Origin of the sequence: Mesorhizobium sp. WSM2561 (genome assembly GCF_000513915.1) — a bacterium.
GTDB lineage: Bacteria > Pseudomonadota > Alphaproteobacteria > Rhizobiales > Rhizobiaceae > Mesorhizobium > Mesorhizobium muleiense.
Window position 1 is genome coordinate 156,776 of sequence record NZ_KI911324.1, and the last position, 57,671, is coordinate 214,446.

Sequence of the window (57,671 nt, forward strand, 5' to 3'; positions counted from 1 at the left end):
CCGGATCTCCTGCGTGGGCGGCTCGCCTACTCGCGCGCTCGGCTGGTCCTGATTGCCAGGTGCGTCCTTCGGTGCGTTCGGCGTCTTGCGTTCCAGCATTTCCGGCTCGGGCTTGCGCGCCGGCTCTTCCTTTGGTGATACGGCACGCTGAGCCGGCTCGGAGATCCGAGGGCTCGGTGGCCGGATGGGGTCGGGGCCTCTTATGCTGTCTGCGGCTGGAGCAATGGGCGTGGCCGGCGGCGGAGCCGAAGGCGCTTTTGCTTGCGGGGAGGGTGGTTGCACCTCGCGTTGCTGAGCGCTTCTATCACCAGGTAAAGGCGCGGTGGAAGGGCGCGCTTGTTCGGTGCCCTTGGCTGGCGTCGCGTCGCGAAGCGATGTTGGCGTTTCGGTTGGCCGGGCGTCCACTATGCGCCACAATTCGGCAACGACATCGTCCAGTTTTTCCACCGAACGATCGACCGCCCTGCTGTGACGAAACCAAGTCTGTGCGATCGGCTCGGCGGCGCTTCGCCCGACTGCTTCGCCGCCGTCATCCGGCCGATCCCATTCTGGTTCTTGGGCGAAAGCGCGCCCGGTTTGATCGCGATCTTCGGTCATTGCTGCCACCCCGGTTCGAAAATCACGCGAGAACGCTTTGCATCGGATCGGAATAGGTCTCAGGCACGAGCGAAGGATACGCCACGTTTTGAGAGGCTTCCGGCGCCAGCATGTCGTCATCGAGGAAAGCGACCGCTTCATTCACCAGCACGTCGGGATTCTGGCCGCCAAGATCGGGGCCGGTGGAAATCAGCTCCGCCTGGATGAGGATTTCGTCCGAATAGATGCCGCCGCCGACATAGGTCTTGCCGGTGGAATCCACGTCGGCAATGTAGGCATAATTGACCAGCGAGTTGGTTCCCGTCGAAATTGTCCAGTCCGCCTCCGGATGCGCCAGCGCATTCATGGCCAAGGCTACCTGATCGCTGTCGCCAAGAATGGTGGTCTGTTTGATGTATTGCAGATTGAGGATGTCGCCGGAGATGTAGAGCACGCGAATCGCCCCGATGCCCGCGAATGCGCCATCGTTCAGTATGTCGGAAAGGTCAGCTTTGCCGTTTTGCAGGCTTTCACACGCCTTGCGATAAGCTTCAGACATCGCCTCGAAGCGATCGCCGGCGCCGTAATTGACGATGTTGGCCTGGTTCCAAAGCAGATTGTCGCTGGTGGAGGCCGCGCCTTCGCCGGTTGTCTGGAAACCATCGACCGCGCCGATCAGGTCGTTGTCCAGGAGCACGTTCAACTGATGGATGATGTTGGCGTCATAAATGTTTCCGCCGACGACGATCAGGTCGTAATTGAAGCCCAGTTCGTCCAGCGAAATGTCGTTGGCCGCCGTGTTGGCGCCGGCTGTCACTAGCGTCTTGACTCCCGATGACGACAGGACGGAAACGTCATTGTCCATCATGAAGGTGTATTGCTGGATCCAGTTCATGATGAGCAGGTCGCCTTCGACCTCGGTGACAACCCAGTGCTTGGGGAAGTCACCCTGCTTGGCCTGCGACGCCGCAGCTTCCGCCGACGGATCGATGCGCTTGAACATCGCGATATTGAAGCCTTGGGTCGGATCGGTGGCGTTCAGGCCCCAACCGTTGATGGAGGAACTGACGAGGTCGCTGTCGCACGAGACGTTGATCTGAATGATCGCGTTGAGCTCGACATGGTCGCCCATCACCGCGCAAACCGGCGACTGCAGCCAGTTGTTGGCCATCGCCACGCTGTTGACGAGGAGATTGCCGCCGGCTTCCAGCTCGACCGAAACATCGATGTCGATGCTTCCGGACCCAGGCGTGTAGGAGGGTTGCTCGGCCTCTTCTTCCTCGTCCTCGTCCTCCTCCTCGGCTCGACGGTGCTTCTCCGGGAGGTGATCGTCGAGCTTGGGCGCTTCGTCCACGGATTGCCCATTGACGTAAGTGCCTTCGATGACGTCGGCCTTGACGACGAAAACATCGGCTTCGCCATCCGTTTCCTCCGGATAACCGTTGAGCCGTTCGCCGGCTGTCTTGATGACAGCCACTATCTCCTCGGACGAACCCGGCATTTCCAGATCGTCGATCGGCGACAGATCCGCCGCCGCGCCCAGCAAGGTTGCCATTTCGGCAGCATGGTCCGCTGCTGCAGGAGAGAATTTCAGGCCATGTCCGCCAGCGCCTGTATAGTCGTTGTCGGAGAGCCGGACCTCCTGATTGATAAGGACCGCCACCGAGCCAGGGGGCTCGATATGGGGCAGGATCAGGCGCGAAGGCGCACTCCCCATCGGGTACGCTTCCGGGGGAAGCAGGAAACCTGGATAGGCGACGTCCGGCTGCGGGATCGCAGGGATGTCTGGAGGAACGAATTGGAAATCCGACCAAGGTGTCGACAGGACAAGTTTTGGTGGGACTGGCGAATACTCGATGGAGGGAACGAAATCCTCCAGATTGTATCCTGCGTCGACGTTGACCGTTTGACTGGCAAGCTCCGGCGTTTCTTCCTCGACCGCCTGGGCCGCCTTGAATTCGTCATAGGCTTTCCTGAGACGGGCTTGCTCCAGCGTGATTTCAAAGAGTCCCACAAAGTGGCTGATCGCCTCGGTGATCTTGTCCATATACACGGAAGTTTCCTCCGGTTTTCGAGATCATCCGCGCCCTTGCCGGGTCGCGCTTCTCTTCTCTGGTTCGAAAGACTGCGCGAGGTTTTCCCCCGCGCAGTCCCTTTTTTGCAGGTCTCGCTGCGGCGAGACCGGCCATGCCAGTTATGTGGCGTCGTCTTCGCCAACCAGCGAGCTGGTGAGGTTGCCGCCCACTACAGTCATGTCGACCGAGTGGCCCTGCAGGTTTGCGCCCATGACGATCTGCTGGTTGAAGCCGTTCATGTCGATGGTGCCATTGGCGTTGGCCTGGCTTATGGCTTCGATGTGCTGGTCGTGGCCGATATTCGACCCCCAGCTGCCGCCGCCGCCGCCATCGCCAGCCGCGCCGCCGGTCGCAGTCGCTGCGCCGCCGTTGCCGCCAGCGCCGCCCGTGGCGTCGCCGCTCCAGGCATAGCCACCGTCCGCTCCGTCAGCCCAAGCGCCGCTGAGAGCAACCGCGCCCGTTCCACCGGTCGCCGTCGAAGCGCCGCCGGTCGCATCGCCGCCAGTCGCGTCGCCGTTCGTGGCCGCACCGCTGGCAGCTGCGCCACCGGTGTTGACGTTGCTTGCCAGGCCGCTGCCGGCTCCGCCGCTGCCGGCTCCGCCGGTTGCGTCGCCGCTCGTGCCAGCCCCACCCGCGCCGCTGTTGGCGCCGCCGCCGGCGCCGCCAACGCCAGAGCCAGAGCCAGAGCCAGTGCCGGAGCCGGAGCCAGCGCCCCCGGTCGAGTCTGCAGCGCCGCCAGTCGACGTTGCAGCGCCGCCATCGACGTCGGCGAAGTTGCCGGCATTCGCGCCACCGCCGCCGCCACCGCCGCCACCGCCGCCGCCACCACCGGTGTTACCGGCATCGGTGTCGCCATTCGCGGCGATCGGGATAGCTACGGCGACGTTGTCATCTTTAGACGACCAGGAGTCGGAGTCGCTCCCAGCCTCGGCATCGTCCATAAGCGCCAGGGCGACAGGTACCGCGGTCGAGTCGCCGCCGCGTCCGCCATTGCCGCCGTTGCCGCCGTCGCCGCCCTTGGCGTCGGCAAAGCCAAGCGCGCCAGCGTCGCCCCCCTTGGCGTCGGAATTGCCGCCGTCGGCCTTGGAGTCGCCGCCGACGCCGACGCCGAGGCCGAGGCCCAGGCCGAGCCCGACGCCGTCGCCGCCGTCGCCGCCCTTGGCGTCGCCGCTGTCGCCGCCATCGGCTTCGCCGCTGTCGCCGTAGCCGCCTTTGCCGTCACCGCCGAGGCCTGCGCCGACAGCCACGCCGGACGCGTCGCCGCCCTTGGCGTCGCCGCTAACCGCGATCGGCACGGCGTCACCGCCATGAGCGTTGCCGCCGTCGGACTTGGCGTCAGCGGAGCCGACGACAATCGGCACGCTCACGGCCACACCGCCGCCCTTGGCGTCGCCAGCCTTGGCGTTGCCGCTATCGGCATCGCCGCCCTTGGCGCCGAAGCCGCCCAAAGCGACCGAATCGCCGGCATGGCCGCCGTCGCCGCCGGCATCGATGCCTTCCTCGGACTTGGCGTAACCACCCTTGGCGTCGCCCTTGTTGCCGAAGTAGCCGTCATTCTTGACCGTCGCGCTGCCGAGATAGTCGTTGTCCTTCATGTCGCCGGTCTGGTTGATAATGGTGGCGCTGTGGCCATTGCCGGCTCCGGCAAACGCACCGTTCAGGACGTCCGAGAAGCTGACGTCGTCGCCCGGATCGAAGCTGATGTCGCCGTCGCGGCTGAACATCATGACGCCGCCGAGGCCGACAGCCACGTGGTCGAGGTCAGCGAAATCGTCGTCCGACTTTCCGTCGGAGGACGCGTGGGCGCTAACACTGGCTTTAACATCGGTGTTAACGTTGTTGGTGTTGGTGTTGGAGTTGTTGTTGTTGCTATTGTTGCTATTGTTGTTGCTGCTCGAATTGCTATTGTTGTTGTTGTTGTTGCTGGTCGAATTGGCCGTAGCGTCAGCGTCGCCAATGCCGATGCCAGCTCCGATACCCACGCCTACGCCGACGCCGACACCGGTGGAGTCAGCGTCGCTCTTGGAATCAGCGTCGGATTTTGCGTCGGCATCGGATTTGGCGTCGGCGCTGGCGTCGCTCTTGGCGTCGGCGCTGGCGTCGCTCTTGGAGTCAGCGTCGGATTTTGCATCGGCTTCGGCATCGGCGACGTCGCCGATGAACTGCCAACCGGTGTTATTGTTGGTGCGAGTAGTCATTGTCGTTCCCTCGGTTAGGGGCCGCGACAACCGAACCACATTCATTCTGACGTGGTCTTGGGCTGCTCGCGGCCGTTAAGTTTTCATGTGGTTGGTTTTGGATCGCCTGCGCCTAGGGGACTAAGGCCGGAGATCCGGTCATCGTCTGTTTGTACGGCGTCACCTCCCTTTGACGGGGGAGCGAGGCAGCCAGATTGCGCACGAGTTACCGCCTGCGCCGCCCAACGGTGCGGTCGCTCGCTGCTCTCGTGAATCTCTGGATGTTCCCCAAACTCCCAATTCGGAACATTGGAAGTCTGTGGCCGTCAGCCGTAAATTGTAAGCTGATAGTTGGAGCTAGCCCGTTTGGGACGAGCTGCTCGCCATGAAGGGTTAAATCCTGGACGGAAGACCAGGTCGGCAGCAATCGTGAATCGCGGACAGTTGCGCGCCGCGCCGCGGTGTCCCAGCAATTGCCTAGCTCGTCAGGACTATATTTTTTCGCCTATTTTTGAGTTAGGAAGTCGTTAACGTGTGTCGTCCGGGTTAGGGGTTCCCGGCCTTTTGTGAGTGTTCGTAGACAGGTGGGCCATGAGTGGGGTGGATGGGGTGGAGGCGAGCGGACGAGGTCGAGCTGAGACAGCCGATAGAGAATCCTGGGCCCGACGAACCTTGCTGTTCATCGCCCCCGACGACACGATCTCCGATAGCCTGGTGCATGCCGTCGAAAGGGAATTCCCGTGGATCGGGGCTGAGCGCGTTCGCGACCTGTCCGCCACCTGGACTGCGTTCGATCCTTCGGTTTCCCTCATTCTGATCGATGCGGTGTTTCTGAGCGAAATCGATTCCTGTTCCGCCCAGCTGGCCCGCTTCCACCCGGCAGCCATGACCGCTGTGATGCAGGACGACGGCAGGAGACCGCTTTCCCCCGATGAGATCTTTGCGTCGCGAGTGGTGCGCGGCGTGCTTCCCATGAACCTGAAGCTGGATGTGTGGCTTTCCGTGATCAGGCTCATGCTGCGCGGAGGCGAATATTTCCCCTTGGCCATGTTTCAGTCGTACCTGAACAACGGCGTGCCGCATGGCGACGCGAAGGAAGCGAAGCCCGCCATCAAACGACAAGCCGCACTCGAGGAGTCAGGCCAGCTGACATGTCGGGAGAGTCAGATCCTGGAGATGGCGTCGCAGGGACTGCAGAACAAAACCATAGCGGCCGCACTTCGCCTTTCCGAACACACCGTCAAAATTCACATGCACAACATCATCAACAAGCTGGGCGCCCACAACAGGACTGAAGCCGCAGCCCTTTTTCATGCCAGACGGGTAGCGGCCGCTGGAATGGTTCCCGGTGCGGATCGCCCGGTGATCTCAACTCTCACGTGAGCAGGTCGATGCCACGCTTCCAGGAGATTTTACTGCTTGTTGGTCAATTGAACTACACATGGACCAACACAGAAAGCTTGCTGATTTACCTGATTGCCGGTCTGGCGAAAGTAGACAAGGAGACTGCGATCGTCATTTTCCTGACGCTGAACACCACGCGCGCACGGATCGAGCTGGTCGAGCGGTTGGCGAAGATGGCGGGAACACCGGTTGAATGCCGACGCCAGGTCCTGGAGATCGCCAGTCAGCTTACCCGGCAGGGAAAGCTGCGCAACAAATACAGCCACTGCATCTATTCGTTCGACGAAACGGGAACGCACGCGAGCACGCAACTAATGCGCATCTTCGACAGCAAGGATGCAATCAAATATGGGAAGATCGAGGAGCTCGACGATTCCGAGATGAAGCGGATCAGCGCCTCCATCCAGGCGATCAGCGCAATCAACAAGGATATTTGGCGGGTCGTCGAAAGCAATTCCTTTCCGCATTGAATTGCTTGCCCTGTGATGCCGCGCATCGAGGTTGACGTGGGCCACGATCAGGCCGCCGTGACGTCCGCCTGGACGCATTATCGCGCAGAATCGGTGACGGTCGCGGCCAACCGCCGGGCTGAGGACGCCAGATCGAAGATAGATCTGGTTTGCGCGCGGCGAAATCGACGCGGGGCGATCAAGGCACGGGTGTCAGGTTCTTATCCGCGTCCACTTGCCGTTTTCGGACTGGGACTGCCGAGCAAAATAACGGTACGACGTCCGTGACCAATTCCTGATCGCGCCCGTCCTGTTGTCCAGCACCAGATCGCCCTGGTTCGTCCGCACCGTCAGGACCGTATGACCTGCGCCGCCAAGCGTCGCAACGGTCAGCAACATGGCGGATGCGGGCCACCCGCGTTTCAACAACTCGGCTTTCTTGAGGATGGCGAAATCCTCGCAATCGCCTTCGCCGGTCGGCAAGCCCCAGACGTCGGCTCGGCCTGCGGAGTCTCTGTCGCCTCTCTCCTTGATGCGGCGATTGACCGACTTGTTCACGCTCGCAAGTTCCGCTTCCAGTCTCGGCGTGAGTTCGACCGCTTTGACCTTGCCGCGGGTGCTGCAGAGCGCCGGATCGCTGGCGCAGAATTTGTAGAAGGCGGCCGGTGCAAAGGCGTAGCCTTGCGTGGCCATCTTCGTTGCTGTTCCGGTTGTTTGATTGCTGCAGCCGGCCAACAAAATGGCCGCCGCTAGAAGCGCCGCTGAACGAATCACTGAGTGTCCCCTTTTGGTGGGTCGGCATAATCCTTATGGGGATTGGTAAATCAACCCTGAGAATCGCGATTGCGCAGGAACAAATTGTTTGCCATACTTAACAAAGTGTTACCGATGGTCGGTAATATTGACCCTTCGCGCAACCAAAGGGGACGGGAGCGCCTTTTTTCCCTCAAGGAGGAAGAAAATGCACCTGTACCCTGACGTCTCGAGCACGATTCTAAGAATACTGCTCCTTTCATCCGCTGCCTTCACGGTGGCAATGATCACACCGGCAACCGCACAGCAGAGTCAACGTCCTCGGCTTGCGGCTGCACAGTGCCAACCTCTCACTGAAGCCAATTTCGCGCTTTGCTGTATTGCAGCCAACCGCACCAGCATTCTTTCCGCCGCGCAAATCGACATGTGCCCGCCGGTCACCACGGCCCTTATCACCGCCGCCTTGAACGATGGCGGCGATGGTGACGGCGGCAATGGCGGCGGCGGCGGCGGCAATGGCGGCGATGGTGACGGCGACGGCGATGGCGACGGCGATGGTGACGGCGACGGCGATGGTGACGGCGACGGCGGCAATGGCGGCGGCGGCGGTGGTGGCGGCGGCGGCGGCGGCAGCGGCGGCAGCGGCGGCAGCGGCGGCAGTGGCGGCAGTGGCGGCAGTGGCGGCAGCGGCGGCAGTGGCGGCAGTGGCGGCAGTGGCGGCGGCAGCGGCGGCGGCGGCGGTGGTAGCGGCGGCAGCGGCGGTGGCGGCGGCAGCGGCGGCTAGCGACCCCACCAGATATTGGCTCGATAATCGCGAAGGTGAGCGTCTAAAGGCGCTCACCTTCCGTTTGGGATACTGAACTGGAGGGCCGGCGCGAGGCTGACTATCGGCCGCGAAGCTATCTTCACTCCTCCGCGCCGGGCTTGGTCGCAGACCGGCCCTTCAATTGCAGCGACAAACCAGGATCTTCACGGCTCTCTACGCTCATTTGGAGCCCGGCCCTACAGCCGAGGCCGTTGCCACCGCATAGACCCTGCCATTACAGTCGACGGTTGAAGAGCAGCCCAAAACTCGATCAATCTCGGCGAAACCATGTCCGCCCACCGGGTTCAAACCTCCAAACGCCTCATGCCGAAGACGAGCTTTCATCGCGCCGAACGGTCTCCCGAACGACGGACGGACGTGTCGCTGCCGGAGGAGATGGCAAGGATCCGAGACTTGGCGGAAGCCTGGATAATCCGCAATATTGGAAAAAGGGGCCTGTTTACCTACAGTATTAATCCGTATACGGGCGAGAAATCTGAAAAAAACAATGAACTAAGACAGCTTATGTCATCGCGCACGTTGGCGGAAATGAGCGTAGGAAATATCTCGCTTCGCCCTGTTCATCGCCGGAATTTGTCGTTCATTATGAATACGTGGTATAGGGAGGAGGGTGGTATTGGTTATATTGAATATGATGGCAAGTCAAAGCTCGGGGCAAATGCGATTCTGCTTCGCACATTCGCGGCAAGCCCTCATTTTGGACAGTTCCAGTCAAAGGCTAGTGCAGCCGCGGAGGGCATCCTTGCGCTCCAGAATGCAGACGGGTCCTTTCGCCCTTGGCTAAAGGAGCCGAATTATTCCTTCGACGCAAAATACCTCTTAACATTTTACTCAGGGGAAGCATTAGTAGCTTTGCTGGAATATTATTTCCGGACTGGATTAACCCGTTATTTCGACGAAGCGGCGCGCAGTGCAGAATTCTATTTAGATGAATATGTCCGCAATATCGCAGATAATTATTACCCGGCATACGTGCCTTGGCACACCATCGCTTATCGGCATCTATATGAGTTGACGAAAGCCGATAAATTCGCCGAGGCGGTGTTTACTCTGAACGACAAATTGCTTGAACTTCAGGACCGGTCGTACAGGATTGGTCGATTCTTCAATCCAGCAACCCCTCAGTACGGCCTTCCGCACGCGTCCTCGGACGGAGTTTATACCGAGGGGCTGGCTTATGCATTCGAGATGGCGCAGCGGACAGGGGATGAGGTGAGGGCAGGGCGATACCTTGACGCTATTATGCTCTCGTTGAAAAACATCGCATCCTTGCAGTATAGAGAAAAACTGGATGAATCTTCTCTTCCTTTTTATGCGTACCGAGGAGCCATCAGGACCAATGCAGAGAAAAATAGGTGGGCTCGCATAGACAATGCCCAGCATACGATAGACGCTATCCAAGCCTTGGAGAATTTTCTCGGAAGCAAGCAGGCTTCTACATTCGAGCTGGGGCTTTGACTCCCGTCAAAGGACGGCCGGGAGCCCCGAACTGCTCCTGCGTTTCTTCACCGGGCAGTGCGGCCAGCATCCCAGTCTGGATCTGTATTCAACGCCACCCAAAATATTGCCCGTGGTTCTGCTTGACCGGCTCAAGCCATGATGCAAGCATGGAAAAGCGTTTTGAACACATCAGGCTCATAAATGCCGACGTTGGAATACCTGTTGACCCCATCGCCGGAAGAGCTGGCGCAAACCCATGTGCTGTTTTTGGCGCGTCATGCCCTCGACTCCAGCCCGGAGCGCAGGGCCAAGTACGGCTACCACGTCGTCTACCATGCCATCATGCTCGAAACGCTGCGCGGGCTGGGTTTCAGGGTCACGCCGGCGAGCGAGCACGAGGTGCTGTTCGGGCCTCTCGACTTCGATTTCCTCTATGCCATTCACTCGCATGCGATATTCGATGGTCACGAGCTCCTGGCGCCGGCAATCGCGGCCTATCGTGGCGTCCCGTGTCTCGGCGCATCGGCGTCAAGCCGGGCGGTCTCGGAAGACAAGGTATTGGCCAAGCAACTGGCTGCTTCGCTGGGGCTCGATGTCGCCAAGCACAGGATCATGCAGCCCGGTGAGGTCAGCAATGACAAGTTCAGCCTCCCCGGTTCGTGGATTGTCAAGCCGCGAGGGGGTATCGCTTCCGACGCAATTGTAAAGGTCGAGAATGAAGCGGATTGGCGGGATGCGCTGACAACCATCTCGGATCCGCGTCACGGCGGCCGTGAATTCATTGCAGAAGAGTTTGTGCCGGGCCTCAATCTGACGGTTCCAATTGTCGAGGGCTTCCCCCCGGGTTCATTGGCGGTCTTCGAGGAGCGCGGCCGCCCTGGCGACAATGTTCTGACCAATGAAGCAAAGCGAGGGCTCAACAGTTCCTACAAGTCCGCTCCTTACGACGGACCGGGAGCTGAAGAGGTTTCGGAGGCAACCGCACGAATGGTGGCCGAGATGTCGCCATTCGATTATGCCCGCTTCGACTTCCGTTATGATCCCGACACGCGCCGGACCGTTTTCATCGAAGTGAACATCGCCTGCAACATGGCGCCGGCCTCGGCGGTCTATCGTTCGGCCGCCCTGCATGGGATCAAGTATGAAGAACTGGTGGGACATGTTTTGACGCACAGTCTCAGGCGTCAGAGAAAGCGGCAAAGATAACCGCAACGCTCGATAAGGCACTTCAGTGATGGTCAGCGCATGCAAATCGATATGGTCGACAAATTCGAAGCGTTGGAGCCGCTGAGAGAGAATTGGGACCGGATATATGACTCCGATCCGGAGGCGAACTTCTTCCTGTCGTGGCCATGGATGTCGAATTGGCTGCGACGCCCAGGTTGGGTGATTTTGGCCGCGCGGTCTCCCGGGTCGAACGAATATGTCGCCTTCTTCCCTTTGCAACTCGTCACCGGGCTTGATGAGCAGGCGGGGTTTTATAGCAGCATAAGGATGGCCGGCTCGTATTTCGCCACCTATACGGGCTTCATCTGCGTTCCCGAATTCGAAGAGCAAGTCATTTCGTCGTTCGCCGGTCGCCTGCAGGCGCTGAATTGGACGACGTTACACTGCGACGACATTTCGATATCGGCCAGGCGCCGTCAAATGCTGCTTGGAAGCTTTTCTGACAGCGATTTTGTGAAGGAAAAGATTGAACGACGTCGCCATACAACCCGAACAGGCGAAAACATAAATCATGACATCTATATGTATGTCGATTTGCCAGCCGATTGGGACGAATTCCTGGATGGCAACCTTGGCTCGAAAACCCGTCGTGATGTCCGCCATTTTCTTCGTCAGGTCGAAAATAGCGGAGAATACCGGATAAGTGTGGCGGACTTCGAGACAATCCAAAGCGACCTGGAGGTTTTCTATCAACTTTGGCTTGCGCAGTGGGAGGCCAAAAGCCGCGTCTATGCTCAGAGTGTTATTGCCAACTGCCGCCATATGTTACTTGAGTGCCACAAGGCGGGTGTGCTGTTCTCGCCCGTATTATGGAAAGGCGATACTCCATTAGGAGTACACATTGCGTTTATCGACAGGTCGAAGCGTTCACTCGTCTGTTTCCTCGTCAGCCGCAATCTCGCAATTCGGAAGCCTCCACCGGGCTTGGTGCTTCACGCCTACAGCATCCGTTGGGCAATTCAAAACGGCCTCAGGACTTACGACCTTGGCACTGGAGATTTTTCGTACAAGTACAGTTTCGGATCGAAGGAGCGGCTTGTAGAGGGTGTCCGGATCGACTCCACCAACAGCCGCGGAAACAGGCTGGATCGAAGAAGCCTTCCCTCGGTGATTTCGTCGGTGGGAAAGCTGCGTCAGGAGGGGAAGTTCCATCTGGCCGAGCGCGGTTGCAGGCAGGTGCTCGAAACTGAACCGAGCAATCTGGAGGCGCGCCGGCATCTGGACGAGCTTGTGGCGGCTAGGCGTATTGAGGAGCAATTTGCGCGTGCGCTGCAATGCCATCGGAGCAAGCAATTTTTGGATGCCCAGAGGATTTATCTGCAGGTACTGGCAGCAAATCCCCGGCATTACGACGCTAATTATCTGTTGGGCGTTCTATGTCTTCAGGCCGGTCGGCATCAGGCAGCGGACACCTACCTGGCTCGCGCCACTGAGATCAATCCGAAAGCCGCAGCTGCGTACAACAACAGGGGGCATGCCTTGCGCGGCCTGAAACGGTATGACGAGGCTCTCGCGTGCTACGAGAAAGCCATCGGGGTGAAACCCGATTTCGTGCAGGCAATGAACAATCGGGGGGTGACGCTGCGGGCGTTGGGGCGCATTGATGAAGCACTCGCCAGCTTTGACGAGGCGCTGACGCTCAAACCGGACTTTGCCAAGGCCTTGTCCAACCGCAACGAGTTGCGTGTGCCCCTGCCGCGCGACCGTTTGTCCATCGCCGATGATGTGGACACGTTAGAGTAAAGCGCACCGCGTTTTGCATCTGGTCAAGGACAGGAATGGCCGGGTAAACCGTCGAGCTGCTAACCTTTCCACTCCATCGATAGCCCATGCGGATCGCAGACCGCGAGCGTTTTTACCCTGCGCTCGCCATTGAAGTATCTGCTGACCTTGAGAGGATTGAACGTCTCAGTGGGGTTGGGGTGTGCGACCTCGCCTTCCACGGTGACGCGCCAGACCGGCGCCGTCTTGCTCGCCTCCAACAGGATATCGTTTATGCGTCGGTGTTGATCGCCAGAAAGCTGATAGCCCATGATCGTGTGATACACGCACCGGGCTTGATAAGGCGGAATCTCCGCCAGCGCAGAGCTCAGGTTCAACACGGCGTCGCCGCCTTTGATCCGGGGCGGATGCGCGGCGGCGACCTTCAGGGCGCCATCCAGTTTTGTAAGCCGGTCAATGCGCTCGGGCCAGACAAGCGCCTTGAGCCACCGGCGTTCATTTTCGTCCCGAACATCGGTCGGATAAAGTTCGAGGCCGATCCTCGATGAAACGGGGGGCGGGAACATCCCCAAAACAGGCACGCCAGGCCCTTCAAGGATGCAGGAAAGGACGAAATCCGCATCGGTCCACCGCTCCAGCTTCGGAGCGCCGTTCCCGTCCGTATACCGATATCCATAGCTGTCGAAGTTCAGGTTCAGGCCGGCGCTGGATCCGATCTCGACGAGGCCAAGGGGAGAGGCGGCTTCGCGCGCAACCAGATCGAATGCGGGCAGCAGCAGCGCGCTGCGGCCAGCCTCGTTGGTGTTGGTGGCGCGCTTCGCGATGATGTCGACGAGTTCGGCTTCGTGGGCACCGCAAAAAGCGGCGAAAAGTTCGAATGCGCGATCGTCGGCCGGCCGCGTTCCGCCCAGACTCGGATAATAATCCTTGAGAGGATGGTCGACGCCGCCGAGCAGGAGATACTGTACCGCGCCGAAGACAAGGTTCGCCGCCGGCTGACCCTTCCTGCGCCCCGCCGCCAGGCGCTGCAGCGCGACATTGTCCGCAATCCCAAGCGACAGCTTTTCATAGAGGGGAGAGCCTCCACGACGAGACTCGTTGGCAAAGAAGCGGTAATAGTGAGCGCTTGTTTCAAACACCACCATAGCACGTACCTAGCGGGCAATAGATGTCTTGGATGTGGATTCCACCTGTATTTGCCTTAATGCTTTCGGCCCAGCGGGTCAAGGAACCGGGCGAACAATAGAGGCTTTCGAGCATACATTCCTGAGAGGCTGGCGGATGAACGAAACCGTGGATGATACACCTTCGGGATATACTGTCATTGACGGCGCCTTTCGCGACGAATCGCGCAGCCGTTCGGTGCCGTACCGGCTTTATGCCCCCGCTTCCCTCTCCGGCGCTTACCCGGTGATCCTTGTGTCGCATGGCATTGGCGGATCGCGCGAGGCGATGCCTTACCTCGGGCGGCGCCTGGCGGAAAGCGGTTACGTGGCGGTGCACCTGCAGCATACCGGGACGGACAGTTCGATCTGGCAACAGGCAAACTCTCTTGCGGAAGTCTACCGCATTCTTCGTGAAGCCATGTGGGACGCCAATGCGGCGCGCGCGCGATTTCAGGACGTGCCCTTTGCCCTGCGCGAGCTTGCGCGCATGAACGGCGAGGGGCGGCTCGCCGGCCGCCTGGATTTGACACGCATCGGCATGGCCGGACACTCTTATGGAGGCGTCTCGACGATGGTTGCAGCAGGGCAGAGAATGGGTCCGGGCGGGCAGTGGTCGTTCAAGGAGCCAGGAATTCGCGCTGGCCTGGTCATGAGCCCGAACATACCCATCCAGGGCGGCGACTTGGTCGCCCTTTACCGCGATATCGATATCCCGCTGTTTCACATCACGGGGACGAAAGATGGCAATGCAGTGCCCGGCAACAAGGAATTCGATCCGATACAGCGGACCCTTCCCTACGAAGCGCTGACCATCCCTCATCAATATCTGCTCGTTCTCGGCGGTGCTGAGCACAATGCGTTTTCCGGCCTGAAGCACGGACCACACGCCCACGGCCCCGAGGAGGAGACCCGCTACACGCGGATTGTACAAGACGGAGCAGTGTCGTTCTTCGATGCCTACCTGAATGGGAAAACGGCGGCTCTGGCGGCTCTTCGCCAAACGTTTCGATCCAGCCTTGAGCCGACCGACAGGTTTGAATGGAAATAGCGGGAAGTCCGCCAGTGTTCACTGACAGTTATTTGAACTAGGTTCGACGTGGCAGGACGGGGAAGTAGCTGACTGCCTGAAAATCTCTGGTACGCCCAAGGGGAATCGAACCCCTGTTACCGCCGTGAAAGGGCGGTGTCCTGACCGCTAGACGATGGGCGCGCTCAGATGTGAGCGCTTATAGTTGCGTTGCACCAAACCGGCAACCCGTCTGCCGCTACCTGCGACAACTTTTTTCGGTGACCGCAAAACCGCGCATTTTCGGCGATTTCCCCCTGGTTCGACGCGGCACCGTATGCCGTCCTGAGACGGCACACGGCGGGCGTTGCATGGACGAGAGGGAGAACCAGCCTTTACCGCCGCCGACGGCAGCGCCAGTTCCAGTCGCGCTCGGGACCGACGTCGATGTGGACGGATTCGGTATGGCAGTAGGTGCCGACGCCGCCGCGCCCTGGCATGCTGCGGATGTAGCTTGCCAGTTGCGCTTTCGAGACGCCTGGAACCTGGATGTCGGCGGCGGCGCAATACATGTGCAGCGAATTCTTGGCGCCGTTGGCGCGGCGGTTGCGGGCCGGATCACGATAGCCGGAGGTGACGATCATCTTCTTGCCGTAGTGGCCCTCGATCGTCTTCAGCACGCGGACCAGCGAAGGTTTCAGGCAGGCAACGTCGACATTCTCGGTCTGCTTCAAAAGACCGTTGGGCGCCAGCCGGGCAAGACCGGGAGCGTATGCCACCTGATAGGCGCCGCCTTCATCCTCGTTCAGATCGACGTCGCTGTCGTCGTCGAGGCCGGATTTGCGCTTGATCTCGAAAAGTGCGGTCTTGCGCACGCCAGGCAGCGCGTCGTCGGTGAAACGGCTGGTATCGCCGAGCGAAGCCAGTTGCACCGGCTTTTCAGCTGATTTGGCCGAGGCCAGGGTGATGGCGGGTTTCGCCGCCGCCTTGGGCTGAGCCGACTGGGGCTGTGAGGCCTTGGGCTGCGCCGCCGGCGGTTGCTCGCCCGACCTGTTGCTGGCCTGCGGGGCAGGTGCTGCCGAGGCGGGCGTGGCGCTGAACAAAGTGGCGAAGAACCCCTTCTTCTTCGGCGCATAGGCCTGCGGCTCTGCGGCGGTCACATAGACCGGGTTGTTCATCGCCGGCGCGGCGGACTTCGGCGCGGCCGTGCCGGCCTCGGCGGTTTCAGTCTTCTGCGCAGCAGCGTCGGCCTGTTCAACCGTCTGCGCCGCCTGTGGCTGCGGCGTCTGGCCTGCAGCCGTCTCTGCGCCCGCTTTAGCCGGGACGGGGAAGCCGGCATCCGATTTGGTGCCTCCCTGGAGCGCCTGCGCCCCTGGCTTGGCCGCTGGCACATGAGCGACCTGCTCGGGAAGGCTTGCGTCGCCCTTGGCGGTCATCGTCATTTGTGAAGTCGTCATCTGCGACGATGAATCAGTGGTGACCTGTTGGCTGCCGGAGGCTGTGTCCGGTGCCGAGGCATTGTAGCCGGGCATGCCGACGGACAGGGATGGGTCGCCGGCCGAGGTGCAGGACGCCAGGAGCACGGAGAAAAGCGCGGCCGCAATGGCGCGGCTTTCTCCCTTCGCGAGGCGCGATCCTGCTGATTTCAAAACCAAATTCCCCCTCGATGTCCGGTCGGTACTTCATTGGCGGCACCGAAACGTCTCGCCGCAATAAACCCTTGTCCCCGAACGGAAACGAGACCTGTGTCAAATCCGCAAGCCCCAGAGTAATTCGACGGCTAGAGAAGAATCGGGAGCGCTTAAGGGTTGACGACACCATTTCGCCCTCTTTTACCGGCGCGTCAACTCACCACACATTACAGAAGGTTACACACGCACCTTGACATAGGTGCCTGGCGCATCGCCCAGGGTTTTCATGTGCTTGCCGGGTTTGCGGGCCGGCACGCGGGTGTCGTCCTTGGCCTCGATCCAGCGTTGCCAGTGCGACCACCAGGAGCCGGGATGGTTGGTGGCCTTGGCGAGCCACTCGTTGAAGTCGCCGGTTGGCTTGCCGCCGGTCCAGAAGTGATATTTCTGCGCCGCCGGCGGATTGACGACGCCGGCGATGTGGCCGGAGCCGGCCAGGACGTAGTCGACCTCGCCGCCGAAATATTTCGAACCGAGGAACACCGAAAGCGCCGGCGCGATATGGTCTTCCTTGGAGGCGAGGTTGTAGACCGGGATGGTGACATCCTTCAGCGATACGACGTGGCCCGCCAGTTCCATCTCGCCTTGCGAAAGTCTGTTCTCGAGATAGCAATTGCGCAGGTAGAAGGAATGGTTGGCTGCGGCCATGCGGGTCGAATCGGCGTTCCAGTAGAGCAGGTCGAAGGGCAGGGGATCCTTGCCGCGCATGTAGTTGTTGACGACATAGGGCCAGATCAGGTCGCCCGAGCGCAGCATGTTGAAGGCGGTCGCCATCTTGGTGCCGTCGAGATAGCCTTTCTCGTTCATCGCCTTTTCGACGGCCGCGACCTGCTCCTCGTCGACGAACACTTTCAGGTCGCCTGCATGGGTGAAATCGACCTGCGTGGTGAAGAAGGTGGCCGATTTGATGCGGTGGTCGCCCTCCTGCGCCAAAAGCGCCAGGGCGGCTGCCAGCAACGTGCCGCCGACGCAATAGCCGACGGCGTTGACGTCCTGTTCGCCGGTGGCCTTTTCGATCGTGTCCAGGCCGTATTGCAGGCCCTCTCTGATATAGGCCTCCCAGCTCTTGGTGCCGTGCCGCTCGTCCGGGTTGATCCAGGAGATGACGAAGACGGTGTGGCCCTGCTCGACGGCCCAGCGGATGAAGGATTTTTGCGGGTTGAGATCGAGAATGTAGAATTTGTTGATCCATGGCGGGCAGATCAGCAGCGGCCGCTTGAGCACGGTTTCGGTCGCCGGATCATATTGCAGGATCTCGGCGACGTCGCTGCGGCCCACCACCTTGCCGGGTGTCGTGGCCAGGTTCTTGCCGATCTCGAAGGACGAATAGTCGGCCTGCCTCAGTTTCAGGTCGCCCTTGCCGGCGGCGATGTCCTCGGCCAGCATCTTCATGCCGCGCACCAGGTTTTCGCCATTCGAGGCGATGGTCTCGCGAAACAGTTCCGGGTTGGTCAGGATGAAATTCGACGGCGAAATGGCGTTGGACACCTGCTTGACGTAGAAACCGGCCTTGTGGCGGGTGTGCTCGTCCAGGCCATCGGCGTGTTCGACCAGGTCGTTCGCCCAGCGCGAGGTGACGAGATAGGCCTGCTTGAGGAAATCGAAGAAAGCGTTGCGGCCCCATTCCGGGTCCTGGAAACGCTTGTCGCCGGGCTCGGGCTTGAACGCGCCTTCGGTGTCTTCGCCGCCGTCGCTGAGGCGCTGGATGGAGTTGGCCCAGACGGTCATGTAGCCGGAGAACAGCCGCGTTTGCGCCTCCAGCGCGCGCTGCGGATCGGAAAGCCAGTATTCGCTGAGTTTGGAGAAGGTTTTCACCATATCGACGACCGGCTCGGCGACATGGTCGCGCACGTCGCCTTTCTCGCGCGGCTCGGCCCATGCGGAAGCCGCCTTGCCGGCCTGCTCGATCATGCGGGCCATGTTCAAGGCGAAGCGCTCCGGATCCTTGACCAGATATTGCTCGACGGTCGAAGGCCGGTCATCTTCCGCTTTGCCCGAATCGGGTGTTTTGGACATGGTTCGCGGGGTTCCTCCCGAAGCGTTTTCTTGACATAGTATCATGGCACATCCAACAGGGTCCAACGCGCTCTATCTTGGCTGCCAGGGAAACAATATGACGACTGATACTGGCAAGACTGTTTTTTCTGGCACTGGTCGTTTTTGTCGCACAGGCGCGGCGGTCGTCTTTTTGGCGATCGCCGGCTGTTCGAGTACCAACATCGAGGGCGCCACGCCTGTCGCGGCTACCGACGGGCCGAAGAACACCGGCACCTATCCGAACCTGAATATCCCGCCGCAGGCGGCGGCGGAGCAATTCACCGAGGCGGAAAAGAACGCCAAGCTCGCCCAGTTGAAGGCCGAGGCACAGGCGCAGGGCTCAAAGGGCGGCGCGGTCAAGGTCGCGAACCCGGCGGCGCTGAACACATTGGCGAAGCAGCACGGCGCCGATGCGCTGAAGCAGATCGAAGCCAAATGCGATCCCGCCCTCGACCCTACCTGCAAATAGGATTATATCGCGCGACCGACAATCACCTTTGCCAAAACCACTTTGACCGTCTGGAATTGAACCCACCACTGGAAACGACATGGAAGAATTTCACAAGGTCCGCCGGCTTCCGCCCTACGTCTTCGAGCAGGTCAACCGGCTGAAGGCCAGTGCCCGATCGCGCGGCGCCGACATCATCGACCTTGGCATGGGCAATCCGGACCTGCCGACGCCCAAGGCCATCGTCGACAAATTGTGCGAGGTCGTGCGCGACCCGCGCACGCACCGCTATTCATCGTCGCGCGGCATTCCGGGCCTGCGCCGCGCCCAGGCCAATTACTATGCGCGCCGTTTCGGCGTGAAACTCGACCCGGACACGCAAGTGGTGGCGACGCTGGGCTCGAAGGAGGGCTTCGCCAATATGGCGCAGGCGATCACCGCGCCCGGCGACGTGATCCTGTGCCCAAACCCGACCTATCCGATCCACGCTTTCGGCTTCATCATGTCTGGCGGCGTCATCCGCTCGTTGCAGGTGGAACCGGACGACGGCTTCATTCCGGCGCTGGAGCGCGGCATCCGCCATTCGATCCCGAAGCCGCTGGCGTTGATCCTCAATTATCCGTCGAACCCGACGGCGCAGGTCGCCTCGCTCGATTTCTACAAGGAGGTGGTGGCCTTCGCCAAGAAGAACGACATCATCATCCTGTCTGACCTTGCCTATTCGGAAATCTATTTCGACGGCAATCCGCCGCCCTCGGTGCTGCAGGTGCAGGGCGCGATCGACGTGGCGGTCGAGTTCACCTCGATGTCGAAGACCTTTTCGATGCCCGGCTGGCGCATGGGTTTTGCCGTCGGCAACGAGCGGCTGATCTCGGCGCTGACCCGGGTGAAATCCTATCTCGACTACGGCGCCTTCACGCCGATCCAGGTGGCGGCGGCGCATGCGCTCAACGGCGACGGCGCCGATATCGCCGAAGTGCGCGACATCTACCACAAGCGCCGCGACGTCATGGTCGACGCCTTCAGCCGCGCCGGCTGGGCCGTTCCGGCGCCGGCGGCGTCGATGTTCGCCTGGGCGCCGATCCCGGAGCCGTTCAAGCATCTCGGCTCGCTTGAATTCTCCAAGCTTCTGATCGAGCACGCCGACGTGGCGGTGGCGCCGGGCGTCGGCTTCGGCGAGCATGGCGACGACCATGTGCGCATCGCGCTGGTCGAGAACGAGCACCGGATCCGGCAGGCGGCGCGCAACATCAAGCGCTTCCTGGCGTCCAGCGCCAAACAGCCCAACAATGTGGTGCCGCTCGCCGCGCATCGTTGAGTTGCCCGATACCACATCGACCAAATCCTTGAGGGGCGTCGCCGGACATGGCTGAAGCGTTGCGTGTTGGAATCGCCGGTCTCGGCACCGTCGGCGCGTCGGTGGCGCGCGTGCTGCGCGACAAGGCGGCGGAACTGACGCGGCAATGCGGCCGCGAGATCGTCGTGTCAGCCGTTTCGGCCCGCGATCGCAAACGCGACCGCGGCGTCGATCTCGACGCGGTCAAGTGGTTCGACGATCCGGTAGGAATGGCGCAGACCGGCGATATCGATGTCTTCGTCGAACTGATCGGCGGCGACGAGGGGCCGTCGCGATCATCCGTGAAAGCGGCGCTTGAAGCCGGCCGCCACGTCGTCACCGCCAACAAGGCGCTGCTCGCCAAGCATGGCGTTGCGCTGGCCGAGATCGCCGAGAGGAAGGGCGTTCTGCTTAATTACGAGGCGGCGGTGGCGGGCGGCATTCCGGTCATAAAGACGATGCGCGAGGCGATGGCCGGCAATTCGGTGACCCGTGTCTTCGGCATCCTCAACGGCACCTGCAACTACATCCTGACCCGCATGGAAGCCGAGGGCCTGTCGTTCGACGACTGTCTGAAAGATGCGCAGCGGCTGGGCTATGCCGAGGCCGACCCGACCTTCGACATCGAGGGCCACGACACCGCGCACAAGCTGTCGATCCTGACCAGCCTTGCCTTCGGCACGAGGATTGCCGCCAACGACATCTATATGGAAGGCATTTCCAACATCAGCCAGGCCGACATCCGCGCGGCCGGCGACCTCGGCTACCGGATAAAGCTGCTCGGCGTCGCCCAGCGCACGGAAAGCGGTATCGAACAGCGCGTGCACCCGACCATGGTGCCGACGGCCTCGGTCATCGCGCAGGTGCACGGCGTCACAAATGCGGTGGCCATCGAAACCGATATCCTTGGCGAGCTTTTGCTCTCCGGTCCCGGTGCCGGCGGCAACGCCACCGCATCGGCGGTGGTCGGCGACATTGCCGACATCGCCAAGAGCCGGCCCGGCTTCCAGCACGGTCCGGTCTTCGGCCTGCCGGCGAAGGAATTGCGGCCCTACAAGAAGGCGCAGATGCGCAGCCATGCGGGCGGCTATTTCATCCGGCTGACCGTGCATGACCGCATCGGCGTCTTTGCCGCCATCGCCAAGCGCATGGCCGACAACGACATTTCGCTGGAATCGATCGTGCAGCACGCCGCCGGGCCGGATACCGCCTTGCAGAAGACGGTGATCCTCGTCACCCACGAGACGACGGAAGCGGCGGTCCGCAAGGCTGTCGACGGCATCACCAGGGACGATCATCTGACCGACAAGCCGCAGGTCATCCGCATCGAGCGGGCGGAATAGGTGTATCTCTTTTCTCCTTCATCGATTGATATCGTTGTGTTTTCAAAAAAGACCCGCTGAGGTCTTGCTGTTGTCATGGAGCTTTGACACAACCGGCGCGCCTCTGGCGGGAGGCATGTGCCAACGAGGATTGTCCACCGATGAACGTTGCCCAGAACATCGTCGCCGGCCTTGACCGGATACTCACCATGGAACTGGTGCGTGTGACCGAACGCGCCGCCGTTGCGGCAGCCAGATTGCGCGGACGCGGCGACGAAAAGGCCGCCGACCAGGTCGCGGTCGACGCGATGCGCGAAGAGCTCAACCGCCTCGCCATCAACGGCACGGTGGTGATCGGCGAAGGCGAGCGCGACGAGGCGCCGATGCTCTATATCGGCGAAGAGGTCGGTTCCGGCAAAGGCCCGGCGGTCGATATTGCGCTCGATCCGCTCGAAGGTACGACGATCTGCGCCAAGAACCTGCCCAATGCGCTGGCGGTCATCGCCATTGCGGAAAAGGGCAGCCTGCTGTTCGCGCCCGACGTCTATATGGACAAGATCGCCATTGGCCCGGGTTATGCGGATGGCGTTATCGACATCGATGCCGCGCCGGCCGAAAACATCGCCAGCCTGGCCAGGGCCAAGGGCGTGGCGGTGTCGGAGATCACCGCCTGCATCCTCGACCGGCCGCGCCATGGCGCGCTGATCGAGGCGGTGCGCGCCACGGGCGCTGCGATCCGGCTGATCGGCGATGGTGACGTCGCCGGCGTCATCCACACCACCGATCCGGACGAAACCGGCATCGACATCTATCTCGGCACCGGCGGCGCGCCGGAGGGTGTGCTGGCGGCGGCAGCGTTGCGCTGCATCGGCGGCCAGATGCAGGGGAGGCTGATCCTCGACACGCCGCAAAAGCTGGCACGCGCGGCGAAGATGGGCATCCTCGATCCGAACCGGGTCTACCGCGCGCAAGACATGGCGCGCGGCGACGTGCTGTTTGCAGCAACCGGCGTGACCGACGGCAACATGCTGGCCGGTGTCAAGTTCGGCCGCAATTTTATCACCACGCATACGATCGTGCTGCGCTCTTCGTCGCGCACCGTGCGCGAGATCAAGGCGAGGCACCAGGATCTGGAAAAGTTTTGATACCCGACTCGGCTGGCCGTCGCATATTGTGAGCAATGACAATCCGCAGACGGCGCGTCGCATGACGGGCGAAAACCGTATCTTCCTCGATGTCAGGCAGTCGGCATCAGGTGTTTCCTGGGAACACCGGTTGACCGAGCGGCAGGACATGACCGCGCTTGCCATAGCGCAAGGCTATGGCGTGCCGGACATCGTTGCGCGCGTGCTTGCCGGGCGCGGCGTGACCGCCGAGCATACCGAGCGGTTCCTTGATCCGACCATCCGCGATCTTTTGCCCGACCCGGCGTCGCTGACCGACATGGACAAGGCCGCCGCCCGCATCGCCGGGGCAATCATTGCCAGGGAAAAGGTGGCGATCTTCGGCGACTACGATGTCGACGGCGCGGCCTCGTCGGCGCTGCTCAAGCGGTTCCTCACGCATTTCTCGGTGCCTGCGGAGATCTACATACCGGACCGTATCTTCGAAGGGTACGGCCCCAATCCGGAAGCGATGCGCGAACTCGTCTCGCGCGGCGCGACGCTGATCGTCACCGTCGATTGCGGCACCAACAGCGCCGTATCCGTCGACGCGGCGAACGCTGCCGGCGCCGATGTGGTGGTGCTCGACCACCACCAGCTCGGCGGTCCGCTGCCGGCAGCGGTTGCGGTCGTCAATCCCAATCGCGAGGACGACCTTTCGGGGCAGGGCCATCTTTGTGCCGCCGGCGTCGTCTTCCTGGCGCTGGTGCAAACGGCGAAGATCCTGCGCGGCCGGTTGCCGGATGCCGCACCGCCGGACCTGCTCGGCTTGCTCGACCTCGTTGCCCTGGCCACCGTTTGCGACGTGGTGCCGCTGACCGGCGTCAACCGCGCCTTCGTGGTCAAGGGACTGCAGATCGCACGCCAGCAGAGGAACGAAGGATTGGCGGCATTGGCGCGGGTCTCGCGCATCGGCGAGCCGGTCAGCACCTTTCATCTGGCCTATCTGATCGGCCCGCGCATCAATGCCGGTGGGCGCATCGGCGACGCAGCACTCGGCAGCCGCCTGCTCGCCACCGACGATCCCGTCGAGGCCCGCACCATCGCCGAGACGCTGGACCGACTCAATCAGGAGCGGCAGCAGATGGAACTGGAAATGCTGGCCGCGGCACGGGTCGAGGCCGATGCCGAGCTTGCCGGCGGCAACGGGCCAGCCATCGTCGTCACCGCCAGCCCCAACTGGCATCCCGGCATCGTCGGCCTGCTGGCCTCGCGGCTCAAGGACCATGCGCGCCGACCGGCTTTCGCCATCGCCTTCAACGCCAATGGCGTCGGCACCGGGTCGGGCCGTTCGGTGTCGGGCTTCGATCTTGGCCGGCTGGTGCGCGAAGCGGCCATTGCCGGGCTGATCGTCAAGGGCGGCGGCCATGGCATGGCGGCCGGCATCACGGTGGAGCGGGCGAAACTTGGCGCGCTCAGGGCCTTCTTCGAGGAACGAGCGGCGGCCGAGGTGTTCCGGCTGCAAGGCGAGGAAAGCCTGGCGATCGACGGTGCGCTGGCCGCCGAAGGCGCAACGCTTGGCCTGCTCGATGCACTGGAGAAAGCCGGCCCGTTCGGCGCCGGGCATGTCGCACCGGTCTTCGCGCTGCCGCGCCATCGCCTTGCCGAGGCGAGGCCGGTCGGCACCAATCACATCCGCGCCGAGTTGCAGTCGGAAAGCGGCGGCCGCATCCAGGCGATCGCGTTTCGCGCCGTCGATACGGCGCTCGGCGAATTCCTGTTCAAGAACAGGGGCAAGCCGGTGCATGTCGCCGGTTCGCTGTCGGGCAATCACTGGAACGGCAACCGCACGGTGCAGTTCCGCATCGTCGATGCCGCGCGCGCCTGAGAATCGCTTCCCGATTCTGCCGAGCGGATCGCGTTTAAGCCAGAACCGCCTGCAGCCGGGCCAACTCGTCGATCTGCGCCATCGTCACCTGATAGCCGATGCGGATCGCCTCGTCGGCGCGATGGAATTCGGTCAGGCCGATATGGCTGAGTTTTGGCTGCAGCGACAGGTCAGGCGGGTCGCCGGCAAGACGCGCCCGCGAAATGCGATCCTGGATGATGTTGAAGGCTTCGACCATAACGCCGGTGATGCCGAGCCGTGTCTGGTACTGGTGCCCTGTGTCGATCAGGCCGGGCCTTGGCGCGTCCTTCTCGACGACCAGTTCGCCGGCGCTGTGCTTGATGACGGCGGCGCGGCCGAACAGATCGTAGTGAAGGTTCACCGCGACCACGAGCGGCTGCTCGTAGGCGCGGCAGACCGAGACCGGGACCGGATTGACCAGCGCCCCGTCGACCAGCACGCGACCGTTGCAGCTGACCGGTTCGAATACGCCGGGCAGGGCGTAGGAGGCGCGCATGGCGGTGATCAGCGAGCCGCCCGACAGCCAGATTTCATGGCCGGTGCGGATCTCCGTGGTGACGCAGACGAAAGGTTTTGGCAGCTCCTCGAAACGGATGCCGGCCATGTGCTCGCGCAGCCGTGCATCGAGCTTCATGCCGCCGAACAGTCCGCTGCCGCGCAGGTTGAGATCGAGAAGACCAAAAATGCGCCGCTTGGTCAGGCTTCTGGCGAATTCTTCCAGCTCATCCAGCTTGCCGGCAAGGTAACAGCCGCCGACCAGCGCGCCGATGGAAGTGCCGGCGATCATCGACACTTCGATGCCGGCTTCGTCGAGCGCGCGCAGCACGCCGATATGGGCCCAGCCACGCGCGCAGCCGCCGCCCAGCGCCAGCGAAATGCCTGTTTTCCTGGCGGGGCTCTTTTCGGATGCACCGGCGGACGATGACAGGCCATTGGCCTCCCGAACGTCTGGTCTGTTATGCAATGACGCCCATTCGAGCATCACAATCTCCCTTGTCCCGCGGCTAGCGTATCGGCGGGCCGTATCGAAATCATGAATATACGTCATTGCAGTTCGGCGAATGGTTCAAATAGATGGTTCATGAGGCTTTCGATACGTTTCTTGCGTATCGAACAGCGGCTTGCTGCCATCGTTGGCAAGCGTCCCCTTGCCGTCGATCAGTCCCACCGTCCGATAAAAGCAGGAACGCCGGCCGGTGTGGCAGGTTGCGTCGTGGCCCATCACTTTGACGCGCAGCCATATTGCGTCCTGGTCACAATCCGTGAGCATCTCGACGATTTTCTGGACATTCCCGGAGGTTTCGCCCTTCTTCCACAGAGCGCTGCGCGAGCGCGACCAGTAGTGGGCGATGCCGGTTTCCAGCGTCAGCGCCAGCGCTTCGGCGTTCATATGCGCGACCATCAGCAGCATGCCGTCTTCGGCATCGGTGACGACGACGGTGACCAGGCCGCCGGCATCGAAGCGCGGCGAAAAGACCGTGCTTTCTTCCAGTGTTTTCTTGTCTGATGGAGCTTTCGGAAATTCCACTGCCGACATCGCCGGTCCTTGTTCAGAGCCTCGCCCAGTCCGAAAGGATCGGAATGGGCGAGGCTCTGTCTTGTTGTTTGGCCATGATCTGATCCGAGAACCGGTTCTCATTTCTCGCGACCACGGCTGGCGGCCGGCGAGGCTCGTTCAGCCCCTGCCGCCGCGCACCATGGTGACGAAACGGACCTGTTCCTCGGGCGTGTCCTTGAAGACGCCGGTGAAGGTCGAGGTCAGCGTCGTCGAGCCTTCCTTGCGGATGCCGCGCATCGCCATGCACATATGCTCGGCTTCGAGCATGACGGCGACGCCGCGCGGATTGAGCACATCCTGGATGACGCCGGCAATCTGTGCGGTCATCGCTTCCTGGGTCTGCAGGCGCTGGGCAAAGATATCGACGACGCGGGCGATCTTCGACAGGCCGACGACCTTGCCGTCCGGCAGATAGCCGACATGCGCCTTGCCGATGATCGGCACCATGTGGTGCTCGCAATGCGAATGGAACGTTATATCCTTGACGAGGACAAGGTCGTCATAGCCGGCGACTTCCTCGAAGGTGCGGCCGAGCTCTTCGGCCGGACACTTGTCGTAGCCGCCGAACATTTCGCGATAGGCCTTCACCACACGCTTTGGCGTATCGACCAGGCCCTCCCGGTCCGGATTGTCGCCGGTCCAGCGCAACAGCGTGCGAACAGCGGCCTCGGCTTCGGCTTCGGTCGGCCGATCGGTGACCGGCTTTTCCATATAGGCGGACGAGGGCATGAATTTCTTGATGACGGCATCCATAAAGGCGTCTCCCGTAGTTCCCCTCTCAGGAGGAACGAGTTGAACGGACCACGACCTTTCGGGTGTTAGAAACGTGCCCTGTTTCCAGCCCGTAAGCGGCGTGAAGTGATTTGAGCAGGGACGCGGTCGTTGGTTGCCTTGTCCATACCCGAGTACCAGCATTATATATGATCGTTGCGAGCGAAAGGAAGACCGTCAGCGGCAATCGCTGTTCGCTTGGCGGCGACGGATTGGAAAAATATGATCGACGACGTCTACAATGCGAAAATTCTGGGATTTGCCGGGAATATCGCGCGGATCGGCCGGCTCGACCATCCCGATGCAACCGCGCGCGCGCATTCCAAGCTGTGCGGCTCGACCGTGACCGTCGATCTGAAGATGGATGACGGCGTCGTCACCGATTTCGCCCATGACGTCAAAGCCTGCGCGCTTGGCCAGGCGTCGTCCTCGATCATGGCGCAGCATGTCGTCGGCGCCAGCGCGGATGAATTGCGCAGCCTTCGCGAGACCATGCTGAAGATGCTGAAGGAAAACGGCGCGCCGCCGCAAGGCCGCTTCGCCGACCTCAGATATCTCGAGCCGGTGCGCGACTACAAGGCGCGCCATGCCTCGACCATGCTGACCTTCGATGCGGTGGTCGACGCGATCGGCCAGATCGAGAAGAAGCGCGCCGAACAGGCGGCGTAGCCGTCAAATGGCCACGGATCACACGCATCAGAGGCCGCGATACACGCGCAACTGGCCAGGTCCCTGGCGCAAGACGCCCGGCCGAATTTTGGGCACCTCGCTCGTGCGTTTTTATCAGCTGACGCTGTCCGGCTTTGTCGGCAATTCCTGCCGGCATTTGCCGACCTGCTCCGAATACGCGCACGAAGCGATTGCCCGCCATGGGCTATGGGCCGGCGGCTGGATGGGTTTGTTCCGCGTGCTGCGCTGTGGGCCGGGCGGAACGCATGGCATCGACCGGGTGCCGGAGGTGCTGACCGAGCGCTATGTCTGGTTCATGCCCTGGCGGTACTGGCGGATCGGAAAAAAGCGCAGTGATCCGGAAACCGATGCCGGTGGGGCGTAAGCTCTGCAAACAGAGCAGGATCTTTACGATTTGCTAGGGTTAACCGCACGTTGCCGATTTAAGACAAAATCGAGACAAGACGCCTCGCTAAGCCGCTCCTGCCAGCCCTCAGGAGAGATTCCAAATGCGCCAGATCGACCGCCGTCCATTCGTTTTCGCCTTGGTTCTCTACCTGCTGGGATGGCTTTTTGGTTTTCCGATCGGCGCTCAATCGGCGCCGCTGGAGGAGGTCGAATGCACGCTGATCCTGGATGCTGCAAGCGGTGAAACGCTGTATCGGGAGGGGGTCTGCGACCAGCGCTTCAGTCCCGCCTCGACTTTCAAGGTCCCACTGGCCCTGATCGGCTATGATTCGGGAATCCTGAGCGACGAGCACACGCCAGCCTGGGACTACAAGCCCGAGTTCAAGGCGGTCAAGAGGGACCAGAAAACCGTCGACCCGACGATCTGGGAAAAAGACTCGGTGCTGTGGTTTTCGCAGGAAATCACCCGCCGGCTCGGCAGCGAGCGGTTTGCCGGCTACGTCTCGAAATTCGACTACGGCAATACCGATGTTGCCGGCATTGCCGGCAGGAATGATGGCCTCACCCGGTCCTGGGTGAATTCTTCCTTTGAGATATCGCCGGTCGAACAGGTGAATTTCATGCGCCGGCTGCTGGCCGGCGAACTGCCGGTTTCGGCCAAAGCCCACGCGATGACCAGGGCGATCTTGCCGACCTTCCGATCAGGTGGCTGGACGGTGCAGGGCAAGACCGGGACCACCAGGCTTGGCGAAAGCGCCGACAAGCGCTCGCTCGGCTGGTTTGTCGGCTGGGCGAACAAGGATGCGCGCAGCATCGTCTTTGCCCGCCTGGTAATCGATACGAAACGTTCCGATACGCCGAAGGGTCCTCAGACGCGGACGATATTCCTGAAAGAGCTGCCGAATCTCATCAACAAAAGCAAGTGATCGGCCATTCGCCTTTACGGCACGAAAATCTGCCCATAAAAGACTGCCGCCGGACGCATCCGGCTTTTTACTTTATGCATGTCGTCGGCCAAAAACCGCTGCACACTTTTGGGCGACATGCATTTCACCACCCGCGCTCGTTTGCGGGACTGGATAGGAGAATTGTATGCTGAATTCCGTTTCCCTGACATTTCCCGATGGCTCCGTCCGCGACTACGAAGCGGCGATGACCGGCGCCGGCCTGGCGGAATCGATCTCGAAGTCGCTGGCCAGGAAGGCGGTCGCCTACTCGATCGATGGCGTGGTGCGCGATCTTTCCGACCCGCTCGGCAAGTCCGGCAAGGTCGAGATCATCAGCCGCGAAGACCCGCGCGCGCTGGAGCTCATCCGCCACGACGCAGCGCACGTGCTGGCCGAAGCCGTGCAGGAATTGTGGCCGGGTACGCAGGTGACCATCGGCCCGGTGATCGAGAACGGGTTCTACTATGATTTTGCCCGCAGCGAGCCGTTCACTCCCGACGATTTCCCGGTGATCGAGAAGAAGATGCGCGAGATCATCGCGCGCAACAAGCCGTTCACCAAAGAGGTGTGGTCGCGTGAGAAGGCGAAAAAGATCTTTGCCGACAAGGGCGAGCGCTACAAGCTGGAACTGATCGACGCCATTCCCGAAGATCAGGACCTCAAGATCTATGCGCAAGGCGATTGGTTCGACCTCTGCCGCGGCCCGCATATGGTCTCGACCGGACAGATCGGCAGCGCCTTCAAGCTGATGAAGGTGGCCGGCGCCTATTGGCGCGGCGATTCGAACAACCCGATGCTGACCCGCATCTATGGCACGGCCTGGGCCGATCAGGCGCAGCTCGATGCCTATCAGACCATGCTGGAGGAAGCCGAAAAGCGCGACCACAGGAAGCTTGGCCGCGAGATGGACCTGTTCCATTTCCAGGAGGAGGGGCCGGGCGTCGTCTTTTGGCATGCCAAGGGCTGGAGGCTGTTCCAGAACCTGGTCAACTACATGCGCCGCCGCCTCGACGAGCAGGGTTATCAGGAAGTCAACGCGCCGCAAGTGCTCGACAAGAGCCTGTGGGAGACGTCAGGTCACTGGGGCTGGTACCGGGACAATATGTTCAAGGTGACGGTTGCCGGCGACGACACCGACGACGATCGGATGTTTGCACTGAAGCCGATGAACTGCCCCGGCCACGTCCAGATCTTCAAGCACGGGCTGAAGTCCTACCGCGATCTGCCGGTAAAACTTGCGGAATTCGGCAATGTGCATCGCTATGAGCCGTCCGGCGCGCTGCATGGGCTGATGCGCGTGCGCGGCTTTACCCAGGACGATGCCCACATCTTCTGCACCGAGGAACAACTCGCCGACGAGTGCATCAAGATCAACGACCTGATCCTGTCGACCTATGCCGATTTCGGCTTCGACGAAATCACTGTCAAGCTGGCGACCCGCCCCGAAAAACGGGTCGGCACAGACGCGATGTGGGATCATGCCGAGGGCGTGCTGCAGGACGTGCTCGACAAGATCGCGGCGCGGTCGGGCAACCGGATCAAGACCGGCGTCAATCCGGGCGAGGGCACGTTCTACGGGCCGAAGTTCGAATATGTGCTGAAGGACGCCATCGGCCGCGATTGGCAATGCGGGACCACGCAGGTCGATTTCAACCTGCCGGAACGGTTCGGCGCCTTCTACATCGGCTCGGATTCGGAAAAAAAGCAGCCGGTGATGGTGCATCGCGCCATCTGCGGTTCGATGGAGCGCTTCCTCGGCATCCTGATCGAGAACTATTCCGGCCATTTCCCGCTGTGGTTCGCGCCGCTGCAAGTGATGGTTGCAACGATCACCTCCGATGCCGACGATTACGCGCAAAAGGTCGTCGCGCAGCTGAAGGCGGCCGGACTGTTGGTGGAAGCCGATCTTCGCAACGAGAAGATCAACTACAAGGTCCGCGAGCACAGCCTGGCCAAGGTTCCGGTCATCCTCGTCTGCGGCAAGCGCGAGGCGGAGGAAGAGACGGTCAACATCCGCCGGCTCGGCTCGCGCGACCAGGAGTCGCTTGGCCTTGGCCAGGCAGTGGCAATGCTTGCCGAAGAGGCGGTGACGCCCGACCGCAAGCGCAAACGAGCGGCCTGAGTTCAGCCGGATTGTCGATGAAATGGCGGTGGAGCGATCCACCGCCATTCACATGCACGCCATTCACATGCCCGCCATTTCACACGGTTGTCACGCCGGCCTTGTAACGAGCCTCATGCTCAAGCTGAAGATGCGCGAAAGACCGTTTCCCGAGCTTTCCTATGCCAGCCCGCATCAGCCGGCATTGACGCGCTGGTTCATCCACTCCATCGAAGGCCTGTCCGGCCGCGATCGCTTCGCGGCGCTCTATGACTTTTGGCGCCGCCATGTGGTGCCGACCGGCGAGCGCGTGTTCAGCCGCATGCTGGAGCTGATCGATGTCAGGGTGCGGACCACCGGCCAATGGCCGCCGGAAAAATTGCCCGACACGCCGCTGGTGATCGTCGCCAACCACCCGTTCGGCATCGGCGACGGCATTGCGGTGCTGTCGCTGGCCGAGCAGCTTCAGCGCCCGTTCCGTGTCATGATCCACAAGGATCTGCTCAAGATCCGCGAGATGGAGCCCTATTCGCTGCCGATCGACTTTTCCGAGACCAAGGACGCGCTCAGGAACAACATGGCGGTGCGCCATGAGGCGGTGCGGCTGCTGAACGACGGCGTCATCATCGTCGTCTTCCCCGCGGGCGGCGTCGCCACCGCGCCGAAAGGTTTTGGCAGGGCGCGTGACCTGCCGTGGAAGATGTTTCCGGCCCGTCTCATTAGGGATGCCAAGGCGTCGGTTGTCCCAATGCACTTTTTCGGCCAGAACGGGCGGCTGTTCCACCTGGTCAGCGGACCCATGAACCTGGCCGAGCGTGACGGGTGCGTGGCGAAGTTCGTCGGCAGGGCTTCGCTGACGCTGCGCATTTCGCTGCTCATCCACGAATTCGCGCGGCTGTCCGGCAAATCGATCGACGTGCGCATCGTGCTGGGATGGGACGAACTGGAGCAGGTGCGCGACCGCAAGGCTTTGCTCGAGCGGCTTTACCAGGCTGTCTTCGATCTGGCTCCGGCCGAACCGCGCGGCCGCGGCCAGTTTCCGCCGCGACGCCTGCGCAACGCGGCTTGATCGGCAAATCATACGCTGCTGGACCGGTTCCCGCACAGGGTCGGGACGTCTAGTCCGCGCCTTCCTGAGGATCGATCGCCGAGGCCTCCGTGGCCAAAACCTGGATTTCCTGGTTCTGCCCCGCCACGACCGTAAAATCTTTCTGGTAGATGCGGTCGCGGTTCTTGGCGATGATGGTGTAGTCGCCCTCGGCAAGCACCATCGAAGCAAAGGCGCCGACGGTTTCCTGGATGGGGTCGCCGGATTCGTTGAGCAACGACCAGGAGGTGTCGGCGATCGCCTCTCCGCCCGGCTCGCGCACCAGCTTCATGGTCATCTCCGCCGCACGATGCTCGACGGCCGCTTCGGTCAGCTTGCCGGCCTCGACGCGGATGTCGGAGCGGATGACCGCATTCACCGAGCCATAGGTCGAGACGACATGATAGACGCCCGCGTTCAGCCGCACGACGCTGTTCGGCTCGACGTCGGGTATGATCAGGGCGCGATCGTGATTGGCTTCGGCCTGGCCTTCATAGATCGAAAAGCGCAGTTTCTTCGGCGGTATGCGCACCCCGCCCGACAGCACGGCGTCGAGCTTGAGTCCGCCGGCATCGAGCACGAGGCTTTCGCGCTTGGCGTCTTTGCCGACGGTGATGCGCTTTGTGGCGCCGGCCCGGCCGTAAGAGGCGTGGACCAGATAGCTGCCGGGCTCGAGCTGGAACACCGCGCTGCCGCCATGGGCGGAAGCGACCATCGGCAGCTTGCCGTCGCCGGTGGGGTCAGGCCTGAAGACGCGCCAGACGATGCCGCGCGTGATGTCGGCGCCCTTGTCGGTCAATTGCGCCGACAGCGTGATCGCCCCGCTGCTCCCCGCTGCCAGCGGTGCATCGCTTTTCGGAGGCGCATAGTTCGACATTCCGGGAAGTTTCAGATCACCGAGGCCGTCCGCATCCTGCGCGACGGCAAGCGAAACCGGCACCATCAACAGTGCGGCAGCGAGCCAGATCGGGAAAAGTCGCAATGTCCCCTCAAACATGGCTTGCCTTGAAGCCCAAGGCGGTGGCAATTTCAAGGCTTAAGAGTCCGATCAGATCCTGCTAGAGGGCTCTTTGTGCGGCGCGCCGCGCCGATGCCCGAGCCGCCCGATGCCCCGACGGTGCGCTTCAGCTTAAATTCCAAGGAGAGTTGCGCCCATGGCGTCGCCGATCATCGATTTTCTGCTGACCCGAAATTCCGCGCCCATCCCGGAGTTGAAGGAACCGGCGCCCAGCGACGCTGACATCGCGACGATGATTGCCGCCGCCTCGCGGGTGCCGGACCACGGCCGGCTCGAGCCCTGGCGCTTTATCCTCTACCGGGGCGAGGCGCGCGTCGAGATCGGCAAGAAGCTGGCAGCCCTTGCCGCACAGCGCGAAGGGCCGCTGCCGGAAGGCCGCCATAACCAGGAACTGGCGCGTTTTTCGCGCGCGCCGCTGGTGATCGGCGTGGTGTCGAGCCCGAAGGAAAACCCAAAAATCCCGCAATGGGAGATGTTCCTGTCCGGCGGCATGGCGGCGATGAACCTGATGCTATCAGCCAATGCGCTGGGCTATGGCACCAACATGATCAGCAACTGGTATTCCGACGTGCCGGAGGGCAGGGCGATCCTGGGGCTGGCGCCGCATGAGCGGGTGGTCGGCTTCATCCATATCGGCACCTATCAAGGGCCGGCGCCGGAGCGGCCGCGGCCGGATCCGGCAAAACTCTATGCCGATTATGCAGGGCCATGGGTGGGCTGAATGTTCTACGAGCCGGCAAAGGGGCATGGGCTGCCGCATGATCCGTCCAAGGCGATCGTGGCGCCACGGCCGATCGGCTGGATCTCGACGGTGAACAAGGCCGGCGAGGTCAACCTCGCCCCCTATTCGTTCTTCAATGCTTTTTCGACGCGGCCCTTCATCGTCTGGTTTTCGTCCGAAGGCGAGAAGGACAGCGCCACCTTCGCCGAAGAAACGGGCGAGTTCGTCGCCAATCTCGTCAGCCGCGATCTCGCTGAAAAAATGGTCCGCACCGCAGTCGATGCGCCGCGCGGCGTCACCGAATTCGACTATGCCGATCTCGCCATGGCGCCGTCGCGGCTGGTTGCGCCGCCCCGCGTCGCGGCAGCGCCCGCGGCGCTTGAATGCCGGGTGACGGAGATCCTGCGGCCAAAGGCGCTGGACGGGACACCGACCCGCGCCGTCGTCGTTGCCGGCGAAGTCGTCGGTGTGCATATCGACGATGCCTTCCTGAAAGACGGCATCTTCGATATCGTCAGGGCGGGCAATGTCGGCCGTCTCGGCTATATGGATTATGCCAGCGTCAGCGAGATCTTCTCGCTGCGCCGGCCTCATTGGGGAAAAGACTAGGCTGGGAAAATATTAGGCCGAAATCCCTGCCGCCCTGGCGCGTGCCAGAAGCCGCTCTGCCAGCTTGAGATGCGGCCGGTCGTACATCTTGCCGCCGATGCCGACGACGCCGGGATTTCCAGCCGCCTCGAATGCCTGGACGATCGCCAGGGAGTGTTTCACCGCCTCGGTCGACGGCGTGAAGGCGGCGTTGATGACAGGCACCTGCGCCGGATGGATCGCCATCTTGCCGGTGAAGCCGTCGCGCTCGGCCTCGGCGCATTCCGCCGCGAAGCCGGTCACGTCGCGAAAATCTGGGAAAACCGTGTCGATCGCCGCGACTTCCGCGGCACCGGCGGCGAGGATGGTCATGGTGCGGGCGAAGCGGAACACATCGGTGTAGCGGCCATTCTCGTCGCGGGCCGTGCGCGCACCGATTGCTGCCGAGAGATCTTCCGCACCCCAGGTCACGCCGACAAGCCGCGCACTTGCCTTGGCGTAGCTCGCAGCCGCCAGCACGCCGGCAGCTGTTTCGGTGATGATCGGCAGGATTTTTATCGCACCGTCCGGCACCCCGCTTTCGGCCTCGTGCACCCTGAGCTTGGCCGAGAGCTGCTGGACATCCTGTCCGCTGTTCGACTTCGGCAGCATGATGCCGTCGGGTTTCACTGGCACGAGTGCCGCCAGATCGTCATCCGCCAGGCCGGTCGAGAGATCGTTGATGCGGACATAGATTGCGGAACTGGTTTGATGCCCGTGTTCGGTGATGAAGCGTGCGGCGATATCGCGGGCCAACGTTTTGTTTTGTGGCGCGACCGAATCCTCGAGATCGACGATGACCACGTCGGCGTCGGCGCCAATCGCCTTTTCCAGCTTCTTTTCCGAATCGCCGGGAACGAACAGCAGCGAGCGCATCGATCAGGCCTTCTTCATCATCATCGCCTGCCTCGTGCATTTGGCGACGAGCACGTCGTCCTGGTTGTAGGCGCGGTGCTCGAATTCGACGATGCCGCGGTCCGGCTTCGACCTGGAGTCGCGCACCGACACCACCGTCGTCTCGACGCGGATGGTGTCGCCGTGGAAGACCGGATGCGGAAACACCGTCTCCTTCATGCCGAGATTGGCGACGGTGGTGCCGACGGTGATGTCGTTCACCGAAATACCGATCATCAGGCCCAGCGTGAACAGCGAATTGACCAGCGGCTTGCCCCATTCGCTCTTGGCGGCGAAGTCGAAATCGATGTGCAGCGGCTGCGGGTTCAGCGTCATTACCGAAAACAGCATGTTGTCGCTTTCGGTGACGGTTTTCCGCAGCGTGTGCCGGAAGACGTGGCCGACGACGAACTCTTCCAGATAAAGCCCGGCCATGGTCGATCTCCTCCGCAGCCGCATCGCCCCGAAAATCGGAATCGATTTTTGGAAAGCACGATGCTTCAAAGTGTAGCGTGCTTTGTGCGTCCGAAAGCGCGCAAGTCGCTCTAAGGGTTGATAGGCGCTGCCTACCGCGCTCGCAAGCCAGTTAACAAAGAGGGGCAGTTAACAAAGATGGTGAACCGTTCGTAAACCATTTCTGCCTACGGTCTTCACTGGGGCGGGAACGGACTCGGGCTAGGGGCATAGCGGACGGCATGGTTGTTTCGCACTTCCTGAAATGGATTCATGCGGCAAGGGTCTCTGAGCGCGCCGCGGCAGCAAGCGCATTGGCGCGCGCCTACATCAATGCCGAGCTGTCTTTCGAGGATCGCTGCGCGGCGGAGGCGGCGCTGACGCTGCTGCTCGACGATGCCTCGTCGAAAGTGCGGCTGGCTATGGCAGAGGCGCTGTCGATGAGCCATCACGCGCCGCTGCAGATCATCAGCGCGCTGGCGTCCGATCAGCCGGAAGTCGCCAGCCTGGTGCTGGCACGTTCGCCGCTGCTTACCGATGCCGATCTGATCGACCGGGTTGCCGGCGGTCAGAAGGCGATTCAGAAACTGGTCGCCGATCGTCCGCGCGTCTCCATGGCGGTCGCCGCGGCGATCGCCGAAATCGGCGAGCCGGAAGCCTGCGCCACGCTTCTCGCCAACAGCGGCGCAGACATCGCTTCGCTCAGCTTCCGCCGTATCGCCGAACGCCATGGCCATCTGCCTTCTGTGCGCGAATCGCTGATATCAGATGCGCGCCTGCCCGCCGACTGCCGGCATATGCTGCTGATAAAACTTGGTGAAACGCTAAAAGGTTCGCCGCTGGTGCTGGCGCTGATGGGCCGTGCCAGAACTGAGCGCGTCATGCGCGACGCCTGCGTCAAGGCGTCGATGACGCTGATCGAAGGCACGCGCCAGGAAGAACATGCGGCGCTCATCGAGCATCTGCGCCTGCGCGGCGACCTGACCGCAAGCTTCATCATTCGCACCATTGCGCACGGCAAGGTCGATTTCTTCGGCTCGGCGCTGGTCGCGCTCAGCCAGCAATCTGAACAACGGGTGAGGGCGCTGCTGGCCGGCGGGCACGACGTGGCGCTGCAGGCGCTGCTCCGCAGCGCCGGCCTGGCCGCGGCCACGCACGCCATCATCCTGCGCGCGCTGAAGATCTGGCGCGAGGTCGCCAATGGCAAGCGCCTCGCCGGCGTCCAGGAAGTCAGCTGGCTGATGCTGAAGGAATTGGGCGGGCAGTCCGCCGAAGGCGATCTCGCCGGATTGGTCAAATCGATCCACCTCGATGCGCTGCGCGAAAACGCGCGCGGTCACGCGCTGGCGATCGCTGCTGCTTAGTGGTGAAAATCTGACGGTTGAGATACCCAAATCGAATTGCAGCAATGGGTGAAGAGCAGTCCTTGAGGCAGTTGCAAACTCAGCGGGAGATTGGCGACAACCCGAGAACGTCCTGCATGTCGTATTCGCCGGGTTCATGGTCTGAAACCCAGCGTGCGGCAGTCAACGCACCGCGCGCGAACATGCCGCGATCCAAAGCGGAATGCGACAGTGTCAGAATCTCTTCGTCGGCGGCAAATACCACACTGTGCTCTCCAATGATGCCGCCGCCTCGCAATACGGAAAACCCGATTTCACCAAGCGCTCGCTCGCCAATAATACCATCGCGCCCGCGCCGTTCGACGGGAGCAAGCGGAACGCCTCGACCACTGGCCGCTGCTTCGCCTAGCATCAGCGCCGTTCCAGATGGTGCATCGATCTTCCGGCGATGGTGAGCTTCATGGACCTCGATATCCCAAACTTCAGCTGGGAAAGAGCGCGCGGCGCGCTCAACTAGGCCCACCAGCATGTTCACGCCAAGGGAGAAGTTGCCTGAACGCACGATCGCTATTTTACGTGCCGCCTCGGCGATCCGAGCGAGGTGAGTGTCCTCAAACCCTGTTGCGCCGATCACCATTGCTGGTCGACCCATCGCGGCGCACTTTTCTGCAAGCGCCGCCGATGCTTGGCCGGTCGTGAAATCCACGACGACATCCGCAGCGCGGAGCGCTGCGTCAACATCAATCAATCCGTCGACGACTTTTTCGGGGCGTCCGAAGCCTCCTACGAGCGAAAAGGCAGGTGCTGCGGCCACAGCAGCGAGTAATGCTCTGCCCATGTGGCCCTGCGCGCCAGCGACAGCGATTCTAATAGCAGGCACCAACGTTCTTCCCTTAGCAACATCCAGATTAAAATCGACGGTTTCGATTTTGCACCGTCGCAGAAGTGGCCCATCGCGACAACGTCTAAGGTCCGCAACGGGATGATGGAAAGCGGCCTTGCGGCACAAGTGTCTGTCTGGATCAGTGTCCAAGCGTTTCACTCAGGAAAACGTGTGAATCCTGAAACGAGCGCTTGGCGGCAAGTTCATTGTATTGCAGGAAGTGGCCGAAGGACGAGATGCCCGTTTTCAGGTTCTCGGCGTCGAATGCGTGCGGGGCGTCCGGGTAGACGATGAGTTTGAGGGGGCTCCCTTTGCCGCTGCGTCGCTCCATCATTTTCCGGCAGGCCGACGCCGGGGTCCAATCGTCGCATTCGCCGACTAGGATCAAGGTCGGAACGGCCATCTCACCACTCATCGCCGAACATGAGGGGTAGTAGGCAATCGCAGCTTGGAATTTCTGCTTCATAAGCGCTTCCGCGGCGCCGAGCTGGACGGCCTGCAGCACAGCGATCCCGCCAGCGGAGAACCCCATCAGCGCGACGCGTCGAGAGTCGACGAAGCCGAGCGTCGTGAGGAATTCCAAGGCGCCGTAGGCGTCGTTGACCCGATCGTACAACAGCCGGTCGCAGGTATGCCGGATGCCGCGCGTCGTGAAACTGTCGACGGCCAATACGACATACCCCCAGGACGACAATCTCCTTGACCAGGCCTCTCTTTCTCGGAGGCCAAGGCCGGCACAGCCGTGAAGCAGGACGACAGCCGGGAACGGTCCATCCCCCGCTGGGCGTCCCAGGAATCCTTGTATCGGCACGCCGGGAAAAACCTTTGGTTCTTCGCCTCGCTGCCGCGCCATGCGCGTCTGAAAGGGTGTCGGCTGGGATGTGGCGCTTTTGAACTTCACCAACTGATCGGCATGCGAATGAAAAACTCCAAGACAACCAATGATACCGCACAAGAGTAGTCTGGCTGCCTTTCGAAGGAAGGCTGGTAGGCCAAAGGTCTCGATCCAGCGGGCGCGCATCTCGGCTCCAGTCCCTCAGACTTCTTATCGACCGAGCTTATGCGCTGACCGGCAAGGTCGTCTCGCGTCCTTCTACATGGGTACAAGCGTCAGGTCTTCACCACTAGCTTGGGTTTGGTAGCCGCGATTGCGTTGCGTTGTAGGCGCAAAAAACTGCTACTATTTTAGGGCTATGCACGATTTTGCTTCGAAACGCCTTAAGGTTCCGGCAGAGATCAAGCCGTTGATCGATGAGATCAGGCTTCGGTTGAGCCCCGATTCTATATGGCTGTTCGGCAGCCGAGCGCGGGGCGACAATCGACCTGACAGCGACTGGGATATTCTCGTTGCTTTGCCCGACGACGCCACGCCGGAACTGCTCGATCCGCTCGTCGGTTGGACGATTCAGCATGAAGTCGGAATTCCTGCCACAATCCTCTCAACCACGTCGAGTGAATTGGCGGCAAGCTGGGGTTCGCGGAATACGATCGCGTACGACGTTGCGCGGGACGGGCGCCAACTGGATGTCTGACCCACCGGACCATGGCCAGTGCCCTTCGGTTGGCGAATGGGTGCATCACAGATGCACGCCTTCATGAGAGCACAGTACAAGGGTCACCGAATTCTAGACACCGATGCCGGGGCTTTTGCCCTTGATGCGTGGAACCGGCGCGATCCCACTGACTTCTCCGTCACTATTGATTTCTATGCCGGTCCAGAAGGAGATAACAGCGCCGACGCATTTACAGCGACTGTCTGCTCTCCCAATTGGTTCCTTCGATCTCAGGGCGGTAAGGTATTTGCGGCGGAAAGTGTGATTTTCATGCCGCGTTTCGACTACGTCGAGCTCGAAAAGTTTTCTCAGGGATCGTTGTGCTGCGACCGAGGGGGAAACTTGGCAGGCCATCGGCGCGCAACTCACCAGACTAGGGCGCTGGGAGTTCGACTATCGCCTTTGAAATTTCAAACTGAGACACTACCTGCCGTTGTGGTTCGCCGAGCCGAAGAAATTCAGATATCCAGCACTTCCGTCTCGGCGAATTCCGCGCGTTCCTGGATGAAGCGGAAGCGGGCTTCCGGCTTGGTGCCCATCAGCGCGTCGACCGCATCCTTGGTCGCCGCCTCGGCGTCGATCACATCGACCCTGAGCAGCGTGCGCTTTCTCGGGTCCATGGTGGTTTCCTTGAGCTGGGCGGCCATCATTTCGCCCAACCCCTTGAAGCGGCCGATTTCGACCTTGCCGCGCCCGGTGAACTCGGTGCGCAGCAGTTCGTCCTTATGCGCATCGTCGCGGGCATAGGCGACCTTGCCGCCCTGGCGGATCGAGTAGAGCGGCGGCACCGCCAGGTAGAGATGGCCGTCGCGGACCAGGCTCGGCATCTCCTGATAGAAGAAGGTGATCAGCAGCGAAGCGATATGGGCGCCGTCGACGTCGGCGTCGGTCATGATGATCACCCGGTCGTAGCGCAGGTCCTGATCGCGGTATTTTGACCGCGTGCCACAGCCAAGCGCCTGGATCAGGTCGGAAATCTGCTGGTTGCCGGCCAGCTTGTCGTTGCCGGCGCTGGCGACGTTGAGGATCTTGCCGCGCAGCGGCAGCACTGCCTGGCTGGCGCGGTCGCGCGCCTGTTTCGCCGAGCCGCCGGCCGAATCGCCCTCGACGATGAAGAGCTCGGCGCCGGCCGCGGCATTCTGCGTGCAGTCGGCGAGCTTGCCGGGCAGGCGCAGCTTGCGCACCGCGCTCTTGCGCGAGACTTCCTTTTCCTGGCGGCGGCGCACCCGCTCGTCCGCACGCGCGATCACCCATTCGAGCAGCTTCGAAGCTTCCTGCGGGTTGTCGGCCAGCCAGTGATCGAACGGGTCGCGGATCGCGGCCTCGACGATCCTGATCGCTTCGATCGTCGCCAGCCTGTCCTTGGTCTGGCCGACGAATTCCGGCTCGCGGATGAACACCGACAGCATGCCCGCCGCCGAGATCATGACGTCTTCCGAGGTGACGATCGAAGCACGCTTGTTGCCGACCAGCTCGGCATAGGCGCGCAGGCCGCGGGTCAAGACGTTGCGGAAGCCGGCCTCGTGGGTGCCGCCTTCGCCGGTCGGAATGGTGTTGCAGTAGGAATTGAGGAACCCGTCGCCGCCGAACCAGGTCACCGCCCATTCGAGCGAGCCGTGGCCGCCTTGCCTGTCGCTTTTGCCGGCAAAGATTTCGCGGGTGACCTGGAATTCGTCGCCGAGCGAGGCTTTCAGATAGTCCTTGAGGCCACCGGGAAAATGGAACTCGGCCTTGGCCGGCGTCGTGTCCTTCTCCTTGATCAGCGACGGGTCGCAGGTCCAGCGGATCTCGACGCCGCCGAACAGATAGGCCTTCGAGCGCGTCATCCGATAGAGCCGCGCCGGCTCGAAAGCAGCACCCTTGCCGAAGATCTGCTCGTCGGGATGGAAGCGTATTCTGGTGCCGCGGCGGTTATGCACCTCGCCGAGCTGTTCCAGGCCGGTCACCGGAACGCCGCGCGAAAAGCGCTGGCGATAGAGCTGGCGGCCGCGCGCGACCTCGACCTCGAGATGGTCCGACAGCGCGTTGACGACGGAGACGCCGACGCCGTGCAGGCCGCCCGAGGTCTCGTAGACCTTGCTGTCGAACTTGCCGCCGGAATGCAGCGTCGTCATGATGACTTCGAGCGCAGGCTTCTTGAATTTCGGATGCGGATCGACCGGAATGCCGCGGCCATTGTCGGTCACCGCCAGATATCCGTCGGCCGAAAGCTCGACATCGATGAAAGTCGCGTGGCCGGCGACCGCCTCGTCCATCGAATTGTCGATGACCTCGGCGAACAAATGGTGCATCGCCTTGTCGTCGGTGCCGCCGATATACATGCCGGGCCGCCGCCGCACCGGCTCCAGCCCTTCCAGAACCTCGATGTCGGCGGCACTGTAGCTCTCGCTGCCGTCGCGGGATGCCGGGCGCTTCGCGGCCTGCACCAGCGGGTCGGCCGGGCGCGCGGTGGCGCGAACCGGTTGCGGCTGCTTGTCCAAATTGCCGAAAAGATCGTTGCTGTCGTTCATGCTGGTCCTGGATTGCGATGCTGCGAATCACCACCCGATACTGCCACGCTTTTTGCGGGCAGGCGACGGAGGTTCCCGTTACGTTCGAGGATAGAGCCTCTTACTGCAAAACCATTCGACAACCAAGCGGCGGAAATGGGCCGAGGGCATCGACGCTTTGTAAACCTTGTCCGGAGGTTACGCCGGAAGGTTGGCCGAAAAAGGGTATTCGCGGATTGCTGCTGACCTAGAATGCGGCAGAACCCGAGAAGAGGCTGTCGCTTACGCATGTTGGATTACAGTTCGCTCCTGCTTGCGGCAGCGCTGTCGGGCACGTGCCTCAGCATCACCCTGTTTGCGATCTGGTGCACTGCGCCACAGGCACGCTTTGTGCTGACGGTGGCGTGCGGCATTCTCGTGCTCGTCGCACATGTGGTCTTGTTCTGGCACTATGCCAAGCATCCCAGCCCCTGGCTTTGCCAGATTGTACTTGCGCTTCTCAGCCTGGGCCTTCTGACCCTCTGCCTGTCGGCCATGCAGTATCTCGGCGTCCACGACTACAGGCGCGCCATCTTGCCGACCCTGGCTGCGATGGCGGTTTGCGCAGGCGCGACGTCGCTGGGCTTTGACGGCGTCGGCTTCATCGTCACCTACGCGACGGTAACGGCGCTGCTCTCGCTTATCGGGGTGATGTTCTGGATCAAAGGTGGTCATGATCGCCGGATATTGCTGGTCGTTTCGTTCCTGAGCGGCGTCTGTGCGCTGTCCTTCGGACTTTGCGGCGCGGTCCTGCTGGTCAAGGGCCAATGGGTGCTCGGCGTTGCGCCCGACAACTGGGCCGAACGGTTGAATTCCGCCGTGGCGGTCGCCTGCATGACGGGGCTCGGCGCATTGACGCTCTCCCTGCACCATTTGCAGGCGCAGATCGAACTGAAGGCCGAAACCATGACCGACCCATTGACCGGGCTGATGAACCGGCGGGCGTTGACGGCATTCTACGGCGAGCGGATTTTCGGCCCCTTCATGTCCGTCGCCATGTTCGACCTCGACCATTTCAAGAAGACGAACGATGTATTCGGTCATCCGGTCGGCGATCAGGTTCTGCGCCGCTTCGCCGCTGTCGTCAGAAAATACTCCAGGACCGGCGTCGACGCCTTTCGGCTGGGCGGCGAGGAATTCGTCCTCGTCATGTCGCGGATGACTGAAGAGAAGGCTTACGACATTGCGAGCAAGATCAGCGTCGCCTTCGGCACGGAAGTCGTCGCCACCCAGCTTGGTCCGTTGCGCAGCACAGTCAGTGGCGGCATCGGCTTTGGCGGGACGGATGGCACCAGTCTCGACAATGTGCTGGCCGAAGCCGACGCCGCACTCTATGCGGCAAAGCGCGCCGGGCGAAATCGCGTCGTCGCCCAGAACAAGGCGAGCAAGGCCGACGCGCCGGCCTTGCGTTCTGCCTGATTGAGGCTTCTATCTTCTTGTTAGACCATGATCTTGTCCGAAAACCGGATTCCACTTTTCGGGATCATGGTCTACTCCGCCGCCCCCAGATATTCCGACAGCGGCGGGCAGGAGCAGACGAGGTTGCGGTCGCCGGCGACATTGTCGATGCGCGACACCGGCGGCCAGTATTTGGCTGACGTGTCGGCATCGCCGGCGGGGTAGGCCGCCTCCAGGCGCGAATAGGGATGGGTCCACTGGCCGGCCAGCGCCTCGGCGGCGGTATGCGGCGCATTGACCAGCGGATTGTCGGCTAGGGGCCATTCGCCTTTCGCCACCTTGGCTGCCTCGCCTGATATCGCGATCATCGCCTCGCAGAAGCGATCGAGCTCGCGCTTGGGCTCGGACTCGGTCGGCTCGACCATCAGCGTGCCGGCGACCGGAAACGACATGGTCGGCGCATGGAAACCATAGTCGATCAGCCGCTTGGCGACGTCGTCGACGCTGATGCCGGCACTGTCCTTGAGCACGCGGGTATCGAGGATGCATTCATGCGCGACGCGCTCGTGCCTGCCCTTGTAGAGCACCGGGAAATGCGCTCCGAGCCGCGTCGCCACATAATTGGCGGAAATGATCGCCGTCTCGGTCGCCTGCTTCAGGCCCGAAGCGCCCATCATCCGGATATACATCCAGGTGATCGGCAGGATCGAAGCGCTGCCGAACGGTGCAGCCGACACGGCATGGCCCGAGCCTTCGGCGACGTGGCCGGGCAGATACGGTTTTAGATGCGCCTTGACGCCGATCGGGCCGACGCCGGGACCGCCGCCGCCATGCGGGATGCAGAACGTCTTGTGCAGGTTCATGTGGCAGACGTCGGCGCCGATGTCGCCGGGGCGGGCGAGGCCGACCAGCGCGTTGAGGTTGGCGCCGTCGAAGTAGACCTGGCCGCCATGCTCATGGATAAGGGCGCAGAGGTCGCGCGCGCCTTCCTCGAAGACGCCGTGCGTCGAGGGATAGGTAAACATCAGCGCCGCCAGGTCTTGCGCATGCGCGGCCGCCTTGGCCTTCAAATCGTCCATGTCGATGTTGCCATCCTCGGTGCAGCGCACGACGACGACGTTCATACCGGCCATCGCCGCACTCGCTGGATTGGTGCCATGCGCCGATGACGGGATCAGGCAGACCGTGCGGTGAGCTTCGCCGCGTGAGCGGTGATAGCCGCGAATGGCGAGCAGCCCGGCATACTCGCCCTGGCTGCCGGCGTTGGGCTGCAGGGTCACCGCGTCGAAGCCGGTGATCTCCGCCAGCCAGGCTTCCAGCTCGTCGATCATGGCGCGGTAACCGGCCGAATGGCTTGCCGGGGCGAAGGGATGCAAATTGGCGATATCAGGCCAGCTTACCGGCATCATCTCGGCGGCGGCGTTGAGCTTCATCGTGCAGGAGCCGAGCGGGATCATGGCGCGGTCGAGCGCCAGGTCCTTGTCGGCCAGCCGGCGCAGGAAGCGCATCATGTCGGTTTCCGAGTGGTTTTCGCGGAAGACAGGCTGCGTGAGAAACGCCTTGCCGCGCGGTTTTCCGCGCATGGTGCTGCCGACGGCTGCGCCCGGCTTGGCGCCGAACAGCGCCGCGATCGCCTCCAGATCGGCATCGGTCGAGGTCTCGTCGAAGCTGATGCCGATGTGGTCGGCGTCGATGACGCGCAGCAATCGGCCGGTCTTTTCGGCAGAGGCGGCAATCGCGCCGGCTCTGCCTTTCACTTCCACCGTCACCGTGTCGAAGCGGCTTGCGCCAAGCACCGAGATTCCTGCTGCCTTGAGACCGTCAGCCAGCCGGTTGGCCAATGCATGGATTCGGCCGGCAATCGCCTGCAGCCCGGCAGGGCCGTGCCAGATCGCATAGGCCGTCGCCATATTGGCGAGCAGCGCCTGCGCGGTGCAGATGTTGGAGGTCGCCTTGTCGCGGCGGATATGCTGTTCGCGCGTCTGCAAGGCGAGGCGATAGCCGGGCCGGCCCCTGCTGTCGGTGGACTGGCCGACCAGGCGGCCGGGCATCAGCCGCGTCAGCCTGTCGGAAACGGCGCAATAAGCGGCATGCGGCCCGCCAAAGCCCATCGGCACGCCGAAACGCTGCATCGGGCCGACGGCGATGTCGGCGCCAAGCGCAGCCGGCGCGTCGGTCAGCGTCAGGGCGAGCGGATCGGCAATGAAGACGACCAGCGCGCCGGTGGCGCGGGCCTTCTCGATTGCCGCCCTGTGGTCGCCATAGATGCCAAACGTATCGGGCCAGGAGACCAGCAGAGCGGCTGTGTTGTCGTCGATCGTGTCACCGTCGACCTCGATGCCGAGCGGTTCGGCGCGGGTGCGCACGACGTCAAGCGTCTGCGGATGCGGCGTGCCGGCCAGCGCCACCTTGGTCCGCTTGTCGCGGTGGTGGCGTAACGCGATGCCGACTGCTTCGGCCACCGCCGTCGCCTCGTCGAGCAACGAGGCCGACGCGACCGGCAGCCCGGTCAGTTCGGTGACCAAGGTCTGGAAATTGAACAGCATTTCGAGCCGGCCCTGGCTGATCTCGGCCTGGTAGGGCGTGTAAGCCGTATACCAGGCCGGGTTCTCGAACAGGTTGCGCTGGATGACCGGCGGCACGTGGACGCCGTGATAGCCGGCGCCGATGAAGCTCTTCAAAACTGTATTTTTCGCCATTGTCGCTGACAGCTCGGCCAGCGCCTCGGCTTCGCTCGCCGGGGCCGGCAAGGCCAGCGGCCGGTCGAGCCGGATCGATTTCGGCACAGCCTGGCTGATCAGCGTCTCGACCGACGGAACGCCGATCGTCGCCAGCATGGCTCTGACATCATTGAGGCCGGGGCCGATATGGCGGGCCGAGAAGGAGTAGGGTGCTGCGGTCATCTTTCCTGGTCCTGCTCTCTCAACCAATATGGGCTTTGTAGGCGGCCTCATCCAGGAGACCTTCGAGTTGGCTTTCATCGGCCAGCTTCATCTTCCACAGCCAGCCGTCGCTGGCCGCCGCCGAATTGACCAGGGACGGATCAGACGAAAGCGCGGTGTTGGCCTCGGTGATCTCGCCGTCGACCGGCGCATAGACGTCCGATGCCGCCTTGACCGATTCGACCACGACGGCGGTATCGCCCTTGGCCAGCTTTTTCCCAGGCTCCGGCAATTCGACGAAGACGAGATCGCCGAGCTGTTCCTGCGCGTAGTCGGTGATGCCGATGGTGGCGATACCGCCTTCGACGCGGAGCCATTCGTGATCTTCAGTGAAATAGGTCTTTGCCATGAAGTTCATCCTTTGCGGTAGCGATGCGGCGTGAAGGGCAGGGGATTGATGTCGACCGGGATTTTGGTCCCGCGAACGTCGGCGACGAGTTTTGCGCCAGGTTTGGCCAGCGACGCATGGACGTAGCCCATGGCGACCGGATGGGCGGCCGAGGGGCCGAAGCCGCCGGAGGTGACGTGCCCGGCGGGATTGCCGTCGGCATCGAAAAGGGCAGCACCGGGACGCACCGGCTGGCGGCCTTCCGGCTTCAGGCCGACGCGTTTCTGCGTCGGGCCGCGCTCCAGGATTGAACGCAATGCGTCGGCGCCGATGAAAGCGCCAGAGGCGCGAACCTCCTTCGGGATCGCCCACATCAGCCCGGCGCTGGCCGGGTCCATCTCAGGCGTGATGTCCAGTCCGTGCAGGCACAGCCCTGCTTCGAGCCGCAGGCTGTCGCGGGCGGCCAGCCCAACCCACATCACTCGCTCGTCCTCGAGCAGTTTGGCGACGAGATTTCGCGCATCCGCTTCCGGCAGGCCGACCTCGAAGCCGTCCTCGCCGGTATAGCCCGAGCGGCTCATGAACCAGTTTTCGAGCGGCTCGAAGCCGTGCATGAACAGCAGCGATCCGGTTTCGATGCCGGCGCGCGACAGGGCGGCCCAGGCTTCGGGACCCTGGATCGCCAGGAAGACGCGGCCGAGTGCGTCCACCTTTGTGTCAAAATCCATGGCAAGGGCGCGCAAGTGTTTTTCGTCGGCTTCGGCATTGCCGGCATTGGCGACGACCATGAAGCGTTGCCGGCCGAGCCTGGTGACGATCAGATCGTCGATGATGCCGGCCGCTTCATTGAGAAAGAACGTGTATTTGGACTGGGAAATCTCAAGCGCGCCGGCGTCGAACGGGCAGGCCCGATTGAGCAGTGCTTCAGCGCCCAAGCCACTGATCTCGAACAGCTTCATGTGTGAGATGTCGAACAGGCCGGCATGTTCGCGGGTATGAAGGTGCTCCTTCATCACGCCGGCCGGATAGGTGAGCGGCATCGACCAGCCGGCGAACGCGCCAAAGCGCGCACTCGCGGCCACGTGCAGGTCTTCGAGGGGAAGGTGTTTGGTGTCGTCGCCCGTCATGTCGTCTCCAGAGTCGCACGCAATCGGCCGCGAATGGCGACCAGTCCGTGCCCCTCTGTCTGAAGCCTGAGAGACTCGCGCCCCGTAACTCTGTCGGCAGCGCTTACACCTTCGGCGCGGGGCGAAAAAAGCCCCGACTTTCCAGAGTGTCTTTCCCGTCTACGGTTCTTTTTGCCTGAGAGATTTCGGGCGATTTCCCCTTCGGCGGCAGCTCTCGCTGCTCTCTCCCGCAAACAGGTAGGACTCAATTTGAGCCCTCGACTCGTCATCCATAGCCTGTCGGCGACACCTTGTCACCTGCTAGCGACAGCTTACCGACAAGTCTTCGCTAACCACGCGGTTTGCCGGTTTCTCAAGGAACTGCCGATATGTTGGGTCCAAGTGACGTATGGATGGGAAACGAAATGGGCGAATTGAAGAGCGTTCCGGTGGCCGAGCTGGCCTCGAAAAATCGGGTCACAGCGGAAGACGTGGTCATGCTGCGCCGCGAGGTGTTCGGCGACGGGGTGGTGACGCGGAGCGAGGCCGAGGCGCTGTTTGCGCTCGACGCGATAGAAGGGGACAAATGCGCGGAATGGCCGGATTTTTTCATCGAAGCCATCACCGACCTCATCGTTCATCAGGAAAAGCCGGCGGGCTATATCTCGCAGGAGAATGCCGACTGGCTGGTCCAAGCGATTTCGCGTGACGGCATGGTCGACAGCCTGACCGAACTCGAACTGCTCGTGCATGTGCTGGAAAAGGCGAAATCCTCGCCGAACGGGCTTTGCGCCTATGGGCTGGAGCAGGTCGCCCATGCCATCATCGACGGCAAAGGGCCACTGATGCACGGCGGTAAGCTGGTTCCCGGGCTGATCGCCAAGGCTGAAGTCGAGCTTCTGCGCCGCATCCTCTATGCCTATGGCGGCGACGGCAACATTGCCATCACCCGCGCCGAGGCAGAGGTGCTGTTCAAGATCAACGAGCGGACCGCGGCAGCCAACAACGATCCATCGTGGAATGATCTGTTCGTCAAGGCGCTCGCCAATTACGTCATGTGCTCGGCCGGCTACGAAGCTCCGGTGCGCGACGTGGCGCTGCGGCAAGATGCTTTCCTGGAGCAGGCCGATCCAGAGATCGGCGGTTTCTTCGGCCGCATGGTTTCGGGTGGCCTCGCCGGCATCATGAAAGCCTACTGCGCGCCGGGCGATATCGAATCCGAATGGGAATCGAAGAACAAGGCAGCCGAAGCACTGGCACGCCGCGCCGAAACGATCGACGCGTGCGAGGCGAAATGGCTGGCCGAGCGCATCGGCAGCGACCGGCAGCTGCATGAGAACGAGCGCGCGCTGCTGACACTGATCAAGCACGCCTCGCCGGAAATCCATCCGGTGCTCATGCCGCTGATCGACAAGGTCGCCTGAGCAAAGCACCAAACACTGATCGGAAATGGCGGAGCTATGGCGTCAAATGCCGCCGTACCAATCGTAGCCATTGTCCTCCCAGTAGCCGCCCCTGCCGCCGCCGATAGCGGCGAAACTGTCGACCAGTTCGATCCGGCGGAGATACTTTGGCATCTTGTAGCCGATCTGGCGCTCGACGCGGACACGCAGCGGCGCGCCGTTCTCGACCGGCAGCGGCTTGCCGTTCAGGCCATAGGCAAGGATCGTCTGGGGGTGACGGGCATCGATCAGGTCGATCGAGCCGTAGTATTTGATGTCGCCGGACAGGCTGCGGTCGATCGTGTCGAGGCAATGGAACACGACGTAGCGCGCCTGCGGCTTGACCACCGCCTGATCAAGCACCAGCGACAGCGGCGTGCCGGTCCATTTGGCGATGCAACTCCAGCCTTCGACGCAGTCGTGGCGAGTGATCTGGGTGCGGCTTGGCATGTTCATCAATTGCTCGCGGGTCAGCGACAGCGGCTTTTCGACGAGGCCGGAAACCTCGAGGCGCCAGTCGGCGAAATTGTTGGCGAGCAGGCCCTTGTAGACATCGTCGTCCGGCGCGGTGACGCCGTTCGGCCGCTGCGGCTGGCGAATGTCGGCTTCGGTGAATTCCGGCGCCAGCGAATCGCCGGCAAGCAGGCGTTGCGCGCGCCAGGTCAGGCCGTTGGCGCCTTCAAGGAAGCTGCGCAGGCCGTCGCCGACGCGAAGCTGGCTGTCGAAGGCATCGCAACCCGACAGCATGATGCCGGAGATGCCGAGGCTGGCCGAGGTCAGGAATTTTCTGCGGCTGATCACAAACTTCGCCATCTCAAGCATCCCTCTGCGGCGTCTTGCTGCCATGCGCTGGCGGATCGGTTCGGTACCAGCCGGTGATGATGGAACGCAGCTCGTTGATCGGCCCGGCGGCGAAGATCATCAGCATATGGATGAGGAAGAAGGCGACGAGCAGCAGCATCACGATGAAATGGATTGTCCGCGCCGTCTGCCGGCCACCAAGCAGTTCGTTGAGGAACGGCAGCGCCGCATTCATGCTCGGCGACATGGCAAGGCCGGTGATGATCATCAGCGGCAGCAGCACGAACATCACGCCGCCATAGGCCATCTTCTGCAGCGTGTTGTATTCGCGCGTGTGATGAAACTTGAATTTGGCATGATCGACGATGTCTCGCGGCAAGCGTCTGAGATCGTCGATGCGCGGGACAAGATCGCGGCGCAGATGACCGTTGACCAGGCTGGCGACCAGCCAGATGACCAAGGTCGTGGTCAGTATCCAGGCGAAGAAGAAATGGACGACGCGGGCGGTGCCGAGGTCGTAATAGGAGGGAATTGTCGCCCAGGACGGGAAGGCGCGGGACGTCTCGCGACCCGCCGGCCCCGACCAGCCGAGCACACCGGTTGTGTCGAAGCGCTTGCCGAAGATTTCGGTGTAGCCGCGCGGGCCGTTTGCGGTGTTCTCGGCGCCGATGGCGAAGATGGTGTTGTTATATGCGAATCCCGATTCCTTGCCGATATAGAGCTGGGGGCGGGCGTTGAAGATCTGCAGGCCGGAAAGCAGCATGAAGAACAGCGAAATGGCCCAAAGCCAGTGCGTCAGCCGCGTCCAGCGCGACTGCCGGTAGATCAGCGTTGCATCTTTCGGCGCGGCAGTATCTGGCCCGACAGTGGATTGGCTCCTGGCAACCGATTGCATTTTTTCGCGTCCTTCCGGCCGCTCAGTCGGCCTTTCCGATCGTTCTCCTCCCAATACGTTGCCAGCCAAAGCGATGTTTCATCTGATCACGGAATTATTACAGACTGCCCGGTGCTACCGGCTCTCGAGACTGACGGCGAGGTTGACCGCGGCGGCGACAATCACCGTATTAAAAAAGAACGACAGGATCGAATGCAAAAGCACGATGTGACGCATTTGCGTGGTCGAGACCGCGGTATCGGAGGTCTGTGAGGTCATGCCGACGGTGGTCGAGAAATAGAGAAAATCCCAGCCGTCCGGCCGTTCCTTACCGGCAAATACGAGGCCGCCGACCGGCTTTTTCTGTTTCGCTTTGCTGCCGGGATCGGTCTCTTCAACGTTGACCCAGTAAACATGGGCGTAGTGCAGCGCCGTCATGGCGTGGATGGTGAACCAGCCGAGGGGGATCGACAGCAGCGCGAAGGTGAGTCCGACAGGATGCGCGCTGCCCTCGCGATTGATCAATTGGAACAGCGAGATGATGGCAACGGTGACGACAATCAGCGTCACCGCAAAGATGACTAGCACCGGCTGGTCGGTGGCCCGCGCGTTCTTGCTCAAAAAGCGGCCGGTGAGCAGCGGCATCTGGGCGACGACGATGACGGTGTAGGTCGGCGAAAAACGCATTGGCGCCGATCGAAAAGGCGAGCGAAGTGCGCAAGACCAGCGCGATCGCCAGTGCCACTACACCGATGCAGGCCGACACCGCGAACTGCATGTGGCGGTGCAGTGGTGTCTTCAGGGGCGTCTCGGTCGTCATGGCCCGGCCTCTGATGGCGGTCCGTCTTACCGCCGCTCGTCTTTTAGGGCTCGAACATTATAACACTTTTGATTGTGCGTTTGGTTTCGAAGATCGATTCCTATTGCTGCGCTGTGCTCCGGTTCGGGATCAGGCGCTAGCCCGGTGCCGTGGATTTCAGCGCACGCCGCAGAATGCGGTCGAGCTCGCCGAGAAACCGCGAGCGGTCCTGCGGCGCGAAACTGGCGTTGTAGCCCTTGCTTTCGCCGGTCTCGCGCAGATGCTGCTTGAGGTCGCGCATCGCCACCGCCATGCCGATCGTTTCCGGCGTGAACGGGCGACCGGTCGGCCCCAGCACATGGGCGCCGAGCGCCACCGTGCGGGCGGCAAGCGGGATGTCTGATGTCACGACGATGTCGTTGGGCTTGGCATTGTCGACGATCCAGTCGTCCGCCGCGTCGGCGCCCTTGGACACGACGACGTTGCGAATCATCGGATCGCGCGACGGGCGCAGCCCGCCATTGGAGACAAAGGTGACGACGACGCCATGGCGCTCGGCGACCTTCTCGACCTCGGCTTTCACCGGACAGGCATCGGCATCGACGTAAATGGCGGGTGCGGGCATGGTTCGTTCCAAGCGTATGAAGCCGGGCGATTGTGCCTGGCTCGGTCGATGATGTTCGAGCGGGCGCCATCCCAGCAACGCTACGGACCTGTTGGTGCAGCGCATCGCTTCAAAGGTCGGCGCCGCCCCTCATTGCCCTGCCGGGCATTTCTCCCCGTATAGTGACGGGGAGAAAGACGCCTTCGCAAGGATTTCGCCAATCTTCAGCGTGGCAGAAAGCGTGCCGACGTTGCGATCAGCCCCTTCTCCCCGTCACTATACGGGGAGAAGATGCCGGCAGGCAGATGAGGGGCAGCGCAAACCTGAAGCGATTACTTTGCTTCCTCCCGGCCACGTCGCAAATTCTCAATAGACCACCACGCTCCTGATGCTCTTGCCCTCATGCATCAGATCAAAACCCTTGTTGATGTCCTCCAGCTTCAGCGTGTGGGTGATCATCGGGTCGATCTCGATCTTGCCGTCCATGTACCAGTCGACGATCTTCGGCACGTCGGTGCGGCCGCGCGCGCCGCCGAACGCGGTGCCCATCCAGGTGCGTCCGGTGACCAACTGGAACGGCCGCGTCGAGATCTCCTGACCGGCGCCGGCAACGCCGATGACCACCGACTTGCCCCAGCCGCGGTGCGATGCCTCAAGCGCTTGGCGCATCACCTTGGTGCTGCCGGTGCAGTCGAACGTATAGTCGGCGCCGCCGATCTGGTCGGCGCCGCGTTTTGTCATGTTGACGAGATAGGGCACAATATCGCCGTCGATCTCCTTCGGATTGACGAAATGCGTCATGCCGAATTTCTCGCCCCATTCCTTCTTGTCGTTGTTCAGGTCGACGCCGATGATCATGTCGGCGCCGGCCAGGCGCAGTCCCTGGATGACGTTGAGGCCGATGCCGCCGAGGCCAAAGACGGCGGCCGTGGCGCCGATCTCGACTTTTGCGGTGTTGATCACCGCGCCGATGCCGGTGGTGACGCCGCAGCCGATGTAGCAGATCTTGTCGAAGGGCGCGTCGGGATTGACCTTGGCCAGCGCGATCTCGGGCAGCACGGTGAAGTTGGAGAAGGTCGAGCAACCCATATAGTGGAAGATCTTGTCCTTGCCGATCGAGAAGCGCGACGAGCCGTCCGGCATCAGCCCTTGCCCCTGCGTGGCGCGGATCGCGGTGCACAGATTGGTCTTTCTGGACAGGCAGGACGGGCATTGCCGGCATTCCGGCGTGTAGAGCGGGATGACGTGGTCACCCTTCTTGACCGAGGTGACGCCCTTGCCGACATCGACGACGATGCCGGCGCCCTCATGGCCGAGGATCGCCGGAAAAATGCCTTCGGGATCGGCGCCCGACAGCGTGAACTCGTCGGTGTGGCAGATGCCGGTCGCCTTGATCTCGACCAGCACCTCGCCGGCTCGCGGGCCGTCGAGGTCGACCTCCAGGATTTCCAGCGGCTTTCCGGCGGCGACAGCGACAGCGGCACGGGTTTTCATCGGGGCTCTCCTCTCAAGCCAAATCGGCAATCGAGGCGAGCTTTAGCGTATCTGCAGGTTCTGGACTATGGGACGAATTGACAGTTCGGTGCCGGGTTTTGGTCGGCACCAGCCGACTTACGCCCGGATATGCGCCTGCGTGCCTTGACCGGCCGGGCCAAGCCCATAAAAGAAAGGCAGCCGAGGGAACAAAACCCGTATGTTCACAAAAATCCTGATCGCCAATCGTGGCGAGATCGCCTGCCGCGTCATCAAGACGGCGCGCAAGATGGGCATCGCCACCGTCGCGGTCTATTCGGACGCCGATCGTGACGCCGTGCATGTCGAGATGGCCGACGAGGCTGTCCATATCGGGCCTTCGCCGGCGTCTGAGAGCTATCTGGTGCCGGAGAAGATCATTGCCGCCTGCAAGGCGACCGGTGCTGAAGCCTTGCATCCCGGCTACGGGTTTTTGTCCGAACGCGCCTCCTTCTGTGAAGCGCTGGAGCAGGAAGGCATCGTCTTCATCGGCCCGAAACCCGGAGCGATCAGGGCGATGGGCGACAAGATCGAATCGAAGAAATTCGCCAATGCAGCCAGGGTCAGCACGGTGCCCGGCTGGCTCGGCGTCATCGAGAATGCCGGTCATGCCGAGAAAATAGCCGGCGAGATCGGCTATCCCGTGATGATCAAGGCCTCGGCCGGCGGCGGCGGCAAGGGCATGCGCATCGCCTGGAGCAAGGCCGAGGTGCGCGACGGGTTCGACCGGGCGCGGTCGGAGGCCAAAAGCTCGTTCGGTGACGACCGCGTCTTCATCGAAAAGTTCGTGGTCGATCCGCGCCATATCGAAATCCAGGTGCTGGCCGACGCGCATGGCAATGCGCTTTATCTCGGCGAGCGCGAATGCTCGATCCAGCGCCGCAACCAGAAGGTCGTCGAAGAGGCGCCTTCCCCTTTCCTCGATGCCAAGACCCGGAAAGCCATGGGCGAGCAGGCGGTAGCGCTGGCCAGCGCGGTCGACTACCAGAGCGCCGGCACGGTCGAGTTCATCGTCGATAGTGAAAAGAACTTCTATTTCCTTGAAATGAATACGCGATTGCAGGTCGAGCACCCGGTGACCGAGCTCGTCACCGGCATCGATCTGGTCGAGCAGATGATCCGCATAGCGGCCGGCGAAAAGCTCGCCATCAAGCAAAGCGACGTCAGGCTGAACGGCTGGGCAGTGGAAAGCCGGCTCTACGCCGAGGACCCGTATCGCAATTTCCTGCCGTCGATCGGGCGGCTGACGCGATACCGGCCGCCGCAAGAGGGACAGTCCGGCGACATCGTCATCCGCAACGATACCGGGGTTACCGAGGGTTCGGAAATCTCGATGTTCTATGACCCGATGGTCGCCAAGCTGTGCACATGGGCGCCGACGCGGCTCGCGGCAATAGACGCCATGTCGGAGGCGCTCGACAGTTTTGTCGTCGACGGCATCGAGCACAACATGCCGTTCCTGGCAGCACTTATGCAGCATCCGCGCTGGCGGGAAGGGCGGATCTCGACCGCCTTCATATCAGAGGAATACCCCGACGGCTTCGCGCCGATCGTGCCTGATAGCGAGGAAAAGGCCGTCCTCGCAGCCATCGCCACCGCGGTCGAACTGCTGCGCCGCGACCGGCTCGACCGGCTCGGCGGGCGGCTGGCGCCGCACTCGGGTGTGCTGAAACGCGATTGGGTGGTCAAGATCGGCAAGGATTACCTTTCGGCCTCGGTTCTCGAAGGCATGATCTCAATTCCGATGGCGATTGGTCTGTCGATTGACGGCTGCACGGCGCTGACGGTCACGTCCGACTGGCGTCCGGGCGACCTGATCTGGCGCGGCACCGTCGGCGAGCGAAGAATCGCCGCGCAGGTCAGGCCGGTGCTGAACGGGCTTCGCGTCGCCTGGAAAGGCATGTCGGTGAGCGTACGCGCCATGCTGCCGCGCACCGCCGAACTCGAAAGGCTGATGCCGGAAAAAGTGGCGCCCGACACCTCGAAGATGCTGCTCTGCCCGATGCCCGGCCTTGTCGTGTCGATCGCCGTTGCCGAAGGGCAGGAGGTCAAGGCCGGCGAGACGCTGGCGGTCGTCGAGGCGATGAAGATGGAAAACGTGCTGCGCGCCGAGCGCGATCTCACCGTATCGAAACTCAAGGCAAAACCGGGCGACAGTCTCGCCGTCGACGCGGTGATCATGGAATTTGCGTGAGGATGCCGTCACTTGGCACCACCGACAGTTATAAGGCAATTGCATTGGTTGGCGCTGCTCCTCATTGCCCTGCCGGGCATTTCTCCCCGTATAGTGACGGGGAGAAAGGGGCCTTCGCACAGGATTTCGCCAATCTCCAGCGTTGCAGAAAGCGAGCCGAGGTTGCGGCCAGCCCCTTCGCCCCGTCACTATACGGGGAGAAGGTGCCGGCAGGCGGATGAGGGGCAGCGCCAGCATCGACAATTGGCCTGTCGCTGGACTCGCATCGTCCAGTGCCGGACAATACATCCTCATCGACTGAGTCCTCTCAAACGGCGATAAAAAAATGGCGAATGAGACACTTCCCCGCGATCCGTTGCGGCGCGAGGCCTTTGTGAAGGCGTCGCGGCCGGAAGCGCCGGCGCGGCCGTTCATTCATCTGCGCGTTCATTCGGCCTATTCGCTGCTCGAAGGCGCTTTGCAGCTCGGCACGGTTGCCGCCCATGCGGTCAAAGATGACGCACCGGCCATTGCCGTCACCGACACCAACAATCTGTTCGGCGCACTCGAATTTGCGCAAAAGGCGGTGAAGGAGGGTATTCAGCCGATCATCGGCTGCCAGACCGCTCTGGCTTTTTCCGGTGAAGCCAGCGACAGCCAGCGCGACCGCAGGCGGCAAGGCCCAGAAATGCGGCCCGTGGTTTTGATCGCGGCGACCGAGGCCGGCTACAGCAATCTGGTCAGGCTGGTCAGCCGGGTCTATCTGGAAACGCCGCCCGGCGAGGCCGTGCATCTGACGACCGAGATGCTGCAAGGCCATTGCGAGGGCCTGATCTGTCTCAGCGGCGGGCCGCGCGGCCCGATCGGCAACGCGCTGAAAGAGGACCGCCGCGACCTCGCCGAGACGCGGCTTCTGGCGCTCAAGGCGCTGTTCGGCGACCGGCTCTATGTCGAGCTCGAACGGGTTTCCGGTTATGACCGGGCCATCGAGAAATCGTCAGTCGACCTCGCCTATGTCAATGACTTGCCGCTGGTTGCCACCAATGAGGCGTTTTTCTCCTCGCGCGACGACTATGAGGCGCATGATGCGCTGATCGCCATCGCCGAAGGGTCGGTCGTCGCCGTCGACAATCGCCGGCGGCTGTCGCCCGACAATTTTCTGAGAAGCCAGGCCGACATGGCGAGGTTGTTCGTCGATCTGCCGGAGGCGATCGACAACACCGTCGAAATAGCGCTGCGCTGCTCCTACTATCCCAAGACCCGCAACCCGATCCTGCCGCGCTTTGCCGGCGGCGATGTTGCCGACGCCGACGCGGCTGTTAAGGCGGAGGCGCAGGAGCTTGCCAGACAGGCGCATGAAGGGTTGGAAGCGCGGCTCGCCGCGCACGGCCTGGCCCCTGGCTATACGGTCGAGCAATACCGCGAAAGGCTGGAATTCGAGCTCGGCATCATCGAGAAGATGAAATT

Annotated in this window: 47 protein-coding genes, 1 tRNA gene, 2 pseudogenes and 1 riboswitch (1 of these 51 cut by a window edge); of the genes and pseudogenes, 25 read left to right on the forward strand and 25 right to left on the reverse strand. The window is 62.1% G+C overall.

What is annotated here, in order from left to right; genetic code table 11:
* The 3 genes and pseudogenes from M727_RS42725 to M727_RS0134130 form a co-directional block, all read right to left on the reverse strand.
* A pseudogene (locus M727_RS42725) lies at nt 1-597 on the reverse strand (hypothetical protein); the annotation flags it as partial.
* 22 nt (nt 598-619) lie between these two features.
* Nucleotides 620-2,623, reverse strand: coding sequence for a hypothetical protein (locus tag M727_RS0134125; RefSeq protein ID WP_036264497.1), 2,004 nt, complete (start codon nt 2,621-2,623; stop codon nt 620-622).
* 147 nt (nt 2,624-2,770) lie between these two features.
* Complete coding sequence (locus M727_RS0134130) at nt 2,771-4,849, reverse strand: hypothetical protein (RefSeq protein WP_027156247.1); 2,079 nt, start codon at nt 4,847-4,849, stop codon at nt 2,771-2,773.
* A 651-nt stretch (nt 4,850-5,500) separates the two neighbouring features.
* Here M727_RS0134130 and M727_RS38870 point away from each other — a divergent pair.
* Nucleotides 5,501-6,211, forward strand: coding sequence for a response regulator transcription factor (locus M727_RS38870; protein ID WP_245269176.1), 711 nt, complete (start codon nt 5,501-5,503; stop codon nt 6,209-6,211).
* 8 nt (nt 6,212-6,219) lie between these two features.
* Nucleotides 6,220-6,702 (forward strand): hypothetical protein, encoded by a 483-nt coding sequence (locus M727_RS0134140; protein ID WP_027156248.1) that lies wholly within the window; start codon nt 6,220-6,222, stop codon nt 6,700-6,702.
* A gap of 192 nt (nt 6,703-6,894) precedes the next feature.
* On the opposite strand, the gene M727_RS0134145 is transcribed toward M727_RS0134140, so the two are convergent.
* The gene (locus tag M727_RS0134145; RefSeq protein WP_236389063.1) at nt 6,895-7,422 is read right to left on the reverse strand and encodes a transglutaminase-like cysteine peptidase; all 528 of its coding nucleotides are present in this window, start codon (nt 7,420-7,422) and stop codon (nt 6,895-6,897) included.
* Nucleotides 7,423-7,913: 491 nt separating this feature from the next.
* Between M727_RS0134145 and M727_RS42165 the strand changes: the two genes are divergently transcribed.
* From M727_RS42165 to M727_RS38880, 4 genes are all read left to right on the forward strand, one after another.
* On the forward strand, nt 7,914-8,294 hold the full coding sequence (locus M727_RS42165) for a hypothetical protein (protein ID WP_156941738.1): 381 nt from the start codon (nt 7,914-7,916) through the stop codon (nt 8,292-8,294).
* Between the two features lie 359 nt (nt 8,295-8,653).
* The gene (locus tag M727_RS0134155) at nt 8,654-9,718 is read left to right on the forward strand and encodes a hypothetical protein (RefSeq protein ID WP_156941739.1); all 1,065 of its coding nucleotides are present in this window, start codon (nt 8,654-8,656) and stop codon (nt 9,716-9,718) included.
* 204 nt (nt 9,719-9,922) lie between these two features.
* On the forward strand, nt 9,923-10,906 hold the full coding sequence (locus M727_RS0134160) for a hypothetical protein (protein WP_198032757.1): 984 nt from the start codon (nt 9,923-9,925) through the stop codon (nt 10,904-10,906).
* Between the two features lie 51 nt (nt 10,907-10,957).
* Nucleotides 10,958-12,670: a GNAT family N-acetyltransferase gene (locus tag M727_RS38880; RefSeq protein WP_198032758.1), complete on the forward strand. Its 1,713-nt coding sequence runs from the start codon at nt 10,958-10,960 to the stop codon at nt 12,668-12,670.
* Between the two features lie 59 nt (nt 12,671-12,729).
* On the opposite strand, the gene M727_RS38885 is transcribed toward M727_RS38880, so the two are convergent.
* Nucleotides 12,730-13,794, reverse strand: coding sequence for a DUF2332 domain-containing protein (locus M727_RS38885; protein ID WP_051505869.1), 1,065 nt, complete (start codon nt 13,792-13,794; stop codon nt 12,730-12,732).
* Nucleotides 13,795-13,930: 136 nt separating this feature from the next.
* Here M727_RS38885 and M727_RS38890 point away from each other — a divergent pair, with 136 nt between their 5' ends.
* Nucleotides 13,931-14,863 carry a hypothetical protein gene (locus M727_RS38890; protein ID WP_051505870.1) on the forward strand — a complete coding sequence of 311 codons (933 nt, stop codon included), beginning with the start codon at nt 13,931-13,933 and terminating at the stop codon, nt 14,861-14,863.
* 87 nt (nt 14,864-14,950) lie between these two features.
* Here M727_RS38890 and M727_RS0134180 read toward each other — a convergent pair.
* The 3 genes from M727_RS0134180 to phaC form a co-directional block, all read right to left on the reverse strand.
* A tRNA-Glu gene (locus M727_RS0134180) sits at nt 14,951-15,025 on the reverse strand.
* Nucleotides 15,026-15,216: 191 nt separating this feature from the next.
* Nucleotides 15,217-16,476, reverse strand: a complete 1,260-nt coding sequence (locus M727_RS0134185) for a D-Ala-D-Ala carboxypeptidase family metallohydrolase (RefSeq protein WP_027156253.1) — start codon at nt 16,474-16,476, stop codon at nt 15,217-15,219.
* Between the two features lie 213 nt (nt 16,477-16,689).
* Entirely contained in the window at nt 16,690-18,525 is a 1,836-nt protein-coding gene (phaC, locus tag M727_RS0134190; RefSeq protein WP_027156254.1) for a class I poly(R)-hydroxyalkanoic acid synthase, read from the reverse strand.
* A 172-nt stretch (nt 18,526-18,697) separates the two neighbouring features.
* On the opposite strand from phaC, the gene M727_RS0134195 reads away from it, so the two are divergent.
* The 5 genes from M727_RS0134195 to recJ all read left to right on the forward strand — a co-directional run bounded on the left by M727_RS0134195 (nt 18,698) and on the right by recJ (nt 24,643).
* Nucleotides 18,698-19,015, forward strand: a complete 318-nt coding sequence (locus M727_RS0134195; RefSeq protein ID WP_306454973.1) for a hypothetical protein — start codon at nt 18,698-18,700, stop codon at nt 19,013-19,015.
* Between the two features lie 79 nt (nt 19,016-19,094).
* Nucleotides 19,095-20,312 (forward strand): LL-diaminopimelate aminotransferase, encoded by a 1,218-nt coding sequence (locus M727_RS0134200; protein WP_027156255.1) that lies wholly within the window; start codon nt 19,095-19,097, stop codon nt 20,310-20,312.
* A 47-nt stretch (nt 20,313-20,359) separates the two neighbouring features.
* On the forward strand, nt 20,360-21,673 hold the full coding sequence (locus M727_RS0134205; protein WP_027156256.1) for a homoserine dehydrogenase: 1,314 nt from the start codon (nt 20,360-20,362) through the stop codon (nt 21,671-21,673).
* A gap of 140 nt (nt 21,674-21,813) precedes the next feature.
* Nucleotides 21,814-22,797 carry a class II fructose-bisphosphatase gene (gene glpX, locus M727_RS0134210; RefSeq protein WP_027156257.1) on the forward strand — a complete coding sequence of 328 codons (984 nt, stop codon included), beginning with the start codon at nt 21,814-21,816 and terminating at the stop codon, nt 22,795-22,797.
* A 61-nt stretch (nt 22,798-22,858) separates the two neighbouring features.
* Complete coding sequence (recJ, locus tag M727_RS0134215; protein ID WP_027156258.1) at nt 22,859-24,643, forward strand: single-stranded-DNA-specific exonuclease RecJ; 1,785 nt, start codon at nt 22,859-22,861, stop codon at nt 24,641-24,643.
* Between the two features lie 34 nt (nt 24,644-24,677).
* Here recJ and M727_RS0134220 read toward each other — a convergent pair whose 3' ends face one another.
* From M727_RS0134220 to folE, 3 genes are all read right to left on the reverse strand, one after another.
* Nucleotides 24,678-25,646 carry a patatin family protein gene (locus M727_RS0134220; protein ID WP_027156259.1) on the reverse strand — a complete coding sequence of 323 codons (969 nt, stop codon included), beginning with the start codon at nt 25,644-25,646 and terminating at the stop codon, nt 24,678-24,680.
* Nucleotides 25,647-25,730: 84 nt separating this feature from the next.
* Complete coding sequence (gene hisI / locus M727_RS0134225) at nt 25,731-26,201, reverse strand: phosphoribosyl-AMP cyclohydrolase (protein ID WP_027156260.1); 471 nt, start codon at nt 26,199-26,201, stop codon at nt 25,731-25,733.
* A gap of 138 nt (nt 26,202-26,339) precedes the next feature.
* The gene (folE, locus tag M727_RS0134230) at nt 26,340-26,975 is read right to left on the reverse strand and encodes a GTP cyclohydrolase I FolE (protein ID WP_027156261.1); all 636 of its coding nucleotides are present in this window, start codon (nt 26,973-26,975) and stop codon (nt 26,340-26,342) included.
* 240 nt (nt 26,976-27,215) lie between these two features.
* On the opposite strand from folE, the gene M727_RS0134235 reads away from it, so the two are divergent.
* The 5 genes from M727_RS0134235 to M727_RS0134255 all read left to right on the forward strand — a co-directional run bounded on the left by M727_RS0134235 (nt 27,216) and on the right by M727_RS0134255 (nt 32,187).
* The gene (locus tag M727_RS0134235; protein ID WP_027156262.1) at nt 27,216-27,662 is read left to right on the forward strand and encodes an iron-sulfur cluster assembly scaffold protein; all 447 of its coding nucleotides are present in this window, start codon (nt 27,216-27,218) and stop codon (nt 27,660-27,662) included.
* A gap of 7 nt (nt 27,663-27,669) precedes the next feature.
* Nucleotides 27,670-28,047 (forward strand): membrane protein insertion efficiency factor YidD, encoded by a 378-nt coding sequence (gene yidD / locus M727_RS0134240; RefSeq protein ID WP_027156263.1) that lies wholly within the window; start codon nt 27,670-27,672, stop codon nt 28,045-28,047.
* 124 nt (nt 28,048-28,171) lie between these two features.
* Nucleotides 28,172-28,996 carry a class D beta-lactamase gene (gene blaOXA, locus M727_RS0134245; RefSeq protein WP_027156264.1) on the forward strand — a complete coding sequence of 275 codons (825 nt, stop codon included), beginning with the start codon at nt 28,172-28,174 and terminating at the stop codon, nt 28,994-28,996.
* Nucleotides 28,997-29,162: 166 nt separating this feature from the next.
* A complete protein-coding gene (thrS, locus tag M727_RS0134250) occupies nt 29,163-31,139 on the forward strand; it encodes a threonine--tRNA ligase (protein ID WP_027156265.1) in 1,977 nt (658 codons plus the stop codon).
* A 115-nt stretch (nt 31,140-31,254) separates the two neighbouring features.
* Nucleotides 31,255-32,187: a lysophospholipid acyltransferase family protein gene (locus tag M727_RS0134255; RefSeq protein ID WP_027156266.1), complete on the forward strand. Its 933-nt coding sequence runs from the start codon at nt 31,255-31,257 to the stop codon at nt 32,185-32,187.
* A gap of 49 nt (nt 32,188-32,236) precedes the next feature.
* Here the strand turns inward: M727_RS0134255 and M727_RS0134260 are convergent, their stop codons facing one another.
* Nucleotides 32,237-33,202 carry a hypothetical protein gene (locus M727_RS0134260; protein ID WP_027156267.1) on the reverse strand — a complete coding sequence of 322 codons (966 nt, stop codon included), beginning with the start codon at nt 33,200-33,202 and terminating at the stop codon, nt 32,237-32,239.
* Nucleotides 33,203-33,359: 157 nt separating this feature from the next.
* Here M727_RS0134260 and M727_RS0134265 point away from each other — a divergent pair, with 157 nt between their 5' ends.
* Together M727_RS0134265 and M727_RS0134270 are read left to right on the forward strand one after the other, a co-directional pair.
* The gene (locus tag M727_RS0134265; protein ID WP_027156268.1) at nt 33,360-33,944 is read left to right on the forward strand and encodes a nitroreductase; all 585 of its coding nucleotides are present in this window, start codon (nt 33,360-33,362) and stop codon (nt 33,942-33,944) included.
* Nucleotides 33,945-34,553 (forward strand): flavin reductase family protein, encoded by a 609-nt coding sequence (locus M727_RS0134270; protein ID WP_027156269.1) that lies wholly within the window; start codon nt 33,945-33,947, stop codon nt 34,551-34,553.
* A 12-nt stretch (nt 34,554-34,565) separates the two neighbouring features.
* On the opposite strand, the gene M727_RS0134275 is transcribed toward M727_RS0134270, so the two are convergent.
* Both M727_RS0134275 and M727_RS0134280 read right to left on the reverse strand, forming a co-directional pair.
* A complete protein-coding gene (locus M727_RS0134275) occupies nt 34,566-35,447 on the reverse strand; it encodes a CoA ester lyase (protein ID WP_027156270.1) in 882 nt (293 codons plus the stop codon).
* Nucleotides 35,448-35,450: 3 nt separating this feature from the next.
* Nucleotides 35,451-35,900: a MaoC family dehydratase gene (locus M727_RS0134280; protein WP_027156271.1), complete on the reverse strand. Its 450-nt coding sequence runs from the start codon at nt 35,898-35,900 to the stop codon at nt 35,451-35,453.
* 260 nt (nt 35,901-36,160) lie between these two features.
* Between M727_RS0134280 and M727_RS0134285 the strand changes: the two genes are divergently transcribed.
* A complete protein-coding gene (locus M727_RS0134285; protein ID WP_027156272.1) occupies nt 36,161-37,282 on the forward strand; it encodes a DUF2336 domain-containing protein in 1,122 nt (373 codons plus the stop codon).
* Nucleotides 37,283-37,361: 79 nt separating this feature from the next.
* Here the strand turns inward: M727_RS0134285 and dapB are convergent, their stop codons facing one another.
* Together dapB and M727_RS38895 are read right to left on the reverse strand one after the other, a co-directional pair.
* Nucleotides 37,362-38,144, reverse strand: a complete 783-nt coding sequence (gene dapB / locus M727_RS0134290) for a 4-hydroxy-tetrahydrodipicolinate reductase (RefSeq protein WP_027156273.1) — start codon at nt 38,142-38,144, stop codon at nt 37,362-37,364.
* A gap of 139 nt (nt 38,145-38,283) precedes the next feature.
* A complete protein-coding gene (locus M727_RS38895) occupies nt 38,284-39,165 on the reverse strand; it encodes a dienelactone hydrolase family protein (RefSeq protein ID WP_051505871.1) in 882 nt (293 codons plus the stop codon).
* A gap of 223 nt (nt 39,166-39,388) precedes the next feature.
* Between M727_RS38895 and M727_RS38900 the strand changes: the two genes are divergently transcribed.
* The gene (locus M727_RS38900) at nt 39,389-39,676 is read left to right on the forward strand and encodes a nucleotidyltransferase domain-containing protein (RefSeq protein WP_236374413.1); all 288 of its coding nucleotides are present in this window, start codon (nt 39,389-39,391) and stop codon (nt 39,674-39,676) included.
* Nucleotides 39,677-40,155: 479 nt separating this feature from the next.
* Here the strand turns inward: M727_RS38900 and parE are convergent, their stop codons facing one another.
* Complete coding sequence (gene parE / locus M727_RS0134310; protein ID WP_023801056.1) at nt 40,156-42,207, reverse strand: DNA topoisomerase IV subunit B; 2,052 nt, start codon at nt 42,205-42,207, stop codon at nt 40,156-40,158.
* Between the two features lie 267 nt (nt 42,208-42,474).
* Here parE and M727_RS0134315 point away from each other — a divergent pair, with 267 nt between their 5' ends.
* The gene (locus tag M727_RS0134315; RefSeq protein ID WP_027156274.1) at nt 42,475-43,644 is read left to right on the forward strand and encodes a GGDEF domain-containing protein; all 1,170 of its coding nucleotides are present in this window, start codon (nt 42,475-42,477) and stop codon (nt 43,642-43,644) included.
* Between the two features lie 71 nt (nt 43,645-43,715).
* Here the strand turns inward: M727_RS0134315 and gcvP are convergent, their stop codons facing one another.
* Genes gcvP through gcvT form a run of 3 tightly spaced genes read right to left on the reverse strand, consistent with a single transcriptional unit; the run spans nt 43,716 to nt 48,020 of the window.
* Entirely contained in the window at nt 43,716-46,526 is a 2,811-nt protein-coding gene (gene gcvP, locus M727_RS0134320; protein WP_027156275.1) for an aminomethyl-transferring glycine dehydrogenase, read from the reverse strand.
* A gap of 19 nt (nt 46,527-46,545) precedes the next feature.
* Nucleotides 46,546-46,914 carry a glycine cleavage system protein GcvH gene (gcvH, locus tag M727_RS0134325; RefSeq protein ID WP_027156276.1) on the reverse strand — a complete coding sequence of 123 codons (369 nt, stop codon included), beginning with the start codon at nt 46,912-46,914 and terminating at the stop codon, nt 46,546-46,548.
* A 5-nt stretch (nt 46,915-46,919) separates the two neighbouring features.
* On the reverse strand, nt 46,920-48,020 hold the full coding sequence (gene gcvT / locus M727_RS0134330; protein WP_027156277.1) for a glycine cleavage system aminomethyltransferase GcvT: 1,101 nt from the start codon (nt 48,018-48,020) through the stop codon (nt 46,920-46,922).
* 152 nt (nt 48,021-48,172) lie between these two features.
* Nucleotides 48,173-48,260: riboswitch (glycine riboswitch) on the reverse strand.
* Nucleotides 48,261-48,424: 164 nt separating this feature from the next.
* Between gcvT and M727_RS0134335 the strand changes: the two genes are divergently transcribed.
* Nucleotides 48,425-49,423, forward strand: a complete 999-nt coding sequence (locus M727_RS0134335) for a hypothetical protein (protein WP_027156278.1) — start codon at nt 48,425-48,427, stop codon at nt 49,421-49,423.
* 42 nt (nt 49,424-49,465) lie between these two features.
* Here the strand turns inward: M727_RS0134335 and M727_RS0134340 are convergent, their stop codons facing one another.
* The 5 genes and pseudogenes from M727_RS0134340 to M727_RS0134360 all read right to left on the reverse strand — a co-directional run bounded on the left by M727_RS0134340 (nt 49,466) and on the right by M727_RS0134360 (nt 54,013).
* Nucleotides 49,466-50,254, reverse strand: coding sequence for a molybdopterin-binding protein (locus M727_RS0134340; RefSeq protein WP_027156279.1), 789 nt, complete (start codon nt 50,252-50,254; stop codon nt 49,466-49,468).
* A 1-nt stretch (nt 50,255) separates the two neighbouring features.
* A complete protein-coding gene (locus M727_RS38905) occupies nt 50,256-51,137 on the reverse strand; it encodes a cytochrome b/b6 domain-containing protein (RefSeq protein WP_036264512.1) in 882 nt (293 codons plus the stop codon).
* 114 nt (nt 51,138-51,251) lie between these two features.
* Nucleotides 51,252-51,936 (reverse strand): annotated as a pseudogene (locus M727_RS38910) (DUF1345 domain-containing protein).
* 136 nt (nt 51,937-52,072) lie between these two features.
* Complete coding sequence (locus M727_RS0134355) at nt 52,073-52,540, reverse strand: YaiI/YqxD family protein (protein WP_027156280.1); 468 nt, start codon at nt 52,538-52,540, stop codon at nt 52,073-52,075.
* Between the two features lie 345 nt (nt 52,541-52,885).
* The gene (locus M727_RS0134360; RefSeq protein WP_027156281.1) at nt 52,886-54,013 is read right to left on the reverse strand and encodes an S-(hydroxymethyl)glutathione dehydrogenase/class III alcohol dehydrogenase; all 1,128 of its coding nucleotides are present in this window, start codon (nt 54,011-54,013) and stop codon (nt 52,886-52,888) included.
* Between the two features lie 199 nt (nt 54,014-54,212).
* On the opposite strand from M727_RS0134360, the gene M727_RS0134365 reads away from it, so the two are divergent.
* Both M727_RS0134365 and dnaE read left to right on the forward strand, forming a co-directional pair.
* Nucleotides 54,213-56,225 carry an acetyl/propionyl/methylcrotonyl-CoA carboxylase subunit alpha gene (locus tag M727_RS0134365; RefSeq protein WP_027156282.1) on the forward strand — a complete coding sequence of 671 codons (2,013 nt, stop codon included), beginning with the start codon at nt 54,213-54,215 and terminating at the stop codon, nt 56,223-56,225.
* A gap of 325 nt (nt 56,226-56,550) precedes the next feature.
* A protein-coding gene (gene dnaE / locus M727_RS0134370; RefSeq protein WP_027156283.1) for a DNA polymerase III subunit alpha crosses the window boundary here: on the forward strand, nt 56,551-57,671 show its 5' end (the start). 2,407 nt of this gene lie beyond the right edge of the window; 1,121 of the gene's 3,528 nt are visible here — the first part of the coding sequence; its start codon is at nt 56,551-56,553; its stop codon lies off the right edge, out of view.

Coding starts and splice junctions, on each gene's coding strand:
- M727_RS0134140 (WP_027156248.1), top strand. CDS start 6,220: ATGCCACGCTTCCAGGAGATTTTACTGCTTGTTGGTCAATTGAACTAC.
- M727_RS0134260 (WP_027156267.1), bottom strand. CDS start 33,202: ATGTTTGAGGGGACATTGCGACTTTTCCCGATCTGGCTCGCTGCCGCA.
- gcvP (WP_027156275.1), bottom strand. CDS start 46,526: ATGACCGCAGCACCCTACTCCTTCTCGGCCCGCCATATCGGCCCCGGC.
- M727_RS38885 (WP_051505869.1), bottom strand. CDS start 13,794: ATGGTGGTGTTTGAAACAAGCGCTCACTATTACCGCTTCTTTGCCAAC.
- M727_RS0134255 (WP_027156266.1), top strand. CDS start 31,255: ATGCTCAAGCTGAAGATGCGCGAAAGACCGTTTCCCGAGCTTTCCTAT.
- blaOXA (WP_027156264.1), top strand. CDS start 28,172: ATGCGCCAGATCGACCGCCGTCCATTCGTTTTCGCCTTGGTTCTCTAC.
- thrS (WP_027156265.1), top strand. CDS start 29,163: ATGCTGAATTCCGTTTCCCTGACATTTCCCGATGGCTCCGTCCGCGAC.
- M727_RS38895 (WP_051505871.1), bottom strand. CDS start 39,165: ATGCGCGCCCGCTGGATCGAGACCTTTGGCCTACCAGCCTTCCTTCGA.
- phaC (WP_027156254.1), bottom strand. CDS start 18,525: ATGTCCAAAACACCCGATTCGGGCAAAGCGGAAGATGACCGGCCTTCG.
- M727_RS0134280 (WP_027156271.1), bottom strand. CDS start 35,900: ATGGCCGGGCTTTATCTGGAAGAGTTCGTCGTCGGCCACGTCTTCCGG.
- M727_RS0134340 (WP_027156279.1), bottom strand. CDS start 50,254: ATGGCGAAGTTTGTGATCAGCCGCAGAAAATTCCTGACCTCGGCCAGC.
- M727_RS38880 (WP_198032758.1), top strand. CDS start 10,958: ATGGTCGACAAATTCGAAGCGTTGGAGCCGCTGAGAGAGAATTGGGAC.
- parE (WP_023801056.1), bottom strand. CDS start 42,207: ATGAACGACAGCAACGATCTTTTCGGCAATTTGGACAAGCAGCCGCAA.
- M727_RS0134355 (WP_027156280.1), bottom strand. CDS start 52,540: ATGCCCGCACCCGCCATTTACGTCGATGCCGATGCCTGTCCGGTGAAA.
- M727_RS38890 (WP_051505870.1), top strand. CDS start 13,931: ATGAACGAAACCGTGGATGATACACCTTCGGGATATACTGTCATTGAC.
- yidD (WP_027156263.1), top strand. CDS start 27,670: ATGGCCACGGATCACACGCATCAGAGGCCGCGATACACGCGCAACTGG.
- gcvT (WP_027156277.1), bottom strand. CDS start 48,020: ATGACGGGCGACGACACCAAACACCTTCCCCTCGAAGACCTGCACGTG.
- M727_RS0134125 (WP_036264497.1), bottom strand. CDS start 2,623: ATGGACAAGATCACCGAGGCGATCAGCCACTTTGTGGGACTCTTTGAA.
- recJ (WP_027156258.1), top strand. CDS start 22,859: ATGACGGGCGAAAACCGTATCTTCCTCGATGTCAGGCAGTCGGCATCA.
- M727_RS0134275 (WP_027156270.1), bottom strand. CDS start 35,447: ATGCGCTCGCTGCTGTTCGTTCCCGGCGATTCGGAAAAGAAGCTGGAA.
- M727_RS0134335 (WP_027156278.1), top strand. CDS start 48,425: ATGGGCGAATTGAAGAGCGTTCCGGTGGCCGAGCTGGCCTCGAAAAAT.
- folE (WP_027156261.1), bottom strand. CDS start 26,975: ATGGATGCCGTCATCAAGAAATTCATGCCCTCGTCCGCCTATATGGAA.
- M727_RS0134235 (WP_027156262.1), top strand. CDS start 27,216: ATGATCGACGACGTCTACAATGCGAAAATTCTGGGATTTGCCGGGAAT.
- M727_RS0134200 (WP_027156255.1), top strand. CDS start 19,095: ATGGAAGAATTTCACAAGGTCCGCCGGCTTCCGCCCTACGTCTTCGAG.
- M727_RS0134265 (WP_027156268.1), top strand. CDS start 33,360: ATGGCGTCGCCGATCATCGATTTTCTGCTGACCCGAAATTCCGCGCCC.
- M727_RS0134130 (WP_027156247.1), bottom strand. CDS start 4,849: ATGACTACTCGCACCAACAATAACACCGGTTGGCAGTTCATCGGCGAC.
- gcvH (WP_027156276.1), bottom strand. CDS start 46,914: ATGGCAAAGACCTATTTCACTGAAGATCACGAATGGCTCCGCGTCGAA.
- M727_RS0134365 (WP_027156282.1), top strand. CDS start 54,213: ATGTTCACAAAAATCCTGATCGCCAATCGTGGCGAGATCGCCTGCCGC.
- glpX (WP_027156257.1), top strand. CDS start 21,814: ATGAACGTTGCCCAGAACATCGTCGCCGGCCTTGACCGGATACTCACC.
- M727_RS0134360 (WP_027156281.1), bottom strand. CDS start 54,013: ATGAAAACCCGTGCCGCTGTCGCTGTCGCCGCCGGAAAGCCGCTGGAA.
- hisI (WP_027156260.1), bottom strand. CDS start 26,201: ATGTCGGCAGTGGAATTTCCGAAAGCTCCATCAGACAAGAAAACACTG.
- M727_RS42165 (WP_156941738.1), top strand. CDS start 7,914: ATGGTGACGGCGGCAATGGCGGCGGCGGCGGCGGCAATGGCGGCGATG.
- M727_RS0134205 (WP_027156256.1), top strand. CDS start 20,360: ATGGCTGAAGCGTTGCGTGTTGGAATCGCCGGTCTCGGCACCGTCGGC.
- M727_RS0134270 (WP_027156269.1), top strand. CDS start 33,945: ATGTTCTACGAGCCGGCAAAGGGGCATGGGCTGCCGCATGATCCGTCC.
- M727_RS0134315 (WP_027156274.1), top strand. CDS start 42,475: ATGTTGGATTACAGTTCGCTCCTGCTTGCGGCAGCGCTGTCGGGCACG.
- M727_RS0134220 (WP_027156259.1), bottom strand. CDS start 25,646: ATGCTCGAATGGGCGTCATTGCATAACAGACCAGACGTTCGGGAGGCC.
- M727_RS0134285 (WP_027156272.1), top strand. CDS start 36,161: ATGGTTGTTTCGCACTTCCTGAAATGGATTCATGCGGCAAGGGTCTCT.
- M727_RS38905 (WP_036264512.1), bottom strand. CDS start 51,137: ATGCAATCGGTTGCCAGGAGCCAATCCACTGTCGGGCCAGATACTGCC.